The 50,932-nt window shown below is 42.9% G+C and carries 40 protein-coding genes; 31 read left to right on the forward strand and 9 right to left on the reverse strand.

The window, feature by feature from the left end:
• The 10 genes from KTR07_RS21960 to KTR07_RS22000 all read left to right on the forward strand — a co-directional run.
• The coding region (locus KTR07_RS21960) for a DUF1793 domain-containing protein (protein ID WP_195365276.1) at positions 1-257 on the forward strand (257 nt) is incomplete at its 5' end.
• A 41-nt stretch (positions 258-298) separates the two neighbouring features.
• Positions 299-1,672: an IPT/TIG domain-containing protein gene (locus KTR07_RS21965; protein ID WP_008767664.1), complete on the forward strand. Its 1,374-nt coding sequence runs from the start codon at positions 299-301 to the stop codon at positions 1,670-1,672.
• A gap of 24 nt (positions 1,673-1,696) precedes the next feature.
• Positions 1,697-4,816, forward strand: a complete 3,120-nt coding sequence (locus tag KTR07_RS21970) for a TonB-dependent receptor (RefSeq protein WP_008767663.1) — start codon at positions 1,697-1,699, stop codon at positions 4,814-4,816.
• A 16-nt stretch (positions 4,817-4,832) separates the two neighbouring features.
• Complete coding sequence (locus tag KTR07_RS21975; RefSeq protein ID WP_008767662.1) at positions 4,833-6,878, forward strand: RagB/SusD family nutrient uptake outer membrane protein; 2,046 nt, start codon at positions 4,833-4,835, stop codon at positions 6,876-6,878.
• A gap of 19 nt (positions 6,879-6,897) precedes the next feature.
• A complete protein-coding gene (locus tag KTR07_RS21980) occupies positions 6,898-7,899 on the forward strand; it encodes a DUF4973 domain-containing protein (protein ID WP_008767661.1) in 1,002 nt (333 codons plus the stop codon).
• Positions 7,900-8,000: 101 nt separating this feature from the next.
• Positions 8,001-9,293: a Gfo/Idh/MocA family protein gene (locus KTR07_RS21985; protein WP_008767660.1), complete on the forward strand. Its 1,293-nt coding sequence runs from the start codon at positions 8,001-8,003 to the stop codon at positions 9,291-9,293.
• Positions 9,290-9,532 (forward strand): hypothetical protein, encoded by a 243-nt coding sequence (locus tag KTR07_RS28520; RefSeq protein ID WP_008767659.1) that lies wholly within the window; start codon positions 9,290-9,292, stop codon positions 9,530-9,532. The genes KTR07_RS21985 and KTR07_RS28520 overlap by 4 nt, the downstream gene beginning before the upstream one ends.
• Before the next feature lie 57 nt (positions 9,533-9,589).
• The gene (locus KTR07_RS21990) at positions 9,590-11,008 is read left to right on the forward strand and encodes a Gfo/Idh/MocA family oxidoreductase (RefSeq protein ID WP_117981588.1); all 1,419 of its coding nucleotides are present in this window, start codon (positions 9,590-9,592) and stop codon (positions 11,006-11,008) included.
• Between the two features lie 58 nt (positions 11,009-11,066).
• Entirely contained in the window at positions 11,067-12,416 is a 1,350-nt protein-coding gene (locus KTR07_RS21995) for a DUF1080 domain-containing protein (protein WP_008767657.1), read from the forward strand.
• Between the two features lie 91 nt (positions 12,417-12,507).
• Positions 12,508-13,371, forward strand: coding sequence for an FAD:protein FMN transferase (locus KTR07_RS22000; protein WP_008767656.1), 864 nt, complete (start codon positions 12,508-12,510; stop codon positions 13,369-13,371).
• Here the strand turns inward: KTR07_RS22000 and KTR07_RS22005 are convergent.
• The 6 genes from KTR07_RS22005 to dut form a co-directional block, all read right to left on the reverse strand.
• Positions 13,340-14,437: a family 43 glycosylhydrolase gene (locus KTR07_RS22005; protein WP_008767655.1), complete on the reverse strand. Its 1,098-nt coding sequence runs from the start codon at positions 14,435-14,437 to the stop codon at positions 13,340-13,342. The two genes, KTR07_RS22000 and KTR07_RS22005, sit on opposite strands and share 32 nt — an antisense overlap.
• Before the next feature lie 589 nt (positions 14,438-15,026).
• Positions 15,027-19,064, reverse strand: coding sequence for a hybrid sensor histidine kinase/response regulator transcription factor (locus KTR07_RS22010; RefSeq protein WP_217315507.1), 4,038 nt, complete (start codon positions 19,062-19,064; stop codon positions 15,027-15,029).
• 23 nt (positions 19,065-19,087) lie between these two features.
• On the reverse strand, positions 19,088-20,395 hold the full coding sequence (locus KTR07_RS22015; protein WP_011108845.1) for a murein hydrolase activator EnvC: 1,308 nt from the start codon (positions 20,393-20,395) through the stop codon (positions 19,088-19,090).
• Positions 20,392-20,973, reverse strand: a complete 582-nt coding sequence (locus KTR07_RS22020; RefSeq protein ID WP_011108844.1) for a DUF4292 domain-containing protein — start codon at positions 20,971-20,973, stop codon at positions 20,392-20,394. The genes KTR07_RS22015 and KTR07_RS22020 overlap by 4 nt, the downstream gene beginning before the upstream one ends.
• Positions 20,970-22,724, reverse strand: a complete 1,755-nt coding sequence (locus tag KTR07_RS22025) for a lipopolysaccharide assembly protein LapB (RefSeq protein WP_062695818.1) — start codon at positions 22,722-22,724, stop codon at positions 20,970-20,972. The genes KTR07_RS22020 and KTR07_RS22025 overlap by 4 nt, the downstream gene beginning before the upstream one ends.
• An 18-nt stretch (positions 22,725-22,742) precedes the next feature.
• A complete protein-coding gene (dut, locus tag KTR07_RS22030) occupies positions 22,743-23,177 on the reverse strand; it encodes a dUTP diphosphatase (protein ID WP_008767650.1) in 435 nt (144 codons plus the stop codon).
• A 124-nt stretch (positions 23,178-23,301) separates the two neighbouring features.
• On the opposite strand from dut, the gene KTR07_RS22035 reads away from it, so the two are divergent.
• Positions 23,302-24,654 carry a deoxyguanosinetriphosphate triphosphohydrolase gene (locus KTR07_RS22035; RefSeq protein WP_011108842.1) on the forward strand — a complete coding sequence of 451 codons (1,353 nt, stop codon included), beginning with the start codon at positions 23,302-23,304 and terminating at the stop codon, positions 24,652-24,654.
• Here the strand turns inward: KTR07_RS22035 and KTR07_RS22040 are convergent.
• Positions 24,626-25,639 carry a GNAT family N-acetyltransferase gene (locus KTR07_RS22040; protein WP_008763724.1) on the reverse strand — a complete coding sequence of 338 codons (1,014 nt, stop codon included), beginning with the start codon at positions 25,637-25,639 and terminating at the stop codon, positions 24,626-24,628. The genes KTR07_RS22035 and KTR07_RS22040 overlap by 29 nt on opposite strands.
• A 24-nt stretch (positions 25,640-25,663) precedes the next feature.
• A complete protein-coding gene (locus KTR07_RS22045) occupies positions 25,664-26,482 on the reverse strand; it encodes a 1-acyl-sn-glycerol-3-phosphate acyltransferase (RefSeq protein WP_011108841.1) in 819 nt (272 codons plus the stop codon).
• A gap of 237 nt (positions 26,483-26,719) precedes the next feature.
• Between KTR07_RS22045 and KTR07_RS22050 the strand changes: the two genes are divergently transcribed.
• The 20 genes from KTR07_RS22050 to KTR07_RS22145 all read left to right on the forward strand — a co-directional run bounded on the left by KTR07_RS22050 (position 26,720) and on the right by KTR07_RS22145 (position 50,669).
• Positions 26,720-27,223, forward strand: coding sequence for an RNA polymerase sigma factor (locus tag KTR07_RS22050; protein WP_008763722.1), 504 nt, complete (start codon positions 26,720-26,722; stop codon positions 27,221-27,223).
• A gap of 453 nt (positions 27,224-27,676) precedes the next feature.
• Positions 27,677-28,147, forward strand: coding sequence for a division/cell wall cluster transcriptional repressor MraZ (mraZ, locus tag KTR07_RS22055; protein ID WP_008763721.1), 471 nt, complete (start codon positions 27,677-27,679; stop codon positions 28,145-28,147).
• On the forward strand, positions 28,134-29,048 hold the full coding sequence (gene rsmH, locus KTR07_RS22060) for a 16S rRNA (cytosine(1402)-N(4))-methyltransferase RsmH (protein ID WP_008763720.1): 915 nt from the start codon (positions 28,134-28,136) through the stop codon (positions 29,046-29,048). Before mraZ ends, rsmH begins: the two co-directional genes overlap by 14 nt.
• Positions 29,049-29,056: 8 nt before the next feature.
• Positions 29,057-29,413 (forward strand): FtsL-like putative cell division protein, encoded by a 357-nt coding sequence (locus KTR07_RS22065; RefSeq protein WP_008763719.1) that lies wholly within the window; start codon positions 29,057-29,059, stop codon positions 29,411-29,413.
• 60 nt (positions 29,414-29,473) lie between these two features.
• A complete protein-coding gene (locus KTR07_RS22070) occupies positions 29,474-31,600 on the forward strand; it encodes a penicillin-binding protein (protein ID WP_011108840.1) in 2,127 nt (708 codons plus the stop codon).
• A 23-nt stretch (positions 31,601-31,623) separates the two neighbouring features.
• Complete coding sequence (locus KTR07_RS22075) at positions 31,624-33,072, forward strand: UDP-N-acetylmuramoyl-L-alanyl-D-glutamate--2,6-diaminopimelate ligase (protein ID WP_011108839.1); 1,449 nt, start codon at positions 31,624-31,626, stop codon at positions 33,070-33,072.
• A gap of 97 nt (positions 33,073-33,169) precedes the next feature.
• Entirely contained in the window at positions 33,170-34,438 is a 1,269-nt protein-coding gene (mraY, locus tag KTR07_RS22080) for a phospho-N-acetylmuramoyl-pentapeptide-transferase (protein ID WP_008763716.1), read from the forward strand.
• Positions 34,439-34,606: 168 nt separating this feature from the next.
• On the forward strand, positions 34,607-35,941 hold the full coding sequence (murD, locus tag KTR07_RS22085) for a UDP-N-acetylmuramoyl-L-alanine--D-glutamate ligase (RefSeq protein WP_048696462.1): 1,335 nt from the start codon (positions 34,607-34,609) through the stop codon (positions 35,939-35,941).
• Between the two features lies 1 nt (position 35,942).
• Positions 35,943-37,259 (forward strand): FtsW/RodA/SpoVE family cell cycle protein, encoded by a 1,317-nt coding sequence (locus tag KTR07_RS22090; RefSeq protein WP_061473569.1) that lies wholly within the window; start codon positions 35,943-35,945, stop codon positions 37,257-37,259.
• Positions 37,260-37,287: 28 nt separating this feature from the next.
• A complete protein-coding gene (murG, locus tag KTR07_RS22095; protein WP_048696495.1) occupies positions 37,288-38,406 on the forward strand; it encodes an undecaprenyldiphospho-muramoylpentapeptide beta-N-acetylglucosaminyltransferase in 1,119 nt (372 codons plus the stop codon).
• 203 nt (positions 38,407-38,609) lie between these two features.
• A complete protein-coding gene (gene murC, locus KTR07_RS22100) occupies positions 38,610-40,013 on the forward strand; it encodes a UDP-N-acetylmuramate--L-alanine ligase (RefSeq protein WP_008763710.1) in 1,404 nt (467 codons plus the stop codon).
• A gap of 84 nt (positions 40,014-40,097) precedes the next feature.
• Positions 40,098-40,844: a cell division protein FtsQ/DivIB gene (locus tag KTR07_RS22105; RefSeq protein ID WP_055222052.1), complete on the forward strand. Its 747-nt coding sequence runs from the start codon at positions 40,098-40,100 to the stop codon at positions 40,842-40,844.
• 69 nt (positions 40,845-40,913) lie between these two features.
• Positions 40,914-42,365: a cell division protein FtsA gene (gene ftsA / locus KTR07_RS22110; protein WP_048696469.1), complete on the forward strand. Its 1,452-nt coding sequence runs from the start codon at positions 40,914-40,916 to the stop codon at positions 42,363-42,365.
• Between the two features lie 17 nt (positions 42,366-42,382).
• Entirely contained in the window at positions 42,383-43,690 is a 1,308-nt protein-coding gene (gene ftsZ, locus KTR07_RS22115) for a cell division protein FtsZ (protein ID WP_008763706.1), read from the forward strand.
• Positions 43,691-43,745: 55 nt separating this feature from the next.
• The gene (locus tag KTR07_RS22120; RefSeq protein WP_008763705.1) at positions 43,746-44,195 is read left to right on the forward strand and encodes a GatB/YqeY domain-containing protein; all 450 of its coding nucleotides are present in this window, start codon (positions 43,746-43,748) and stop codon (positions 44,193-44,195) included.
• A gap of 636 nt (positions 44,196-44,831) precedes the next feature.
• Positions 44,832-46,523 carry a tetratricopeptide repeat protein gene (locus tag KTR07_RS22125; protein ID WP_011108833.1) on the forward strand — a complete coding sequence of 564 codons (1,692 nt, stop codon included), beginning with the start codon at positions 44,832-44,834 and terminating at the stop codon, positions 46,521-46,523.
• Positions 46,524-46,681: 158 nt separating this feature from the next.
• Complete coding sequence (locus KTR07_RS22130; RefSeq protein ID WP_048696471.1) at positions 46,682-47,056, forward strand: DUF3244 domain-containing protein; 375 nt, start codon at positions 46,682-46,684, stop codon at positions 47,054-47,056.
• 72 nt (positions 47,057-47,128) lie between these two features.
• Positions 47,129-48,460 (forward strand): hypothetical protein, encoded by a 1,332-nt coding sequence (locus KTR07_RS22135; RefSeq protein WP_011108831.1) that lies wholly within the window; start codon positions 47,129-47,131, stop codon positions 48,458-48,460.
• Positions 48,461-48,472: 12 nt separating this feature from the next.
• A complete protein-coding gene (locus tag KTR07_RS22140) occupies positions 48,473-50,149 on the forward strand; it encodes an MAC/perforin domain-containing protein (protein ID WP_011108830.1) in 1,677 nt (558 codons plus the stop codon).
• A 97-nt stretch (positions 50,150-50,246) separates the two neighbouring features.
• Positions 50,247-50,669 carry a hypothetical protein gene (locus tag KTR07_RS22145; protein ID WP_011108829.1) on the forward strand — a complete coding sequence of 141 codons (423 nt, stop codon included), beginning with the start codon at positions 50,247-50,249 and terminating at the stop codon, positions 50,667-50,669.
• A gap of 58 nt (positions 50,670-50,727) precedes the next feature.
• Here the strand turns inward: KTR07_RS22145 and KTR07_RS22150 are convergent.
• A partial coding sequence (locus tag KTR07_RS22150) for a hypothetical protein (RefSeq protein ID WP_217315508.1) occupies positions 50,728-50,932 on the reverse strand: 205 nt, incomplete at its 5' end.

Genomic DNA, 50,932 nt, shown 5'->3' on the forward strand with positions numbered 1-50,932 from the left:
GATTGCCATTGGACTCCCGCAAAGAGTATACAAAGTCTGACTGGATTATGTGGACTGCAACTATGTCTCCGGATCAGGCTACTTTTGAAAAGTTTATAAATCCTCTCTATAAATATATCAATGAAACGACTTCACGAGTACCTATCAGTGATTGGCATGATACGAAAACAGGCAAAATGACTGGTTTTAAGGCTCGTTCTGTAATCGGAGGATATTGGATGAAAGTACTAGTGAATAAGAATTCAAATAATCTGTAAAAATGCATACAAATATTTTTACCAATAAAATCCAATGTATTATGAAAATGAAAAGTAAGACCAAAAGTTGCTGTCAGTACACTCAATGGGTAGTACTGGCTTTACTTACACTTATCTTTGCAAGTTGCAAAGATAATGATGACGCAACAGGAGATTTTGATCCGAATAAGCCTGTTGTCATTTCTGAATTCAGTCCAAAAGAAGGAGGACTTGGAACCCGAATGCTCTTGTATGGAGAAAACTTCGGAAGTGATATTTCTAAAATAAAGGTAACTATCGGTGGACAAGACTCCAAAGTTGTAGGAGCAAAAGGAAAAAGCCTCTACTGTGTTGTGCCAGCTAAAGCTTATGATGGAGATATTAAATTAAGTATTCTCAACGATGAAGGTGAAGAAATTGCAAATACAGAAGCCAATGAGAAGTTTGTATATCAAAAGAAGATGCTTGTTACAACATTTCTAGGAACAATGTATGATGGAAACACCAAATATGATTTAAAAGATGGACCTTTTGATGATTGTGGTGGCTTTGGAGGTGCTGTTTGGTTGTCCTTTGATCCCAAAAATCACAATCATTTATATCTAGTGGGTGAACAGCACCCTACCCGTTTGATTGACTTTGAAAAAGAATATGTAAGTACCGTATATAGTGGATTAAGCAAAGTACGTACCATCTGCTGGACACATGAAGCTGACAGCATGATTATTACCAATGACCAAAATAATAATGATAGACCGAACAATTATATTCTTACACGTGAATCAGGATTCAAAGTTATAACAGAATTGACAAAAGGTCAAAACTGTAATGGTGCAGAAACTCATCCTATAAATGGAGAATTATATTTCAATTCATGGAATGCTGGTCAAGTGTTTCGATATGATTTTACAACTCAGGAAACTACCCCTTTGTTTACGATACAAGATAGTGGATGGGAGTTTCATATCCAATTCCACCCTAGCGGAAACTATGCATACATTGTAGTAGTTAATCAACATTACATCTTACGTTCTGATTATGACTGGAAGACAAAGCGCCTTACCACCCCATATATTGTTTGTGGTCAGCAGGGTGCCAAAGATTGGGTAGATGGAGTTGGTAAAAAAGCCCGCATGCATGCTCCCCGACAAGGTACATTCGTAAAGAATCCAGCATACAAAGGGAGCAGCGATGAATATGACTTTTATTTCTGTGATAGAGAAAACCACTGTATCCGTATCTTAACACCACAAGGTCGAGTAACGACATTTGCTGGTAGAGGCAGTAATGGAACTTCCGGATATAATGATGGTGATTTACGCCAAGAAGCACGCTTCAATCATCCTGAAGGAATCGTATACGATGAAGAAAGAGAATGTTTCTTTATAGGTGACCGTGAAAACCGCCGTATTCGCAAAATTGGCTACGAAGAATAATACATGATTAACACATACATTTATATGATGAAAAACTTTTTATTTATATGCATGTTGTTGCTTGGACTTTCTACCAGTGCTTTGGCACAAGAAAGCATTGTAGTAACAGGTGTCGTAACTGATACAAATAAAGAGCCCATGATTGGGGTTAATGTATCAATAAGTAATATACCCGGCTTAGGTGCCATTACTGATTTGAATGGAAAATACAGTATTAAAATGCCACCCTACCACAAATTGGTATTTACTTATATAGGCTTTGAAAAAGTAGAAGTATTAGTCAAAGAGCAACGAACTGTCAATGTCACAATGAAAGAAGCAAGTGCTAGAGAGATTGACGAGGTGGTAATCACGGGTACCGGTGCCCAAAAGAAGTTGACTGTAACAGGTGCTATTACTAATGTGGATGTAGATGTCTTAAAAGCAAATCCCTCAGGTTCTATGGCTAATGCCCTGGCAGGTAATGTACCGGGCATCTTAGCGATGCAAACTTCCGGAAAGCCGGGTAGTGTTTCTGAATTCTGGATCCGTGGTATTTCAACTTTCGGAGCCAGTAATTCCGCATTAGTTCTCGTTGACGGATTCGAACGTAGTCTGGATGAAATAAATGTAGAAGATGTCGAATCTTTTTCCGTATTAAAAGATGCATCAGCTACTGCTATTTACGGTTCCAAAGGTGCAAATGGAGTAGTATTAATCACAACCAAACACGGTAAAGCCGGGAAAATTAATATCAGTGCAAAAGCGGAAACGTTCTACAATATGCTCACCCAAGTTCCTGACTTTGTAGATGGATACACATATGCTTCCATGGCAAATGAAGCTAAAATCACACGTAATCTTGAGCCGCTATATAAAGCGGACGAATTGGAAATATTCCGTTTAGGACTAGATCCTGATTTATATCCCAATGTTAATTGGATAGATGAATTACTACGAAAAGGTTCATGGAGCACTCGTGCCACACTAAGCATGAACGGTGGTGGTAATACAGCACGATACTATGTATCAGGAAGCTATCTTGACCAACAAGGTATGTACAAAGTAGATAAAGCTTTGAAAGATTACAATACAAATGCAAATTTCCGTCGTTGGAATTACCGCATGAATGTAGATATAGACATCACTAAATCAACTCTATTAAAAGTCGGTGTTTCAGGTTCATTACAAAAGGCCAATGATTCAGGAGTTGGCAGTGATGCTATTTGGACAGCTCTTATGGGATATAATGCCATTATGGTTCCTAAATTATATTCTAATGGATACGTACCAGCCTATGGAAATGACAATGGAGATCGCTTTAATCCATGGGTTCAAGCTACAATGACTGGTTATCGGGAAAACTGGAAGAATAATATCCAGACTAATGTAACCTTAGAGCAGAAACTTGATTTCATCACCAAAGGACTTAGATTCGTGGGACGCTTCGGATATGACACAGAAAATAACAACTGGATTAACCGCAGAAAATGGCCGGAACAGTGGAAGGCAAAACGTTTCCGCGCAACAGACGGAACCCTCGATTATGACCGTGTAGCTGAAGAAAGAAAGATGTTTCAAGAGAGCGGTTCCGATGGCCTTAGAAATGAATTCTTTGAAGCAGAGTTACATTATAGCCGAGGATTCAAACATCATCATCTAGGAGGAACATTAAAATATAACCAGTCTTCAAAAATAAAAACGGTAGGCCTTGGAGATGATCTTAAACAAGGTATTGCCAGACGTAATCAAGGATTGGCAGGACGATTTACCTATAACTGGAATTATCGTTATTTCATTGATTTCAATTTCGGATATACCGGTTCGGAGAATTTCGCAGCAGGACATCGGTTTGGTTTCTTCCCTGCCATCTCAGGAGCTTGGAACATAGCTGAGGAGTCTTTGATAAAAAAACATCTTAAATGGATGAACATGTTCAAAATTCGATATTCATACGGTAAAGTAGGTAACGACAATTTGGGAAATACTCGTTTCCCCTACCTTTATGATATTGAAACAATGACTAAAAAAGATGGTGACAAAACTGTAGACACTGGTGGATACAACTTTGGAGATTACACGTTTGACAGATATTATGGTGGTATGCGCTATTCTTCTTTATCTTCGCCTAACGTTACATGGGAAATTGCAACAAAGCATGACCTCGGTATTGACTTCTCTTTTTTCAATGACAAATTATCCGGTTCTGTTGACTATTTTAATGAGAAACGCGAAGGAATCTATATGTTACGCGAATATTTGCCGGGGATAGTCGGTTTAGAAAGTAATCCTAGTGCCAATGTTGGAAAAGTGACTTCTGAAGGTTTTGACGGACATTTCACTTTCCGCCAGAAACTGGGAGCTGTTGGCTTAACAATACGTAGTAATATCACTTATAGCAAAAATGAAATAGTAGATAGAGATGAAGAAAACAACTACTACTGGTATAAAATGCAAAAAGGACATCGTGTAAATCAAGCAAGAGGATTGATATCTTTAGGGTTGTTTAAAGACTATGATGATATCCGTAATAGTCCGGTACAAGATTTCGATGGTTATAAAGTAATGCCTGGTGATATTAAATATAAAGACGTGAATGGTGATGGTAAAATTGACGGTAATGACCAAGTCGCAATCGGTGCAACGACCAAACCTAATCTTATTTATGGATTCGGAATAGCTGCAAACTGGAAAGGTCTAGATGTGAATCTGCACTTTCAGGGAGCCGGAAAATCAACTTATTTTATCGATGGCTCAACAGTCCATATGTTCAAGTTGGGAGATGGCTGGGGAAATGTCCTGTCAGAGATGGCTAATTCCAATCGTTGGATTTCAGCAGATATATCTGGTGATCCAGCTACAGAGAATCCGAATGCTGAATATCCCCGACTATCCTACGGACCTAATTCTAATAACTATCAGCAATCTACTTATTGGTTACGCAACGGGTCTTATCTACGTTTAAAGACTGTAGAAGTAGGGTATACGCTACCAACCCAGCTGGTAAATAAGGTACATTTTAACACTGTCCGTATCTTCTTTGTTGGCACCAATTTACTCACATGGTCTGCATTCAAATTATGGGACCCGGAAATGGGAAGTACGGATGGAAAGAGATATCCGCTCAGCAAAAATTTATCTTTAGGAATATCCGTTAATTTATAATACACGCAATGACATTATGAAGAAAATATACATTATTTTATCATTTATAATAGGGATAGGATTTACCCTCAGTTCATGTTCCGATTACTTGGACTCTGATTATCTATTTGATGAGCGTATGTCAATAGAAGATGTTTTTACAAGCAGAGCTTATTCTGACAAATGGCTGGCACGCGCATACTTCTTTTTGGGAGATAACCATCTTCTCGATGTAGCCAGTAAAGGATATGTTCCTTTCTGTTTTGCTGATGACATGTATTTCGGTGATCGAGATGACCGATATAAAGCATGGAAAAACGGTGAATATAACGAAGGAGGTTTAGCAGGAGAAAGTGCAGAAATCTGGAACAAATGTTATAAAGGCATTCGCCAAGCCTCTATATATTTGAACAATATAGACATGAATACGGAATATACAGCGGAAGAAATTGCTGACAACAAAGCACAAGCGCACTTTTTGAAAGCCTATTTCTACTGGATTATGTTGCGCTTGTTCGGTCCTGTTCCTATTGTGCCGGATCAAGGCATTGACTACATGGAAGATTATGATGCAGTAGCACAACCGCGTAATACGTATGACGAATGTGTGACCTATATCACAAATGAATTAGTTCTGGCTGCGCAAGCTCTCCCTTTAGACCGTGCAATACAAGAAATAGCTCGCCCCACCCGTGGTGCGGCATTAGCTCTTCGTGCCAAAGTTCTGCTATATGCTGCCAGCCCATTAATGAATGGACAAACGCCTGCTGATATTGCTTCAGAACTGGTAGATGATCAAGGTAATCGACTGTTACCAGAAGCTTACGATGAATCTAAGTGGGCGAAAGCTGCTGCCGCTGCCAAGGATGTGATAGAATTGAACCGTTACACGCTGTTTGTTTCTTATGCTACAGACAAAGGGGATATTGCATTTCCTGCAACGATTGCTCCTCCATACCACCCTGAATTCTCAGAACAAGCTTGGCCGAATGGGTGGAAAGACATCGATCCGTTCGAATCTTATCGTGCTATATTCAACGGAACAGTCAGTGCTTTTGAGAATAAAGAATTAATTTTTACCCGTGGGCAGAATACTGGTGACCAAAGCATTAATAACATGGTAATACATCAGCTACCACGTGTTGCTAAAGGATGGAATACACACGGACTTACACAGAAACAATGTGACGCATATTATATGAATGATGGAACTGATTGTCCCGGTAAAGATAAAGAAATCAACCGCGGTGACGGTTCGGAACGCATGTCCGGCTATGTGACGAAAGAAGACGTAGAAGCAGGTCGTTACAAACCTTTGTCAGAAGGCGTCTCTTTACAGTATGCTAATCGTGAGCCCCGTTTCTATGCTTCAGTAGCCTACAATGGTGATGTTTGGAATTTGTTGAACAGCAATAAAAATGCAGGAGAACCTCAAAACATACAAGTCTTCTATTACCGTGGAGACGGTAATGGGTATACAAACTCGATGTTTTGGTTACGCACCGGCATTGGAGTTAAAAAATTTGTACACCCGGATGATATGGGTAAAGGAGACAACAATGAAGAACTTATTAAAAAGAAAGTAGAACCGGCTATCCGTTATGCAGAAGTTCTGTTGATTTATGCCGAAGCATTGAACGAATTAAACGGGCAATACGACATACCTTCTTGGGATGGTAATAAGACTCATATAATCAAACGCGATATCAATGAAATGAAAAAAGGAATTCGTCCTATACGTATTCGTGCAGGAGTTCCTGATTATACCCAAGAAGAATATGATGACCCTATCGAATTCCGCAAAAAGTTAAAACGTGAACGTCAGATTGAATTGATGGGAGAAGGACATCGCTATTTTGATTTACGTCGTTGGCTAGATGCTCCGGTAGAAGAATCAACTCCAATTTATGGGTGTAACACTTTAGCAACTAAAGAAATGGCAGATGTATTCCATACACCGGTAGCAGTACCTTCATTACCAACAACCTTCTCACGCAAAATGTGGTTTTGGCCAATCAATCATACTGAATTAAAGCGCAACAAACGTTTAACTCAAAATCCAGGCTGGACTTATCCGGAATAATCTTATAAACTTGAAAAAAATGAAAAAGATATATTATTTACTCTTAGCCATGACTGTACTGATAGTATGTGCGTCATGCAATAATGAATGGGAATCTGAACAATATGTGCAAATGGTATCTTTCAAGGCACCAGTCAACGCACAAGGAGTAACTCCTATTTACATACGTTACAAGCCGGAAGGGAAAGTAACATACCAACTCCCATTGATAGTCAGCGGGTCAACCATGAATTCCAAAGACTTGAATGTGCATGTAGGATTGGATCTTGACACATTGGATGTGTTGAATGTTGAACATTTCGGCAGCCGTAAAGAACTTTTCTTTAAACCGTTGGAAAACAAGTATTACGAGTTCCCGGAAACAGTACAGATACCGGCAGGCGAATGTACAAGCTTACTGCCTATCGATTTTGCCCTGAAAGATTTAGATCAGGTAGACAAATGGGTATTGCCGTTAGCTATTCAGAGCAACGATCCATCACACAACTACCAGGCCAATCCCCGCAAATTTTATAGGAGGGCGATGTTACGTATTTCCCCATTCAATGATTATTCCGGGCAATATAGTGCTACTGCGTATAAAGTATATTTTAAAGGAAACGAAAAAGAGGCTATAGTTCCGGAATACCATACTTCTTATGTAATAGATGACAAAACTATATTTTTCTATGCGGGCCTTATAGACATTGACCGCTTGGATCGGAAATATTACAAAATTAAATTTGAATTTACAGAAGAGAAAATAGATCTTCAAACACGTAAGCTGAAGATTTCTTCTGATAATGAGGACATAAATCTGGTAGTGAAAGGGCAACCTTCCTATACGGTTGAAGAAGAGATGGATGCTACACGACCTTACCTAAAACATATTTACGTAACAATCAACAATCTGGAATATGAGTTTACAGATTATACTTCAGTTCCGGGTTATCCGCTTGAATATGTTGTAAAGGGATCTCTAACGATGGAACGTAAAATAAATACTCAAATACCAGACGAAGATCAGGCAATTGAATGGTAAATGCCAATTTTAATAAAAAGAAGAGTGAATTTTATAGAAAGTTTACTCTTCTTTCTATATTTGCATACAGAATAAAATACTGAGAATCAAATAACTTCAAAATGAAACATACGCAAATTAGCAGAAGAGAGTTTCTGAAGAATATCGGAATGACCGGAGCTGGAGTTCTTCTTGCAGCAAGTCCCTGGCTTTCTGCCTTTTCAGAAGCCGTGAACACCTCCAATGAAAAATGTCGTTTGGGGGTTATTGGACCAGGCTCACGAGGTCGCTTCCTTATGAGCTTTTTAGTCCAAAATCCTAAAGTTGATATCGTAGCACTTTGCGATATTTACCAGCCTTCGATAGATGAAGCATTGAAGCTTGCTCCCAAAGCAAAAGTATATGGTGACTATCGTGAGCTATTGGAAAACAACAACATAGATGCTATACTTGTAGCGACTCCTCTCAGTTCGCACTGTAAAATTGTAATGGATGCTTTTGATGCCGGTAAACATGTATTCTGTGAAAAAACAATTGGTTTTACAATGGAAGAATGTTTCCGTATGTACAATAAACATCGTAGTACGGGAAAAATATTCTTCACAGGTCAACAGCGTCTGTTCGATCCTCGTTATATCAAAGCTATGGAAATGATTCATGCCGGCACATTTGGAGAAATAAATGCGATCCGCACATTCTGGTACAGAAATGGAGACTGGAGACGCCCAGTTCCTTCTGCTAATTTAGAACGACAAATTAACTGGCGACTCTATAAAGAGTATTCAAAAGGACTAATGACGGAACTGGCCTGCCATCAATTACAAATAGGAAGTTGGGCATTGAATAAACTCCCAGAGAAAGTGATGGGACATGGAGCTATTACATACTGGAAAGACGGTCGGGAAGTATACGACAATGTAAGTTGCCTATATGTATTCGATGATGGCGTAAAAATGACATTCGATTCTGTTATTTCCAATCAATTTTATGGTTTGGAAGAGCAAATCATGGGAAATCTCGGAACTGTTGAACCAGAAAAAGGTAAATATTACTTTGAAAGTATCCCGCCGGCACCCGGTTTTCTGCAAATGATAAACGATTGGGAAAATAAATTATTTGACACTCTGCCTTTCGCAGGTACCAGTTGGGCTCCGGAAACGGCTAACGAAAACAAAGGAGAATTAATCCTCGGAGAACGTCCTAAGAGCGATGGCACTTCTTTGTTATTGGAAGCTTTTGTAGAAGCTGTTATTACTCGCAAACAACCCGCAAGAATCGCGGAAGAAGGATATTATGCGAGTATGCTCTGCCTATTGGGTCACCAAGCGTTACAGGAAGAAAAAACACTATATTTCCCTGATGAATACAAAATTAATTATCTGAATCATCAATCAAAAACATCCGAAGCAGTATGAAAGATACAATCCTGACCGCTCGACGAAAGAAAACAGAGTTGATTACACTGTTCCTGTGTTTTATTATTGCCAATTTGGTCAATTTATACTCTATATTTACGTATAATACTCCTTTGACGGAGATGATAACTTCATTTTTTTATGTGCTCATATTTTCTGTAGCGCTATATATCATCTGGAGCCTTTTACGTATCCTCTTTTATGGCATAACAGCACTATTCAAAAAGAAAAAAGAATAATAACAGATTTATAACATATAATCAACAGAATACTTAATCAATATCAATGAAGAAATTATGGTAACACGAAGAGATTTCCTGAAAACAATGACAATGGCTTCTGCCGGACTGGCAGCAGGAGCTGGTGAAATATTGAATGCACAAACATTGTCATCTTCAAAAAACAAAAACGAAAAAGTGAAGATAGCTTATGTAGGTATCGGTAACCGCGGGCAGCAAATTATTGAAGATTTTGCCCGGACCGGCATGGTAGAAGTAGTTGCCCTCTGTGATGTAGACATGGGTGCCAAACATACACAAAAGGTAATAGGCATGTATCCCAAAGCAAAACAGTTCAGAGACTTCCGCCAGATGTTTGATAAAGCGGGAAAAGAATTTGATGCCGTTGCAATTGCTACACCAGATCACTCTCATTTTCCGATTAGCATGCTAGCTTTGGCATCTGGCAAACACGTATATGTAGAAAAGCCGTTAGCACGTACTTTCTATGAAGCGGAACTTTTGATGCAAGCAGCGCTCAAACGTCCTAATCTGGCTACACAAGTAGGAAACCAAGGACATTCTGAAGCAAACTACTTCCAGTTCAAAGCTTGGATGGATGCCGGAATTATTAAAGACGTGACCGCCGTCACTGCACACATGAATAACGTACGGCGTTGGCATAAATGGGATACAAACATTTATAAACTCCCCTCAGGACAGCAACTTCCGAAAGACATGGATTGGGATACATGGCTCGGCGCTGTTCCATATCATGAATACAATGAAAAATATCATCAGGGAGAATGGCGCTGTTGGTATGACTTCGGAATGGGAGCTTTAGGAGACTGGGGAGCACATATTCTGGATACCGTTCATGAGTTTTTGGAATTAGGATTGCCCTATGAAGTAACTTTATTGCATGAAAAAGGGCATAATGATTATTTCTTTCCTTATTCTTCCACTATTCTTTTCCGCTTCCCACAACGCAAAGGGATGCCACCCGTAGATATCACCTGGTATGACGGACTAGACAACCTCCCTCCTATTCCTGCCGGTTACGGAGTATCAGGATTAGACCCTAATATCCCCACGACTAACCAAGGAGATGTTCCGGCCGCCAAATTGAATCCTGGAAAGATCATTTATACAAAAGACCTGACATTTAAAGGAGGAAGTCATGGAAGTACCTTATCCATCATTCCCGAAGAAAAAGCCAAAGAGATGGCAGACAAGCTACCCCAAATACCAAAGAGCCCGTCCAATCATTTCGAGAATTTTTTATTGGCATGTAACGGTATAGAAAAAACACGTTCTCCATTCGAAATCAATGGAGTGCTAAGTCAGGTATTCTCACTTGGTGTAATGGCTCAACGCCTCAACACTCAGCTGTTCTTCGACAGCCGTATCAAACAAATTACAAATAACGAGTTTGCCAATGCAATGCTGACAGGGATACCTCCACGCAAAGGTTGGGACGAATTTTATAAATTATAAATGAACATAACCACCCATTAAACCAGCTATAAACAATTTACTAAGAATAACATTAAAAATGAAAAAGAACTTCTTATTTACTTTACTTTTATTCTGTGCGGCTTCATTATCTGCGCAGACCTGGGAACCTCTTTTCAACGGCAAAAACCTGAAAGGATGGAAAAAACTAAATGGCAAAGCCGAGTATAAAATCGTAGATGGTGCCATTGTGGGTATTTCTAAAATGGGAACTCCAAATACTTTTCTGGCAACAACCAAGAACTATGGAGACTTCATACTTGAATTTGATTTCAAAATTGATGACGGATTAAATTCAGGAGTACAACTTCGTAGTGAAAGCAAGAAAGATTATCAGAATGGTCGTGTGCACGGTTATCAGTTTGAAATTGACCCGTCTAAGCGAGCTTGGTCAGGAGGTATCTATGATGAAGCACGCAGAAACTGGTTGTATCCACTGACTTTGAATCCGGCTGCAAAAACCGCTTTTAAAAACAATGCATGGAATAAAGCCAGGATTGAAGCTATCGGAAATTCTATCCGTACCTGGATTAATGGAGTACCTTGTGCCAATATCTGGGATGATATGACACCTAGCGGATTTATTGCATTGCAAGTACACGCAATAGGTAATGCTTCCGAAGAAGGTAAAACTGTCAGCTGGAAAGACATCCGTATTTGTACAACGGATGTAGAACGTTACCAGACACCTGAAACGGAAGAAGCGCCCGAACGAAATATGATTGCCAACACCATATCTCCACGTGAAGCCAAAGAGGGTTGGGCCCTACTTTGGGATGGTAAAACCAACAATGGTTGGAGAGGAGCAAAATTGAATGCTTTTCCGGAAAAAGGATGGAAGATGGAAGATGGAATTCTGAAAGTGATGAAGAGCGGAGGAGCAGAATCAGCTAATGGTGGAGATATCGTAACTACCCGCAAATATAAAAACTTCATTCTCACGGTAGATTTCAAGATTACCGAAGGCGCAAATAGCGGGGTTAAATACTTTGTCAACCCAGATTTGAACAAAGGAGAAGGCTCTGCTATTGGCTGTGAGTTTCAAATTCTTGATGATGACAAACATCCAGATGCTAAACTTGGAGTAAAAGGCAACAGAAAGTTGGGTTCATTATATGATCTTATTCCGGCTCCAGAGAAGAAGCCTTTCAACAAAAAAGATTTTAATACCGCCACCATTATTGTGCAAGATAACCACGTAGAACACTGGCTGAATGGGGTAAAACTGATCGAATATACTCGCAATACTGACATGTGGAATGCTTTGGTTGCCTACAGTAAATATAAAAACTGGCCTAATTTTGGTAATTCCGCAGAAGGCAATATTCTTCTTCAAGATCATGGAGACGAAGTCTGGTTTAAAAATGTAAAAATCAAAGAGCTGAAATAACTTGCACTGAAAAGCCGATTTCTAACATAAAATCAAGAGTAGAAGGGCATGCACAAAGTGGCATGCCCTCTTAATATTTCAATAAAACAAAATGCAGCATACAATTCAACACTTATACAAGACACATGGTGATGACGGTTTGCTTTATGCTTGGTTTTTATCCATGCATACACGCGTAGATATAATACTCTGCTGCCAGAAATCAGAAAATGAATTAATGCTTGTAGTTAATAGTATATATGACACTCTCCGACAACTGGAAAGAATTGCAAATTATTATGACCCTTCCAGTGAATTATCGCAAGTCAATCAAAGAGCTTCCACAGCTCCTGTTATGATCAGTCAGTCTCTTTACAGGATGATTTCATTGTGCACAGAATATCATAAAAAAACCTTAGGATGTTTCGATGTTACTATCCACTCAGATAATTATAATCAAGATACCATACACTCCATTCATTTATACCCCGAAGCACAGAGTGTCTTCTTTCAACAAGCAGGTACTACAATAAACCTTTCCGGATTTCTTAAAGGTTATGCTCTCGACAAAATAAGAGAAATATTAAAGGTTCACATCATAGCAAATGCCTTAATAAATATGGGAAACAGTTCTGTACTCGCTCTAGGCAATCATCCGGTTGGCACAGGATGGAAAGTCAGCTTTGACGATCAGGCAAGTACTACAAAAAACCATAAAACTCAATCCATACTCCTTAATAACGAATGTTTAACCACCTCCGGAAACAACTCGGATGATCGCAAACACATTATCTCTCCTTCAAGTGGCAAACCACTGGAAGGAGTAAGACAAGTGACAGTAGTAACGGATGATGGAACCACCGGTGAGATTCTCTCAACCAGCCTGTTCGTAGCAAATCAAAAACAGCGCGAGTTAATAATGAGCGAGTTTCTCCCCAAAAGAGTTATTGATTTGGAACTGTGCCAGATGGTTTAGGTAACGGAGTATTCACCGGTAAAGGGACTCCCAAATCCGGCATTCCATCAGCATCCCATCCTATCTTCTGCAATCGTGGATTGCGACTTTCCGACTCTCCCGTATTACCGCTAGGAACACTTCTTGCCTGATACAATATATACCATTCCGTTCCATCAGGCGAAGGAAGAAAGGAAAGGTTAGCCGGGCCATACACTCCATCTTCCGGTCTCTGTTGAAATACAGGAACGGGGCTCTTCTTCCAGGAAGCCGGATTCAGCAAGTCACTATCCGCGTCAGCAGTCAACATTCCGGTACAATAATAAGGAGACCAGCAACCGCTTGCCGCATAATAGACAATGACAGTCCGGTTATCTTTGGAATGAAAATACTGAGGGCTTTCATTTACATAAATCGGATAAGCAGTCCGCCCGCCATCCGGATTTACCCACTGCCGTTCCCATTCATACTCCGGCTTCGAAATCAGAACCCTTTCCGTAGCCAATGTCCAGGGGTTTTCCATGCGGGCAATATAGATGCATTGTGTTTCACTGCCTATCCTCCGATTAGGCCACCCGGACCATAGAAGATAAAGCTCCCCTTTATGTTCAAAAGTTGAGGGATGTATTCCCCAGTTCCAATCGGGATTGGTCATGATCGCTCCTTTCATGCGAAACTCTCCCTGCATAGGGTCAGGAGAATCATTCTCAATCACATAAATCTGATGATTATCTGTATTTCCATCATCGGCAGCAAAATAGATATACCATTTACCATTGATATTCCGTATTTCCGGATTCCAGAGGTTATGGCTATTCGAAGGATCTTTAGGCACCCAGACCTCTTTACAAGTGGAATGAGCCATATCGGTAATATCGGTGGTTACCCACAGATATATTTGCTCATTAGTTTCATGGGTATAATAATATTTACCATTATGGTAAATCGCGCTTGAATTAGCCCCTTCCATAAATAATGGATTGGCATAAGTATCTTTTTCAACATCTTCTTTTTTTCCCGCCCGTTTGGAATTACAAGAGATGTTCAGCAAAACAAGGAATAATAACAAACATAAATTGATTCTCATAGTTTCATTTTTAAGATGATACAAAGAAAAGACTTTTTTTTCATTAATAGTTAATAAAGCGAAAATAAAAATTAAGTTTGGAATATCATTCTCGTCATTACATCGTGACACATCCTGCTGATGACAGGAAAACAGAAAAAAGAGAATGTAAAGACAAACTACCCATTAATAATAAAAACAGAAAGTTTCTTGGTATCATTACACACTTTCACACGAAATATATTAACCCTTTATATACTTCCTCCGAATCATTTATTAATAAATTCGTTCATCGTTTATTATAAACGTCCCCCAAGTTTATTATAAACCCGAGCATCGTTATTTCAGCAACAAATATCAATTTTAAGCAACAAAAAGGGCTGCAATTCCCATAAAGAATCGCAGCCTTTAGCTTGTATCAGACTATCCGGCAAGCACTATCCGAAGTGGAAACGCTTGCAATCTGTTATTATATTGTACTTATTATTACTCATTTTTCGTCTATATTATCAATGTTATCGAATTTACTTCCGGTTCTCACTTACAAATATACAACATAAAAAACGGTTTGTCAAGCCCTGCATGCTTCTTTCATACATCTGATGATAAATCAAATGGTAGAATCGGCATCCGGAGTGCTTTCTACCGCTGTATCGGAAACAGACAACTGATTGACATATTCCTTCGGGAGAACTCCATATTGTGCCTTGAAACACTTGGCAAAATAAGAGGAGGAAGTGAATCCAACCTGTGCCGCAACCTCGGAAATACGTGTACCGCCCTGAATTAACTCAGCTGCCTTATTCATACGGAGGGCCTTCAGATAATCATTGGGCGACATTCCCGACAATGCTTTTATCTTCCGATAGAAGTTGGAACGGCTCATGTTCATCTGCTCTGCAAGAGTATCGATGGAGAAATTCTCGTCTGCCAACTGGTCGGCAATCACTTCCTGTATCTTGGCAACAAACTCACAATCTCTCTGAGTCATCGCAAGTTCTGCCGAGGCCTGATTGGCATTCCCGGACAAACTAACCATCAGCTTATGGAAAGACTGCCTCAACCGGAGCAGGTTCTCGATCTGCTTATGCAGTTGTTTGATAGAGAATGGCTTCTCAATATACACATCGGCTCCGCATTCCAGTCCTTCCACCTTAGATTCCAGCGTCGTTTTTGCCGTCAGTAAGATGACCGGAATATGTGAATAGTCGATTTCCGATTTCACTTTGCTACAGAGTTCCAGCCCGTTCATTTCCGGCATCATCACATCACTGACGATGACGTCTACACTCTCCTGTTCGAGTATCTCAAGTGCCGCACGACCATTCGGAGCTTTCAGCACACGGAACCAGGCAACCAACGAGTCACGCGTCAGATTCAACAGTTCGACATTATCTTCTACCAGCAATACGGTGAATTTCTTTCCGGAGAACTCTGAAGGAATATTCTCTGCCGAACCTTCGTTTTCGGAATGAACCTCAACGATATCAGCAGCTTCTTCTGCCTTCTTTTCGCTTAAAGGAAGAGATAATATAAACGAGGAGCCTTGCGGTTCGTTATCTTCAAGGCGCAGGCTGCCTTGATGGGCTTCTGCCAGAGATTTCGCAAAAGCCAGTCCGATACCGGTACCTGTGGCGGTAGCGACTTTATCATCCGGCATTTGGTAGAAGGCTTCAAATATCTTTCCCTTTTGGGCATCCGGTACTCCACGACCGTCATCACTCACATATATCTCATATCCCGCATCAGTTGTCACGAGTTTCAAATCGATACGCGTACGGGCATATTTTATCGCATTGCCCATCAGATTCACCAGTATCTTACTCAACTTTTCCCGATCGACCATTGATACCAGTTCCTGCTCGGGCAGAGTCAATACCAGTTCAATTCCCTTTAACTCGGCAGGACTGGTGAACTGACTATATACATCATTCACTATTTCCTTAATATCGCAACTTACCAGATTCAGTTGCAAAGCTCCGTTTTCCATCTTCTGGAAGTCGAGCAGCTGATTGGTAATCCCTAAAAGATAGTTTACATTCTTATCTATTACAGACAGATACTTAGCTTCTTTTCCTTCATGTTCTATCTCTTGCAACTTTTCAAGAGGCAATCGGATCAGACTGAGAGGGGTACGTATCTCATGTACCAGATTAATGAAGAAGCCGATCTTTGATTTATAAACTTCCTGTTCTTTAGCAATCTGATATTTCTCCATCCGGTGTTTGTACTTATGCTTCACGCGAAGATTCCAGCGCCATGCAATCCAGACAATCCAGCCCATCAACAGGAGAATATAAATAAAATAGGCGAAAGAACTACGCCACCAAGGGGGAGTAATCACTACCCGCAGAGTAGTCGTCTTCTCGTTCCACTGATGGTCATTATTGGAGCCACGCACTTCGAACTCGTATTCTCCGGGAGGCAGATTGGTATAAGAAGCAGAGTTGTTCTCGGAGTTGGTAATCCACTCTTTATCTACTCCTTTTAACATATAGGAATATCTGTTTCGTGCCGGGTCTTCATAGCTTAACGCCACAAAACGAATCGTGAAACTATTATTTTCATAAGACAAGGTTATCTTGTCAGCCATATAAATCGGTTTCCCCAGTTGAAGCAGCTTCTTCACTTCCTGTTCGTCATTCAGATAGGATAAACGGATATCAGTCACATATACCGGAGGAATGTAGGAATTATCCACAAAACGTTCCGGCTGGAAAACATTAAAGCCGTTGATTCCGCCAAAATATAGTTTACCTTCAGAAGACTTTAAAGAAGAACGTGCCATAAACTGATTTCCCTGCAGACCATCATTAATCGTAAACTGTCGGAAATGAGCTTTAGAAATCGGATTAATCTTAAATATCCCTGCATTGCTGGATATCCAGAAATCTCCTGTCTGATCTTGTTCAATAGAATAGATCACCTTATTGGGAAGCGCAGAATCAAACTCAATAAATGCTTCTGTTTTGGGGTCGAAGGAGCATAATCCTCCCCCATTCGTGCCAAACCACATCACGCCTTTGTTATCTTCAAATACCGTGATCACCGAATTACTGGTAATGGTGGTCGAATCTTCCCGTTCGTGCTGGAAATGTTTCCAGTGTCCGCTCAGGGTATTGTAGGAGAACACGCCGCTGTTGGTCGTTGCAATCCACAGGTTGTTATACATATCCTCATATATATCGCCCACGGAAATCATGGAACCGATACTGGTGATCGTCATGAAATTATCGGCATCAGGATTATACCGGCATAAGCCCCAGCTTGTTCCAACGAAGATTTCCCCTTTCCGGTCTTTATATATGCACAGTACGTCATTGCTGCAAATGGTATTGGGGATTCCGCGCGAGTGGGTATATTCCTTTATCGAACCGGTACGCAGATTAAGCACACGTATTCCTTCCGCATAAGTACCGATCCAAAGACAATCGCCGTCTAACATCAAAGAGCGAATATCATATTTCTGACTCTTTACACCACCGATATGATATTCCGAAAGCTCCCGTGTAACGGCATTGAAGAAATATAAGCCACTCTGAGTACCAATCCAGATATTTCCGTCTTTATTTTCACAGAATGGGCCTACCACCTCTCCTGCTCCCGCTATCCCCGACAGATAGGCGGGTGAATAGTAATCGAAACGCTTGGTCTGCTTGGACATATAGTTGATACCTCCCAAGTTCGTCAATACCCACAGAGCACCTTCCGCATCCCACATCATGCCGTTTATGGTCTGATCACTCAGACTTCGCGGATCAGCCGGATTATCTGCACGGAGGAAGGTTTTCGACTCGCGGTTGAATAGATAGAGTCCATTATCGGTTCCTACCAGCAGTTCATTCTCCGTATATTTCAGCAGGCTGCGAACTGCCCCGAAGTTCAATGAAGGAGCCATGTAATTCTCAACCGTTCCGGTTTGCCGGTTCAATCTCCCCAACAAATTGTTGCCTGCTCCCAGCCATACTTCTCCCTCTACATCGAGTACACAGTTTATTTTGTAACTATCGGAAGAGTTCACGTCCGATGAGACTCGGTATGATTGCAGAAATTTGCCGTTTTCATCGAAACAAAGCAGTCCTTCCTGTAGCGAAGAAACATACACCTTCTTCTTATCGTAACTCTGACAGACATCCCAGACAAAAGAGGTCTGAATACTATTCTGAGTCAACACTTCGGTCTTGGGATCATAAATAAAAAGTCCCTGCCCCAAGGTGGCAATCCAGAGAAGTCCGTTCTCCGTCTTTACAATCTTCTTGATTTCACTGCTGACGTATACGCCATACTGAGTAGTCTTGTCAAAATAGGAGAAACGGTCCGTTGCCCGGTCATAGATATACAGTCCGGAGTTCGTTCCAACCCATATATTCTGATCTTCTTCAATCAGTGCCTCAACGAAGTTGTTCTCCAATGAGAATTTATCGTTCAATACATTCCGATAAACTTTATTGCCCCGACCGTCGTAACGGTTCAGTCCGTCACTGGTGCCCAGCCAGATAAATCCATAGCTATCCTGTATAGCACACCATACCGTATTATGTGACAAGCCATCTTCCACCTGATATTTCTTGAAGGAGAAATAGGGAGATGCAGACAATGGTTCGAGCCAGAAGGCCAGTAAAAGTATCAGTATCTTTGTTAACTTCATACCAAGTGTGTCTTATATTTAGATTAACGATTCAACCAGGGTTCCGGATTCAACTTTTCTTTCTCTCTGCGTAACTGGAAATGCAGTACCGTTCGTCCGTTATCCGCGCCATCAGAGAATATCTGTCCGATAGACTGCTTTGTGCTCACCGTATCGCCGGATTTCACCGAAGCGGAAGACAGATTACAGTAAACGGAAATATAATTACCATGCCGGATGAGGACGTTAAATAGTCCGTTCAACTGGAACACGGCTGCTACCTTACCATCAAAGATGGCACGGGCTTGTGCTCCCGGCTTTCCTTGTATATCAATTCCTTTATTGTCCAGCTTCACATTACGGAGTCCTTCAACGGAATACTGTCCATAGCGGCTGGTTATGATATAAGGTCCGGATATAGGCATCGGAAGTTTTCCACGATTGGCAACAAAGCTACCGGACAGTTCGCGATCTGCCTTGCTCATCGTAAAAGCGTCCAATGGCTCCGACTTCGGTTTGGCAGCCGTTCCGGTTTTGGAGGCACCTTTGCCATTTGTATCCGCCTTCTTGCGGGCTGCCGCTTCGCGGCGGGCTTCTTCCGCAGCACGTTTGCGGGCGCGTTCTATTTCTTCTGCGATCAACCGGTCGATACGGGCATTCAGTTGATTGGCCTCCCGTCTCTTCTTGTTCACTTCGCTTTGCAGACCTTTCTGTTTCTTTTGCAGATTAGCCACCAGTGTACGCTTCTCTTTCTCCTGAGCTTCCAGTTTCGCCTTTTCGTTCTCACGTTCTTTCAGCAGTCCCTCTTTGGCGGCTTTCACTTGCTGACGTTCTGCTTTTTTCTTCCGTATCTGCTCCTGCTTCTTTAATATTTCCTCTCCCTGCAGACGCTGGTAGGTGGCATATTCACGCACATAACGCATACGACGATAAGTTTGTCCCAGGTTCTTGGCGGAGAAGATAAACATCAGTTTCTCTTCAATCGATTTATTCTTATAGAGGTACTGGACAGATGCTTCGTACTTCTTCTTTTTCTCTTTCAGGTCTTTTTCAAGACTATTCAGCTGGCGGTTCAATGACACTAATTCGCGTTCGATAGTCTCCACATCGTTATTGATCGCAAGGATATACCGTTTTCGTTCTTCAATCTGTCCCGTCAGTGCCGCCAGTCCGTTCAACTGACTGCCTACGTCCTTCTTTGTATTCTGTAAAATCGACTCCGTCTCGGCGATCTGCTTCTGCAGAGCACCGCGCTTACCTTCCAGCTCACGAATCAGCTTGTTCGATTGAGCAGAAAGCGGAATTGCCAGCCAAAGGCTGCTTACCAGAATTACAAAGAGACGTTTTATCATAATAAAGCTACCAGCATTTTCATTAATTCTTCCAAAGAGACCTGACGGTATCTGGAAGTAACTTCTGTCGGAGTGATTGAAAGTTCTTTGGTCGAAAAATCATAAAGTTGTACTTTCGCTTTCTCCAGTTTGGGGATTCCCAGGTCTTTCCCGGATAGTTCAGTCTTTCCTCCGGGTTTAGAAGCGTCAGTCAGCAATTTCTCCAATTGGGAGAACTCTACATTCTTCGATAATATTTCTTTCAATTCATTTTTGGTTGCGCGTACAAACCGCTTGTTCATCCGGTCGACGAATAATACTTCAGTAGGAGTCACCTCGATGCGTGCCAATTCCGTACGGAGAATAGGCATCAGCAAGGAAATCTGTACCCGTTCACGGCTCTTCATCTTCATGGTACCGCCCACTGACATACTTCCGCCTTTACCCGGAATCGTCAGCTGAAGTCTGGAAGCCAGATAGCTGGGAATAGCTGCTTCGGAAGCAGTAACTTCCGGCACCTTTGTCGCCGTCAGACGCTTTGAACTCTTACAACCTACCAATACGACTGCAATCAACAAAAAATAAGCGATTCTTTTCATTCTGCAATGTATTTTTTCTTTTCTATTTTCTGTTTCAATGTTTTCGACTCACTGCCCATTTCCAGTGCTTTCTTCCAGTAGGTAAGCGCGCCGTCCACATCTCCGGTCATATAATAGATATCTCCGCAATGTTCTACAATCACATCACTCTTATCGCCGCCCTCACTTTTCATGGCGTTATCGATGTAAATACGAGCTTCCGCATAGTTCCCCTTTTCAAAGAGAATCCAGGCATACGTATCCAGATAAGTGGCATTATTGGGCTCAGCCTTTACGGTCTTATAGCTCATTTCTTCCGCTTTATCCAGATCACGACGCTCTACTGACAGATAATAGGCATAGTTGTTCAGTGCGCCAATATTGGAAGGGTTGTACACCAACGCCGAGTCATAGGCGGCATAAGCCTCCTTCATCTGCTTCTGCGTATGATACATATCCCCCAGAATAGAGTAGAACTCCGAAACGATTTCTTTTTTACCGTCAGCCGTCTTATGTTCCAGCGCTCTCTTGCAGATGCTTATCACACTATCCGGTTTCTCCGCCTGATTATAGGCAACAGCCAGATAATAATAAAATTCCAGCGCATCCGGAGTCGCTTCAATACCCGGCTCGCAGACTTTGATAATCTGCTTATAATCTTCTTTTTTTACCGCAGCACCGATCAGCATCATACGGGCAGCATTATTGGTAGGGTCCAGGTCAACCACCTGTTCCAAGACGGGGACTGACTCCGCCTCCATATTCTTGGACAACAGATATTGCGCATAAAGCATCGGAATCTGAGGATCATCCTGCTCCTGCTTCATGATCCGGTCAAACAAAGCGATGATCTGCGTACTGTCCTTATCGGCCTGTTCATTTTCCACAATCATCTGACGCATGACGCCCACTTTGGTATCAGGAGTCACCTTCTTATTCAGCAACAGTGTATCCAACTGCTGTTGGTAGAGTTCTTCCTGCCCTGTCTGTTTATAGTAAGAAGCCATCGAGAAGATAGCCATCGGATTATCGGGTTCCGCAGCCAGCACCTTCTGATAAACGTCATAAGCCTCCTGCTTCTTGCCATTCTGAAGATATACGTCCCCCAAAATGACCTGATAACGCATATCCATCGGATATTCCTGTACCAGACTTTCTATTTCCTGAAAAGCTTTCTTGTCATCCTTCATCTGAAGATAGATACGAAACTTCTCCATGGATAACTGTTCATTCTTGCCCATGTGCTTTTCAAGACGGTTTAAAGTAGAGATGACTTTATCATACTTTTCCTGTCGGCCATACAGGTCCAAAAGGTTGAAAAGCGGGTCCTGCTTGGCAGGGAAACGTACCACCATCTGTTCCAACAGGGTGATAGCCTTATCCAGTTCGTTCTGCTGCTGATACAAAGATGCCAGCCCCTGACTATACCAGTAGTTATCCGGCGCATTCGCCACAGCCTTTTCCAGCGCCTCTTGCCCTTGCGGCACCTGACGGAGAAACATATAATACTGCGAAACCTCATAAAGCGCAGAAGCCGCATTCGGATGAATATCCAGACAATGCTGCAATAATCCGAAAGCAGACGCATAATCCTTCTTTTCTTTCAGGCGCATAGCTTCCAGAAAGAAATAATCATATTTCCGCTGCTGTTCGGACGTTAGCGAAGACTGCGCCAAAGCGACAGCTGGCTTTTCCCTTGTACTTTTCACCGTTCCGCACGAAACCAATGTCCATACAGCAACCAAAAGCCATATACTATTTTTCTTGTTCATTTTCTCTTTTTATGGTACTTATCCTCGTCCTGTATGTCCGAAGCCCCCTGCTCCGCGTTCTGTTTCATCCAGCACTTCCACTTCCTGCCATACTGCCTGCTCATGTCTTGCGATCACCATCTGGGCAATACGTTCCCCGTCCTCGATCACAAAAGGTTCGGAAGAAAGGTTGACCAGAATAATGCAGACTTCTCCACGATAGTCCGCATCAATCGTTCCCGGAGAGTTGAGCACGGTAATACCCTTTTTGATGGCCAATCCGCTACGGGGACGAACCTGAGCTTCAAATCCTTGTGGAAGAGCAATATAGATTCCTGTCGGCACCAGGCAACGCTGCAATGGCGCCAATGTGATAGGTTCAGAAAGATTAGCACGGATATCCATTCCTGCAGATAACTCAGTGGCGTAAGCCGGAAGCGGATGCTTCGATTTATTGATAACTTGAACGTTCATAAATGCACATTTACTATTTAACGGGCGAAAATACACATTTTGAACTGAAAATTAGTTAAGTTTGCAGTTAAATAATGTGGTAACAACCAATTTGCAAATTGTAATCAGCCAAATAGTAAATAAAATGATGAATTGGAAACAACTAATATCAGCCAAACGCTTCGGAATGGAAGAGTTTCACGAAGAACGGCAAGAGAACCGTTCCGAGTTCCAACGGGACTATGACCGCCTCATATTTTCCGCACCGTTCCGCCGCCTGCAGAACAAAACACAGGTATTCCCGCTGCCCGGTAGTATCTTCGTACACAACCGACTGACGCACAGCCTTGAAGTATCTTGCGTAGGACGGTCTTTGGGCAACGATGTAGCCAAAGCAATCCTGGAACGCCAACCGGAACTGGAAAGTTCCTTCCTGCCGGAAATCGGCTCAATCGTATCGGCCGCCTGCCTGGCACATGACTTAGGCAATCCGCCTTTCGGGCATTCCGGCGAACGGGCTATCTCTACGTTCTTTTCAGAAGGAAAAGGACAAAGGCTACAGGAAAAGCAGCCGGACGGAGAGCAACTTTCTCCGATGGAATGGGAAGATTTGACACATTTCGAAGGAAATGCGAACGCTTTCCGCATCCTCACTCACCAGTTCGAAGGACGCCGCAGAGGAGGATTCGTCTTAACATATTCAACGCTTGCCTCCATCGTAAAATACCCCTTTTCATCGAGCCTTGCAGGCAAAAAATCCAAGTTCGGCTTCTTTGTCAGTGAGGAAGAAAGCTACCGCAAAATCGCAACCGAGCTGGGACTCATCCAGCTTAGCGAACAACCGTTAAAGTATGCGCGACACCCGCTAGTGTATCTGGTAGAAGCAGCAGATGACATCTGTTATCAGATGATGGATATCGAAGACGCCCATAAACTAAAGATTATCACTACAGACGAGACCAAGGAACTGTTGATGGCGTTTTTCTCCGAAGACCGGCAATCCCGTCTCCGAAGTACTTTCCAAATAGTCAATGATATCAATGAACAGATAGCCTATCTGCGTTCTTCTGTTATCGGTCTGTTAGTCCGCGAGTGCACCCGTGTCTTTCTGGAACACGAGCAGGAAATACTGGCAGGAACTTTCGAAGGAGCGCTCATCAAGCACATCGCCGAAGGTCCGGCAGCCGCTTACAATCATTGTGCGGAAATATCACTGAAAAGAATTTATCGTTCGCAAGATGTACTGGACATCGAGCTGGCAGGCTTCCGTATCATCAGCACTTTGCTGGAATTGATGGTAGATGCCGTCACCTTACCGGGAAAAGAAAAAGCTTACTCCGAACTTTTAACCAACCGCGTTTCCGACCAATACAATATAAAATCGCCCGTACTCTACGAAAGAATACAGGCGGTACTTGATTATATATCTGGAATGACCGATGTCTTCGCACTCGATCTTTACCGGAAAATTAATGGCAACAGCCTTCCTGCGGTGTAACCACCTTAGGAGTAAACACCCCTTCGCTCTCACAAGGCATTTTCAGCGCATCCGGATGACTTTCTATAAACGTCTGGATGTGCCGGATTCGCTTGTCTTCAAGGATTTCATCTACAGCAATCAGGATACCGGTCTCTTCCACGTCACCAAACTCATAGTTGATAGCCGTCCCGAACATACGCATGGTAGGGCTTAAACTCATATAGGCATTGACCAGCGGCGGGATATTATAACCCAGCTTGCGAATCTCCGTATTCAATATCTTATAATCCTCTTTAAAGGTATCCTTGCAGAACAACGTTCTCAGTTCCTCGTCGGAAGTTTCCAGAATCAGCGGTTCCATCGGTGTAACCAACTCTTCCCGATCATTAAAATGCTTCTTAAGGAAGTACAGAATCATGTCGCGTCCACGACGATGATAGCTGGGATACATAGTCACCTTGCCAAAGAAGTACTTCACATTCGGCATCACCACTGTCAGCGCTCCCAATCCGTCCCACAGATTATCCAACGCAAACAGACCTTTACTGCCGGCACGTGTAGACTGATATTCCAGCGTCACAAAAGAGCGTCCCAACTCAATGGTCTGAGGCAGATATTCCTTTATAAACGCATCCGAGAAATGAAACATGTGAGAAGTAGCCAGAATCGGAGCCCCAGCTTCGTCAAAGCGCACATCCGTTCCAAGCAAATACCGGTAACCACCTAATATTTCTTCCGCCTCCGGATTCCATACGATCAACTGCTTATATGGGTGTTCCATCGTGTCGTATTCGTCGATATCCATCGACAGGCCCGTTCCTCCACCCGCAGCACGAAAGGCAATTTCTCTTAAACGACCAATTTCACGCATCACATTAGGTGCATTCTGATGGGTAATAATATAAATCTGATTATTACTTTTATTGGTCATTCGCAAGCGTCTATCTTCCGTCAACTCTGCTTTCAGCAGTTCTTTGCTCACCGGTTTAATAATCTCTTCCATATTCTTGTTATAGTGTTCTATCAGTTACAGTTTATATACAATGTCCTTCACATACTCCGCCCACTGCGCAGGAGTCTTCGATTTATCGAAAGTCTGCCAGGGAATCGGTTTTCCAAAAGTGACAGTAAAGGTTTTGTGGCGGTTCTTAAACATCTCGTCCGCCAGATACAGCATAGCAATATTGAATTTAATACCCAGTGCCTTACAAACATTCGCCAGATTGTAGAAGAAATCAGAGTTTCTGCCACCAAAATGAACGGGAACTACGTCCCGCTTCGCCTGTATGCTTTTTATAATGAATGTCTTCTTCCATTCCAGATCACGGATCACTCCGTTCTGACGCCGCGAGCAAAGTCCCGCAGGAAACATGATCATCTGGTCGTCGGACTGGAACCCGGCTTCCACCATCTTGGGAAAGTCCTTTGCCTGCTTTCCTGTCTTATTGATAGGAACACAAAGTGGGGCCAAACCGCGAAGGTTCATCAGCAGGTCATTCACCAGATACTTTACTTTCCCGTCATAATGGCGCCCCAGCACATAGCCTAGAGCCACTCCATCCTGTCCTCCCAGCGGGTGATTGGACACAAAGGTATACAATCCTTCTTTCGGCAGGTTCTCTATACCTTTCACCTCCACTTTCGCATCAAGGAACTCCATGCATGCTTCAAGGAAATCCACTCCCAGTTTATCTTTCGATTCATTCAGGAACACATTAATCTCGTCCTGATGAACTATTTTCTTCAGATAAGAAACCACAAACTTAGGGATGTACTTATATTGCTTCGGAGCTTTCGTCCGAAGTATCTTATCGACATCGATTAAAAATAAAGAGTCATCAGTCATTCTTTTCAAATAAAAATGATGCCACAAAATTAACGGTTCTTTTTTATTAATCGCAATAATTTGCCAGAAAATGCAGGATTTAAGTTTGCAACTTGAAAAAAGAACACCCAAAAACTATCCGCGGATAGTTTTTCCCCTAAATTTTGTCGGTTCATACCCTATCTCATTATCAGAAATGCCGTAAACTTGCACCATCGAAAAATACAAACGAATATTCACTTTTTAAAAGCAACGTATATGAAAAGTTTAAGCTTCAGAAAAGATTTAGTAGGAGTACAGGATGAGTTACTCCGCTTCGCATACAAACTGACAACTGACCGCGAAGAAGCAAACGATTTGTTGCAGGAGACATCACTCAAAGCATTAGACAATGAGGATAAATATATGCCCGACACAAATTTCAAAGGATGGATGTATACCATCATGCGCAATATCTTTATCAACAACTACCGTAAAGTAGTTCGCGACCAGACATTCATCGATCAGACCGATAATCTTTATCATCTGAACCTGCCGCAAGACACCGGCTTTGAAAGTACGGAAAGAACGTACGACCTGAAAGAAATGCATCGGGTAGTCAACGCGCTCCCGAAAGAATATAGAGTTCCGTTCGCTATGCACGTTTCCGGCTTCAAGTACCGCGAAATCGCTGAAAAGCTGAACCTCCCGCTGGGCACCGTGAAGAGCCGTATCTTCTTCACCCGCCAGAAATTGCAGGAAGAACTGAAAGACTTTCGCTAAACCTTTAACTATATTATTTATCAATTCCAAGTTAGATATTTTTAGTGCAGATTTTTAATTGTGTTAGTTTAAGGCAGAAGAGTTACCATACCTTCTGCCTTTTTTACTAATCCCTCCTATATGACACCCGGATGTCGAGCATACTGACACCCGGGTGTTGTACGTCCTGACACCCGGGTGTCATACATACCGAGACCCGGGTGTCGTGCAAACCTCCCTCGCAAAGAAAGAAAGCCTCTCTTTCGATAAAAAAGATTCTTCCTCAATACAAACAAAAAAGCGCCGCATCTTTCCGTTTTCGCCCACTAATAAAGCATTTCCCAAACCGCATCTTTTTCAAGTAAATAAGCATTTAACAATCGGTTGAAAACTTATCTAAAAGATTTTTATGGAAAATTGTGGGGAATTGTGGGGAATTTCCTACTTTTACGCTCTCTTATTATAATAAGGTAAATGATACGTTTTTTAGGCAATATTGAAGTCAGGGCGGACGCCAAAGGAAGAGTGTTCATCCCCGCTACTTTCAGGAAGCAACTGCAAGCTGCTTCCGAAGAGAGACTTATTATGCGTAAAGACGTATTTCAGGACTGCCTGACACTGTACCCCGAGAGCGTGTGGAACGAGGAGCTGAATGAGCTCCGAAGCAGGCTGAACAAATGGAATAGCAAACACCAGCTCATTTTCAGACAGTTTGTGAGTGACGTCGAAGTAGTTACGCCCGACAGCAACGGACGCATACTGATCCCGAAGCGTTACTTACAGATTTGTAATATCCGTGGAGATATACGCTTTATCGGTATCGACAACAAGATAGAGATTTGGGCCAAAGAACGGGCAGAACAACCGTTCATGTCCCCCGAAGAGTTCGGTGCAGCATTAGAAGAGATTATGAACGATGAAAATAGACAAGATGGAGAAAGATGAGTTGACATACCACGTACCCGTACTGCTAAAGGAAAGCGTTGACGGAATGAATATTCATCCGGACGGAACGTATGTAGACGTTACCTTCGGAGGAGCAGGGCATTCGCGCGAGATTCTTTCACGCCTTGGAGAAGGCGGGCGCCTGCTGGGATTCGATCAGGACGAGGATGCCGAACGGAATATCGTCAATGATCCCCACTTCACCTTTGTACGCAGCAACTTCCGCTATTTGCAGAATTTCCTGCGGTATCATGACATCGAACAGGTGGACGCAATCCTCGCCGACCTCGGCGTGTCCTCCCACCATTTCGACGACAGCGAGCGTGGCTTCTCATTCCGTTTTGACGGAGCGCTGGATATGCGCATGAACAAACGTGCAGGACTAACTGCCGCCGACATCGTCAACACATACGAAGAAGAACGGCTCGCAAACATCTTCTATCTGTACGGTGAACTGAAGAACAGCCGCAAACTGGCATCCGCCATCGTAAAAGCCAGAAACGGACAGTCTATCCGGACTATCGGCGAGTTTCTGGAAATCATCAAGCCGCTTTTCGGACGCGAACGGGAGAAGAAAGAACTGGCGAAAGTATTTCAGGCACTCCGCATTGAAGTGAATCAGGAAATGGAAGCACTGAAAGAAATGCTGGCAGCAGCCACCGAAGCGCTCAAACCGGGGGGGCGCCTTGTAGTGATCACGTATCACTCACTGGAAGACCGCATGGTGAAGAATATAATGAAAACAGGAAACGTAGAAGGGAAAGCGGAAACCGACTTCTTTGGAAACCTGCAAACTCCGTTCCGGTTGGTCAACAATAAAGTGATTGTCCCCGATGAAGCGGAGATAGAAAGAAATCCACGGTCGAGAAGTGCCAAATTACGAATCGCAGAGAAGAAATAATCTCAGATATGGAAGAAGAAGCAGTAAACAAAAAAGCAGAAGAGGGCAAAAAGAAAAAACGCACCTCATTGAAAAGTATTCTGGGAGGAGATATCCTCGCCACAGACTTTTTCCGCCGGCAGACGAAGCTGTTGGTGCTGATTATGGTATTCATCATCTTCTACATCCATAACCGCTATGCGAGCCAGCAACAACAGATCGAGATCGACCGGTTGAAAAAAGAATTAATCGACATTAAATACGATGCGTTGACCCGTAGTTCGGAGCTGATGGAGAAAAGCCGTCAGTCACGCATCGAAGAGTATATATCAAACAAGGAAAGTGATTTGCAGACCTCTACCAACCCGCCTTACCTTATTAAATAAGGTGTAAGTGGAGAGTCTTAAAAGAGAATAAGCACTGTGGCAGTAAATAAGAAAAATATAATGACCCGTTACTTCTTTGTCATTCTGATCATGGCACTGATAGGAGTAGCAATTGTCGTCAAGGCAGGCGTGACCATGTTTGCCGAACGACAGTACTGGCAGGATGTAGCCGATCGTTTCGTAAAAGAAAACGTGACGGTGAAACCTAACCGCGGAAACATTATTTCTTCTGACGGTAAACTGATGGCAAGTTCACTGCCTGAATACAGAATCTACATGGACTTTATGTCCGGTGAAAAGGACGAAAAAAGAAGAAAGAAGGATCAGGCACGTCGGGATTCCATCCTCAAAGCCAATATGGATTCGATTTGCATCGGACTGCATAAGATATTCCCCGACAAAAGTGCGGCACAATTCAAGGCACACCTTCAAAAAGGACGTCAGGCCAAAAGCCGTAACTACCTGATCTACCCGAAGCGTATCTCTTATATACAATATAAAGAGGTGAAACGTCTGCCTGTCTTCTGCCTGAACCGCTATAAGGGAGGATTCAAGGAGTTGGCATATAATCAGCGTAAGAAACCTTTCGGCTCATTGGCAGCCCGTACCCTGGGAGATGTATATGCCGATACAGCCCAAGGAGCAAAGAATGGTATAGAACTCGCGTTCGATACGATTCTGAAAGGACGTGACGGGCTAACTCACCGCCAAAAGGTGATGAACAAATACCTGAACATTGTCGATGTCGCCCCGATCGACGGTTGCGACCTGATCACTACCATCGATGTAGGTATGCAGGATATTTGCGAAAAAGCATTGGTAGACAAGCTGAAAGAGCTGAACGCCACCGTGGGTGTAGTCGTATTGATGGAAGTTGCAACCGGAGAAGTAAAAGCCATCGTCAATATGACGCAAGGCAGAGACGGTGAATATTATGAAGTACGCAACAATGCAATCAGCGATATGCTCGAACCGGGTTCTACCTTCAAGACAGCCTCTATCATGGTAGCTCTGGAAGACGGAAAAATCACTCCGGACTATATCGTAGACACCGGCAACGGACAAAAGCCGATGCATGGCCGTGTCATGAAAGACCACAACTGGCATCGAGGCGGATACGGCAAACTGACTGTTACCGAGATTTTGGGAGTATCGTCCAATGTCGGAACTTCCAGCATCATCGAGAACTTTTACGGAAGCAACCCGCAGAAGTTTGTGGACGGACTGAAACGGATGAGCATCGACCAGCCACTCCACCTGCAAATATCCGGAGAAGGAAAGCCGAATATTCGTGGTCCGAAAGAACGCTATTTTTCAAAAACGACTTTGCCATGGATGAGCATCGGCTATGAAACGCAGGTTCCACCGATCAATATTCTGACATTCTATAATGCAATAGCCAATAACGGAGTATCCATACGTCCGAAGTTTGTAAAAGCCGCCGTCAGAGACGGAGAAGTGATAAAGGAATATCCGACGGAAATCATCAATCCCAAGATCTGTTCGGACAAGACGCTGGCACAAATACGGGAAATCCTGCGGAAAGTGGTAGGTGAAGGACTTGCCAAACCGGCAGGAAGCAAGCAGTTCCATGTGTCCGGTAAGACCGGAACAGCACAGGTTTCGCAGGGAGCAGCCGGCTACAAGACAGGAAGAACCAATTATCTCGTCAGCTTCTGCGGATACTTCCCATCGGAAGAGCCGAAGTACAGTATGATTGTTTCGATCCAGAAACCCGGTTTGCCCGCTTCGGGAGGTTTGATGGCAGGTAGCGTATTCAGCAAGATCGCAGAAAGAGTGTATGCCAAAGACCTGCGCTTGCCACTCACAAGTGCCATTGATACGAATACGGTAGTCATCCCGAACGTTAAGGCAGGAGAAATGAGGGAAACGCAACGGGTACTGGAAGAACTGAATATAAAGATACAGGGAAAAATCACCGATTCGGGAAAAGAAGTATGGGGAAGCACCCATCCCGCCCCTCAGGCGGTAGTTCTTGAAAGCCGGGGTATCATGCAGAACTTCGTGCCAAGCGTCGTAGGCATGGGAGCGAAAGATGCTGTTTATCTATTGGAAAGCAAAGGATTGAAAGTCAATCTGGTGGGAGTCGGGAAAGTAAAAAGCCAGTCGATAGCCAACGGCAGTGTTGCAAGAAAAGGGCAGACGATTACGCTTACGTTGCATTAAGAATTAAATTAAGTAGGACAGATATGTTATTAAACGAGTTACTGAAAGCAATCCAGCCGGTGCAAGTGACCGGAGATTCAAGGATAGAGATCACCGGAGTCAACATTGACTCCCGTCTGGTAGAAGCCGGACAGCTGTTTATGGCGATGCGCGGCACGCAGACCGATGGTCACGCCTATATCCCCGCTGCCATTCAGAAGGGAGCGACTGCCATCCTCTGCGAAGATATACCGGAGGAACCCGTAGCAGGAATCACTTATATCCAAGTGAAAGACAGCGAAGATGCAGTAGGAAAGATTGCAACGACATTCTACGGTAATCCGACTTCACAATTCGAACTGGTCGGTGTGACGGGAACAAATGGCAAGACAACCATCGCCACCTTATTATATAATACATTCCGCTACTTCGGATATAAAGTGGGATTAATCTCTACTGTCTGCAACTATATCGACGATCAGCCGATTCCGACAGAACATACCACCCCCGACCCTATCACGCTCAACCGCTTGTTGGGGCAAATGGCGGACGAAGGATGCAAGTACGTCTTTATGGAAGTCAGTTCACATTCCATCGCTCAAAAACGTATCAGCGGATTAAAGTTTGCGGGAGGTATCTTCACGAATCTGACGCGCGATCATCTGGATTATCACAAAACGGTAGAGAACTATCTGAAGGCAAAGAAAAAGTTCTTTGACGATATGCCTAAAAACGCTTTCAGCCTCACCAACCTTGACGATAAGAACGGGCTGGTGATGACACAAAATACACGTTCCAAGGTCTACACCTATTCATTAAGAAGCCTCAGCGACTTCAAAGGCCGGGTCATAGAATCCCATTTTGAAGGAATGCTGCTCGATTTCAATAATCATGAGCTGGCCGTTCAGTTTATCGGCAAGTTCAATGCATCCAATCTGTTGGCGGTATTTGGAGCAGCCGTATTATTGGGCAAAAAAGAGGAAGATGTACTTCTTGCGCTCAGTACGCTCCATCCGGTAGCCGGACGTTTCGATGCCATCCGTTCTCCGAAAGGGGTAACGGCCATCGTTGACTATGCACATACTCCGGACGCGTTGGTGAATGTATTGAACGCCATTCATGGAGTACTCGAAGGCAAAGGAAAAGTGATCACCGTAGTAGGTGCCGGCGGCAACCGCGATAAGGGGAAACGCCCCATCATGGCAAAGGAAGCAGCGAAAGCCAGTGACCGGGTGATTATCACATCGGACAATCCGCGTTTTGAAGAGCCACAGGAGATTATCAACGATATGCTTGCCGGACTGGATGCGGAAGATATGAAAAAAACGCTCAGCATCGCCGACCGGAAAGAAGCGATCCGCACGGCTTGCATGCTTGCAGAAAAAGGAGACGTGATACTCGTTGCCGGAAAAGGGCACGAAAACTATCAGGAAATCAAAGGAGTGAAACACCACTTTGACGACAAGGAAGTTTTGAAGGAAATATTTAATTGACAACATATTATTATTTGCAATAGACAGCATCTTATCAAGCGTGGGGCAACAATGAGAAACTGTAAATTGCAGGCTATAAATTGTAAATAGAAAAGAGATGTTATACTATCTGTTTGAATGGCTGCACAAGCTTAATTTTCCCGGAGCGGGAATGTTCGGTTACACCTCATTCCGTGCTTTGATGGCTGTTATCCTCGCATTGCTTATATCGAGTATATGGGGAGACAAATTCATCAATCTGCTTAAAAAGAAGCAAATCACGGAAACACAGCGTGACGCCAAGACCGACCCGTTCGGTGTCAACAAAGTAGGCGTACCAAGCATGGGAGGTGTCATCATCATTGTAGCCATCCTTATACCTTGCCTGCTATTGGGTAAGCTGGATAATATATACATGATATTGATGCTGATCACCACTGTATGGCTGGGATCACTCGGTTTTGCCGACGACTATATCAAAATATTCAAGAAAGACAAGGAAGGCTTGCACGGTAAGTTCAAAATCATCGGTCAGGTGGGTCTGGGGCTGATTGTAGGCTTAACCCTGTATCTGAGTCCGGATGTAGTTATCCGCGAGAACATCGAGGTTCATACACCGGGACAGGAAATGGAAGTGATTCACGGAACCAATGATTTAAAATCTACCCAAACCACTATTCCTTTCTTTAAAAGTAACAACTTAGATTATGCCGACCTGGTGGGCTTTATGGGCGAACATGCACAGACAGCCGGATGGTTCCTGTTCGTGATCATTACGATCTTCGTTGTAACCGCCGTTTCGAACGGGGCTAACCTGAATGACGGCATGGACGGTATGGCAGCCGGAAACTCCGCCATTATCGGTGCCACGCTGGGAATACTGGCGTACGTATCGTCACACATCGAATTTGCCAGCTATCTGAATATCATGTACATTCCGGGATCGGAAGAACTGGTAATCTACATTTGTGCCTTTATCGGTGCATTGATCGGTTTCTTATGGTACAACGCCTATCCGGCACAAGTATTCATGGGAGACACAGGCAGCCTGACTATCGGTGGTATCATTGCCGTATTTGCCATTATCATCCACAAAGAATTGCTGATACCGATTCTCTGCGGTGTATTTCTGGTAGAGAATCTGTCAGTCATACTGCAACGCTTCTACTATAAGATAGGTAAGCGGAAGGGAGTAAAACAGCGGTTGTTCAAACGAACTCCGATACACGATCATTTCCGTACTTCGATGAGTCTGGTAGAACCGGGATGTACGGTGAAGTTCACGAAGCCCGACCAGCTATTTCACGAATCAAAGATTACCGTCCGTTTCTGGATTGTAACGATTGTACTGGCAGCGATAACGATTATTACATTAAAAATACGATGAGAACAAACAGACTGCCCAATGCAGGATATTTGTAACATTAATATAGTTGAGAGTATTAACCCGATTATTAACTTTAAAAAGATGTGCGCAGCCGACGAGCGAAAAAGAAAAGATGAAAAGGAAGAGAGAAGAGTCTGCCTGTCGGACAGCAAAAGCACATTATTGTAAATGAAAAGAATTGTAATTTTAGGAGCCGGTGAAAGCGGCGCTGGTGCAGCCGTACTCGCCAAAGTAAAAGGATTTGAAACATTTGTTTCGGATATGTCCGCTATCAAGGATAAGTATAAGGAACTTCTGGACAGCCACCATATTGCCTGGGAGGAAGGACATCATACCGAAGAACTCATTCTGAATGCCGATGAAGTGATTAAAAGCCCCGGTATCCCGAATGACGCCCCGCTGATCCTGAAACTGAAAGCCCAAGGCACACCGGTTATCTCCGAAATCGAGTTTGCCGGACGCTATACCGATGCAAAAATGATCTGCATCACCGGTTCTAACGGAAAGACAACGACTACTTCCCTGATCTACCACATCTTTAAGAGTGCAGATCTGAATGTAGGACTGGCCGGAAATATCGGCAAGAGTCTGGCTTTGCAAGTAGCCGAAGAGCATCATGACTATTATATCATCGAACTCAGCTCTTTCCAACTGGACAATATGTATAACTTCCGTGCCAATATCGCCGTACTGATGAATATCACTCCGGACCATTTGGACCGATACGACCATTGTATGCAGAACTACATCGATGCCAAATTCCGTATTACGCAGAACCAGACAACGGACGACGCTTTCATCTTCTGGAACGATGACCCGATCATCAAACAGGAACTGGCAAAGCACGGTCTGAAAGCTCATCTGTATCCTTTCGCAGCCGTGAAGGAAGACGGAGCCATCGCATACGTAGAAGACCACGAAGTGAAGATAACCGAGCCCATCGCCTTCAACATGGAACAGGAGGAACTGGCACTGACCGGACAGCACAATCTTTACAACTCGCTGGCTGCCGGTATCTCGGCAAACCTGGCAGGTATCACTAAAGAAAATATCCGCAAGGCGCTCTCCGACTTCAAGGGAGTGGAACATCGCCTGGAGAAAGTGGCGCGCGTACGTGGTATCGACTTCATCAATGACTCAAAAGCGACCAATGTCAACTCTTGCTGGTATGCCCTGCAAAGCATGACCACCAAGACAGTACTGATACTGGGCGGCAAAGACAAAGGCAACGACTATACGGAAATAGAAGACCTGGTACGTGAAAAGTGCTCGGCACTGGTTTATCTGGGACTGCACAACGAAAAGTTGCACGACTTTTTCGACCGTTTCGGACTGCCCGTAGCCGATGTGCAGACCGGAATGAAGGATGCAGTAGAAGCAGCCTACAAACTGGCAAAGAAAGGAGAAACCGTATTGTTAAGCCCCTGCTGCGCCTCATTCGACCTCTTCAAGAGTTACGAAGACCGCGGCGATCAGTTTAAGAAATATGTAAGAGAATTATAAAATGGATTTATTAAAGAGCATATTTAAAGGCGACAAGGTAATCTGGATTATCTTCCTCTGTCTCTGCCTCATCTCGATTATCGAGGTGTTTTCGGCAGCATCGACGCTGACGTACAAAAGCGGCGACCACTGGGGACCGATAACACAGCATTCTATCATCCTGATGGTAGGTGCCGTAGTAGTGGTATTTCTGCATAACGTCCCCTACAAATGGTTCCAGGTATTCCCCGTCTTCCTGTATCCGATTTCCCTCGTTCTACTGGCATTCGTCACGCTGATGGGTATCATTACAGGCGACCGTGTCAATGGGGCAGCCCGCTGGATGACCTTTATGGGACTGCAATTCCAGCCTTCGGAACTGGCAAAGATGGCTGTCATCATTGCCGTTTCGTTCATCCTGTCCAAGAGACAGGATGAAGAAGGAGCCAACCCCAATGCCTTTAAATACATCATGATCCTTACCGGACTGGTTCTCGTACTGATTGCTCCGGAAAACCTGTCGACAGCCATGTTGCTGTTCGGCGTCGTATTCATGATGATGTTCATCGGACGGGTAGCGGCAAAGAAACTCCTTCTGTTGGCAGGAGGACTTGTGCTGATTGTCGCACTCGGCGTAGGTACGGTAGTTGCCATCCCTGCCAAAACGCTACACAATACCCCCGGACTTCATCGTCTGGAGACTTGGCAGAACCGTATCAAAGGCTTTTTTGATAAAGACGAAGTGCCCGCAGCCAAATTCGATATAGACAAAGACGCACAGATCGCCCATGCCCGTATTGCCATCGCTACCAGTCACGTAGTGGGCAAAGGACCGGGAAACTCCATCCAGCGTGATTTCCTCAGTCAGGCATTCTCCGACTTTATCTTTGCGATTGTCATTGAAGAAATGGGATTGATAGGAGGTATATTTGTCGTATTCCTCTACCTCTGTCTGCTGATGCGGGCGGGACGCATCGCGCAAAAGTGCGAACGGACCTTTCCCGCCTTCCTTGTCATGGGTATCGCTTTGCTGCTGGTATCGCAGGCGATACTGAATATGATGGTTGCCGTGGGACTGTTCCCCGTAACAGGCCAGCCCCTGCCTTTGGTCAGCAAGGGAGGTACAAGTACACTGATCAACTGTGCTTATATCGGAATGATATTAAGCGTGAGCCGATATACCGCTCATTTGGAAGAACAGAAAGCGCATGATGCACAGATTCAGATGCAGATAGAAGCCGAAACAGCTACTTCGGAAGCACAAGCCGCCGCCGAACCCACTGCACAGATTCTGAATAGCGATGCCAAGTTTGAGGATGAACATGATAGCAGTAAATGAAGATGAACGGATAGAAAAAAGGATTATTATGGAGAAAGAACTTAGAATTATCATCAGCGGTGGAGGCACAGGAGGACATATCTTCCCTGCCGTATCTATCGCCAACGCTATAATAGAGCTGCGACCGGACGCGAAAATCTTATTTGTGGGAGCCGAGGGCCGTATGGAGATGCAGCGGGTTCCCGATGCAGGCTATAAGATTATCGGGTTACCGATAGCCGGTTTTGACCGCAAACATTTATGGAAAAACGTATCCGTACTGATCAAACTGGCACGAAGCCAGTGGAAAGCGCGCAGCATCATCAAAAACTTCCGCCCGCAAGTAGCGGTAGGCGTAGGAGGATACGCCAGCGGACCGACACTCAAAACTGCCGGAATGATGGGAGTGCCGACTCTGATTCAGGAACAGAACTCGTATGCCGGAGTCACCAACAAGTTGCTGGCACAAAAAGCAAAGGCTATTTGTGTTGCTTATGATGGAATGGAAAAGTTCTTTCCTGCCGATAAGATTATAATGACCGGAAATCCCGTTCGCCAGAATCTGACGAAGGATATGCCGGAAAAAGGCGCGGCACTACGTTCCTTTAATCTGCAGCCGGATAAGAAGACAATTCTGATTGTAGGCGGTAGCCTTGGCGCACGTACCATTAACAATACGCTGACTGCAGCCTTAGCTACAATAAAAGAAAACAACGATATACAGTTCATCTGGCAGACCGGAAAATATTACTATCCGCAGGTGACAGAAGCCTTACGGGCAGCAGGAGAACTTCCAAATCTGTACGTGACGGACTTCATCAAGGATATGGCAGCCGCTTACGCGGCTTCCGACCTAGTGATTTCACGTGCGGGAGCCGGTTCTATTTCAGAGTTTTGTCTGTTGCACAAGCCTGTGGTTCTGGTTCCTTCGCCCAATGTGGCAGAAGATCATCAGACCAAGAATGCACTGGCATTGGTAGACAAACAAGCCGCCATCTATGTAAAAGACAGCGAAGCGGAAGCAAAGTTGATGGATGTAGCCCTGAGCACAGTAGCTGACGACCGGAAACTGAAAGAACTAAGTGAGAATATAGCCAAGTTGGCTTTGCCCGACTCTGCACGAATCATCGCGCAGGAAGTAATCAAGCTGGCAGAAGCAGAAAACTAGTTGAGGTAATGCAAAAATCGCAACTATCCCAATTAGGATTGACTAAAAAGTCAGTAGAATCTCCAATCTCCTCCTTCCAGAAGGAGGAGAATGAAAATACTACCGACTTTGGGGGTCATCCCCAATTAAAGGTAGTACCGACTCTGATTAAAACTTGAAATGTTACTTGGAACAAGAATTATAAAAAGAAACAGTATAAAGAAATGAATATTGAAACGATCAAATCAGTCTACTTTGTCGGTGCCGGAGGCATCGGTATGAGTGCGCTTGTCCGCTATTTCCTTTCCAAAGGAAAAGTGGTAGCCGGATACGACCGCACCCCGACTCCATTGACTGAAAACCTCATCGCCGAAGGCGCACAAATACATTACGAAGAAAACGTACGACTGATTCCGGAAGCCTGCAAAGACAAAGAAAGCACTTTAGTCGTATTGACCCCCGCCGTTCCGCAGGAACACGAAGAATTGGTTTATTTCCGCAACAACGGATTCGAAATACAAAAACGCGCGCAAGTACTGGGAACGATCACTCATTCCAGCAAAGGTCTGTGTGTAGCCGGCACTCATGGCAAAACGACCACTTCTACCATGACCGCCCACCTATTCCACCAATCGCACATAGAATGTACCGCTTTCCTTGGAGGCATCTCCAAGAATTACGGCACCAATCTGCTGCTCTCTCAGAAAAGCCCTTATACCGTCATCGAAGCAGACGAGTTCGACCGCTCTTTCCATTGGCTGTCCCCTTATATGTCTGTCATCACTGCCACAGACCCCGATCATTTGGACATCTACGGAACAGAAAAGGCATACCTCGAAAGCTTCGAACATTATACAACACTGATCCAGCCGGGCGGTGCACTGATTATCCGCAAAGGTATCTCACTGCAACCGAAAGTACAAGCCGGAGTCCGTGTCTATACCTATTCGCGTGACGAAGGAGACTTCCACGCCGAGAATATCCGCATCGGAAACGGCGAAATCTTCATCGACTTCGTTGCCCCCGACACACGTATCAACAATATCCAACTGGGAGTTCCGGTAAGCATCAACATCGAGAATGGTGTAGCCGCCATGGCACTCGCCCACCTCAACGGAGTGACCGACGAAGAGATCAGACAAGGAATGAACAGCTTCCGCGGTGTAGACCGCCGGTTCGATTTCAAGATCAAGAATGACCAGGTAGTCTTTCTGAGCGACTACGCCCATCATCCCTCTGAAATCAAACAGAGCGTGCTGTCTATCCGCGAACTCTATAAAGACAAGAAGATCACAGCCATCTTCCAGCCGCACCTGTACACCCGTACCCGCGACTTCTATCAGGACTTTGCCGATAGCCTGTCGCTACTGGACGAAGTCATTCTGGTAGACATCTATCCGGCCCGCGAGACACCGATCCCCGGTGTCACCAGCAAGCTGATATACGACAACCTCCGTCCGGGCATCGAAAAAAGTATGTGCAAAAAGGAAGAAATACTGAACATTCTGAAAGATAAAAACATTGAAGTATTAATAACTCTGGGAGCCGGAGACATAGACAATTATGTCCCCGAAATAAAGAAAGAACTGGAAAAAATGAAGAACGAAGAGCGAAGAACGAAGAACTAAGAATTTCTACGCTACATCATACAGTCGCGCAGCCAATTCTCAATTCTTCATTTTCAATTTTCAATTCTCAATTAAATAAAAACTATGGTAAAGAGAATCCTTCTATCTATCGTCATGTTGATGCTTATCGCCTACCTCGGCATAGCCATCACCGCTTTCAACCGCAAGCCTGCCGACCAGACCTGCCGTGACGTAGAACTGGTCATCAAGGATACCACTTATGCCGGCTTCATCACCAAAGAAGAAGTGAAAGGCATCCTCCAGCATAAAGGTATCTACCCTATCGGGAAAAAGATGGAGCGCATCTCTACCAAGTCGCTGGAACGGGAACTGAGCAAGCATCCGCTGATCGACGAAGCGGAATGCTACAAAACACCCAGCGGCAAAGTCTGCGTAGAAGTGACACAACGTATACCGATATTACGCATCATGAGTGCCAACGGAGAGAATTATTACCTTGATAATAAAGGAACCGTCATGCCGCCGGAAGCAAAATGCGTCGCACATCGGGCAATTGTCACCGGAAACGTAGAAAAGTCGTTTGCAATGAAGGATTTATATAAGTTTGGTGTATTTTTGCAAAACAATAAGTTCTGGGACGCTCAGATAGAACAAATCCATGTGTTGCCCGACCGCAACATCGAACTGGTACCTCGTGTAGGCGACCACCTCGTCTATCTCGGCAAACTTGAAAACTTTGAAAACAAACTGGCACGCCTGAAAGAATTCTACCAAAAAGGACTCAATCAGGTAGGCTGGAACAAATATTCACGCATCAGTCTTGAATTCAGCAACCAGATTATCTGTACGAAGAGAGAGAGTAATAAGTAACAGGTAATAGGTGATGGGATGAAGCTCTCAAAATAGAAAGTTGAAAATAATTAAATTGTAAATAAAGAGATGGCAACAACAGAATTTATCGCCGCTATTGAACTTGGTTCATCGAAGATAACCGGTGTGGCCGGAAGAAAGAACAGTGACGGAAGCATGCAGATACTGGCATACGCCCAGGAAGACTCTTCAACGTTTATCCGCAAAGGAGTGATCTTCAATCTGGACAAGACAGCACAAAGCCTGACTTCTATCATCAACAGACTGGAAGGTGAGTTGAAAAACTCAATCGCCAAGGTATACGTAGGCATTGGCGGACAATCCCTCCGCACAGTCCGCAACGTAGTAAGTCGCGACCTCGAAGAAGAAGCGATTATCTCGGAAGAGCTGGTAAACGCTATCGGCGATGAGAACGTAGCGATTCCGGTAGTCGATATGGATATACTGGACGTAGCGCCGCAAGAATACAAAGTCGGCAATAATCTGCAAGCCAACCCGGTGGGACTGGTAGGAAGCCACATCGAAGGACGTTTCCTCAATATCGTCGCCCGCTCTTCCGTACGGAAGAATCTGGAACACTGCTTCCAGCAGGCAAAGATCGATATTGCCGACCAACTGATCGCACCACTGGTAACAGCCAATGCCGTGCTGACCGAGAGCGAACGCCGTTCGGGCTGCGCACTCATCGACTTCGGAGCTGATACCACCACTATTTCGGTTTATAAAAACAACATTCTCCGCTTCCTGACAGTGCTGCCGCTGGGAGGAAACAGCATCACCCGCGACATCACCACCCTGCAAATGGAGGAAGAAGAAGCGGAACGTCTGAAGAAAACTTACGGAGACGCCCTATACGAAGAAGACGAAAGCGAAGAGCCCGCCACCTGCAAGCTCGAAGATGAAAGCCGCACAGTCGAACTGGGCAAGCTCAACAACATCATCGAGGCACGTGCCGAGGAAATCATCGCCAACGTATGGAACCAGATTCAAATCTCCGGCTACGAAGACAAACTGCTGGCCGGCATCATCCTCACAGGTGGAGCCGCCAACCTAAAGAATCTGGAAGAAATGCTTCGCAGACGCTCGAAGATAGAAAAGATGAGAATGGCGAAACTGCCTCGCAACACCGTTCACGCTCCCAGCAATATACTGAAGAAGGACGGTTCGCAGAACACCCTGTTCGGACTTCTGTTCGAAGGCAACCAGAACTGCTGCCTGATAGAAACCGCTCCCCAGATACCGGTCACTCCCGCCACTCCCCGACCGGAGCCAGAAATTCACAAGACCGTAGATATGTTTGAGGACGATCAGGAACTGAAAGAGCAAGCCCGACTGGCACGCCTCAAGAAAGAAGAGGAAGAGAAAGAAGCACGGGCAGCCGCCAAGGAAGCTGAAAGACTCCGCAAGCAGAAGGAGAAAGAAGAGAAAGAAAGACGCAAGAGAGAAGCCGGTCCCAGTTGGATTCAACGCAAGATCGACTCCCTGACCAAGGAAATCTTCTCTGACGACGATATGAAATAAATTCAAAATTCAATAATATGGACGAGATAGTACAATTCGATTTCCCGACCGACTCACCGAAAATCATCAAAGTGATTGGTGTAGGTGGCGGTGGCGGTAACGCTGTGAACCACATGTACCGGGAAGGCATACATGACGTAACGTTCGTTCTCTGCAACACGGACAACCAGGCATTGGCCGAGTCACCCGTTCCGGTGAAACTGCAACTGGGCCGTAGCATCACACAAGGACTTGGAGCCGGCAACCGTCCCGAACGGGCACGCGACGCCGCCGAAGAAAGTATTGACGATATCAAAGAACAGCTGAACGACGGCACCAAGATGGTATTCATCACTGCCGGAATGGGAGGAGGAACCGGAACCGGAGCCGCCCCTGTCATCGCCCGCATTGCGAAGGAGATGGATATTCTGACAGTAGGTATTGTCACCATTCCATTTATTTTCGAAGGAGAAAAGAAAATCATTCAGGCACTGGACGGCGTCGAACGTATCGCCCAGCACGTAGATGCCCTGCTGGTCATCAACAACGAGCGCCTGCGCGAAATATATGCCGACCTTACCTTCATGAATGCTTTCGGCAAGGCCGATGATACGCTTTCCATCGCTGCAAAGAGTATCGCCGAGATTATCACCATGCGTGGTACGGTGAATCTGGACTTTGCCGATGTGAAGACCATCCTGAAAGACGGTGGTGTAGCCATCATGAGTACCGGATTCGGAGAAGGCGAGAACCGTGTCACCAAAGCTATCGATGATGCCCTCCACTCTCCGTTGCTGAACAACAACGACATCTTCAACGCTAAAAAGGTGATGTTGAACGTATCCTTCTGTCCCACGTCCGAACTGATGATGGAAGAAATGAACGAGATACACGAGTTCATGAGCAAGTTCCGCGAAGGTGTGGAAGTAATCTGGGGTGTCGCCGTAGACAACTCTCTGGACACCAAAGTAAAGATCACCGTACTCGCCACCGGATTTGGTGTAGAAGACGTGCCCGGTATGGACACACTGCACGAAGCCCGCAGCCAGGAGGAAGAAGAACGCCAGTTGCAGCTTGAAGAAGAGAAGGAGAAGAATAAAGAGCGTATCCGCAAGGCATACGGTGAAAGTGCCGGCATCGGAAAGAAAAGCCTGCGCAGCCGTCGCCATATCTATATCTTCAATACCGAAGATTTGGACAACGACGACATCATCGCCATGATAGAGGAATCTCCTACTTACACGCGCGATAAAACGAAGCTGTTGAAGATCAAGACGAAAGCGGCTCTTGAAGAGGAAGTTGCCATGGAAGAGGCTACGGACAATGACGGAGTAATCACTTTCTAGATGGTTCTTCCCCTTGCTATTACAAATTGTAAATAATTAAAATATAAATATCATCATGGATTTATTTGACAAAGTCAGCGAAGACATTAAAAACGCAATGAAGGCAAAAGATAAAGTTGCCTTGGAGACTTTAAGAAACATAAAGAAATTCTTCATCGAAGCTAAAACAGCTCCGGGAGCCAACGATACACTGACAGACGAAGCTGCCTTGAAAATCATTCAGAAACTGGTGAAACAAGGTAAGGACTCTGCCGAAATCTATATCGGACAGGGACGCCAGGATCTGGCTGACGGAGAACTGGCACAGGTTGCCGTAATGGAAGCTTATTTGCCCAAACAAATGACTGCTGAAGAACTGGAAGCTGCATTGAAGGAAATCATTGCCGAAACAGGTGCTACCAGCGGAAAAGATATGGGTAAGGTGATGGGAGTTGCCTCCAAGAAGTTGGCAGGACTGGCAGAAGGCCGTGCTATTTCTGCAAAAGTAAAAGAGTTGTTGGGATAAGCCCCCACACCTCCTCCCCAGAAATAAAAAAAACTTTTTGGTCTCACGGTCTCATTCCATTAAGATAAGCCGTAGATAATCAGCAATATAAAGAGTGAGAGATCCTTTTCAAACAGGTGTCTCTCACTCTTTTCTTCATTCAAACAGCTATTTTTCACGTATCTCTCATCCACTTCAAGGGTATCTCTCATTGTTTTTAAGGCTTCATATGTTATGCTGCTACCTATATCCTTCTCTTTTGATACCTACATCTGCATGTTTTCTTACCGATATCTTCATCGTTCCACCCGGGTAGGACGAACTGTCTACTACTGTGACACGATCAGTTCACCTAAGTGCGATAATCATATCACCCGGGTAGAACGATGAAGATATCGGTGAGATAATATGATAATACCAATTGAAAGACTGGAGAATATAGGATCATTTGCATCTAAAAGAGCGGTAAACAATAACTTCTTGATTTATGAAATTACCTATTTGACATCAAGTTACAAGAATAAAAACATAATAAATGGCATTATATAAATTAAATTCTTACTTTTGTAACAATAGGAAGATAACATTCCTGCTTTGACGACAAGCAAAACATTCTTTTTGGATAGTTTCTACAACGAACTAAATTACGACAAACAGATGAAAAGCAGTACATTGATAACTATTCTAGCTACATTCTTATTAGTAGGGTGCAGCAAACAACAATCCACTTTGGACAAACAACTGGATGAGGTTGAAAAAATCATAGAAGTAAATCCTGATAGCGCATCAAGCATACTGGAAAACATAGCATCTCCGGAGCAGCTGGATGATAAAACCTTTGCACGTTGGTGTATGTTATCGGGCAAAGTCACTGACGAAATCTTTAATATCCTATTGCCATCTTATCAATTCGAGCGAGCTAACGCTTGGTATTCATCCTACGGTAAACCCAATGAACAAGTACAAATCTTAATTTATTTAGGACGTTCCTATGCAAATGACGGGGATTATGACAAAGCAATGTCTATATATACTAATGCGTTAGAGATTGGCGAAAAGAATAAACTCTATAATTTAGTTGGGTATACATATAGCTATATAGGCGACTTATATAGAGAGAAAGCCATGCGAACAGAAGCTATCAAAAAATACGAAATGGCTGCCGACAATTTCAAAAAAGAAAATAACACTGATAGCTACGCTTGTGCTCTAAGAGATATGGGGCGTGAATACGCATGCACTGATTCAATATCCCGTGCCCTTGAAATTCTGCTTATGGCAGATTCTATAACCGAAACTTCAGAGGATAAAGATGTAAAAGCTTCAATCGAAAACACTCTGGGCAACATATATGTAATGCATAACAAATACGATAAAGCTAAAAAGTTCTTCTACAAAGCGTTGGAAGGAAGAGAAAAAATGCCTAATTACATGGCATTAATTAGCTTATACATAGCATCTGACTCTTTAAATCAAGCAAAAGAACTCCTGCAAAAGATTCCACAAGATGATCCTACTTATACTTATAGTATTAAATATCTATATTACCAGATATACAAGTCAGAAAAAAAATATGAGCAAGCACTCACTTATCTGGAAGACTATACTAATATATTAGATTCCACGGTATATAGCAACATCCAGTCTAAGATACTGAACATAGAACATAAATATAATCACCTGAAAATCAGCAAAGAAATAGATAATCTAAAAATGAAGCAACAGAACTACATCATAGTTTCTGTTATCTGTATTGCAGCTCTGCTGTTAATAGTTATAGGATATTTATTATACAGAAAACAAGCAAAAGAGAAAATCTTAAAACAGCAAAAAGAATTAGATAAGATGAAGTTAAACCTATACACACTTTCTCTTGAGCTTGAAAAGAAACGAAGTTTATTAAATACATTCAAAGAAAAAGACGAAAATTATGATCAGCTGCAAGAAGACATCGTTCGTTTATCTGCCAATTATAGAAAACTACAAAATAAATTACTTATAGATTCACCTCTATACAAAGAACTAACAAAATTGGGGAATCAAAACATACCGGGAAATAATAAATCGCTCATAACGGAAAAACGATGGAAAGCCATTACAAATGAAATAACAACCATATATCCTGAACTTTATAATTATATATATAGCTTAGGTCCGAACTTACCGGAAGAAGATTTTCAATATTGCTGTTTGTACCTTTTTGGATTCGATACCAATACAGAAGCAAAACTATTAAATATTGCCCCCAATTCCGTAAGTAAAAAGCGTTCCAGACTTAAACTGAAACTCAATATCACATTCCCGACTAATTCTTCATTATATGAATATTTGATTAAGAATATGCATTAATATCCATATTTTATAGAGATATTACCGATGTCATGTTCACAGTACATATCTAAATCGTAAGTGACTGATTATCAGCCACCGCCTGTCCATATCAAAACTAGTAGTTCTCATACTTAGTCCCTCATATTTTAATAACTTTGCAGAAAACATTTAAAGATATGAGAAAGCTAAGTATTACATTATTATTAATTGCCCTTTCATTCATAACGATGGAAGCCAATATTTTATCAACACACAAAAGCAAAATTTTAGTTTTTAAAGGATGGAGTGAACGCCAGAAGTCAGTTGTTTTTATACCCATAGAAGCAGTTCTCGAAGGTCATAACATCGAAGTGCAGTTTTTTGAAAAACCGAACGAGCCAGTCACGTTTCAGGTTAAAGACAAGAATGGAAACATTGTGTTTCAAGATATGACAACTCCTGATAACCTGGAAATCTATCAAATAGATGTGAGTGGCTTCAAGACGGGGCAATATGAACTTCTCTATATAGAAAAAGATGTGACTCTCATTGGAGAGTTTGAAATCGAGTAGACATCAACACATATAAAGACGATTCATTTGTCCTGTCATAACGCCAATATTAATCCTATAAAAATAATATTTATGAAAAACATTTCTAGATTTTTAGTAGCATTGTGTTGCAGCGCACTATTTTTATTCTCATGTGAGAATGAAATTGAAAGTGAGATTCAATCCTCGTCAGAAGAATTAGTTACATCCGCAGAGACAAAGGCACTGTCAGTTGATAGTCTTGAACCACTTAAAATGACAGACGAGTTAAAAGCATTAAAAGAAAGAATGGATGAACTAAAGAAAACAAAGACTAGAGCGGCTTCCAGTAATTACGGCCAATATTTTTCTGAGAACATGTGGGCTATTCGGGAAATGCCTTTTACATTGAGAGCAACAAGCGGAGGTTATCTTACAGCTAGTGGCAGAGGAGGGAAAGTAGATGTAGATGGCCGTAGAGCAGATATTTACAAACAATTTTATGTTACAATCCCCCCGTCAATTGTAGGAGTTCCCTATTTAATTTATTCATGCCAATCTGAAACACCTCTGGCTGTAGGTCACTATACAAGTAATCCAAACCAGAAAGTCGTATTAGCCATGACTACTAACTCCCCGAATGAGTTTTCTGCTTCTTGGGATATTATACCCGCAAGCAATAATCCGGGAGGGTACGTTATTCAAAGTGAATCGTATATCGGACAAGGAAGTGGCGGTTGGTGGGATGTTTTTAACTATGTGGTTGAAGTACAAGGAAGCAATCTGGGTTATAGTCAATACTCACAAAAGGCAGAACAAGAGTTCACCATCACTCCCAATGCTCCATTCACTCTAAAGAAACTCGAATTTATTAATCCATATTCTGCTACCGTAATTCAAAGAGAAAATATTTCTATCCAACAAGCAACCACAAATGTTTCATTTCAAGAAAAGCGGGATAATCTGAAGTTCATTAAAGAAATGAAAGACAATTCTTATTTTGAAGAAGAGAAAGGTATTGCATTTCAAGTCCCGGCATCGGACCTAGAATTTGCACTCCCCACCGTAACATTAGGAGAAATAGACCTTGTACCTAATAATAAAGTTCCCGTTGATACGAAATATGAGCCCGGCATCCGCAGAACAGTACTGAGAACACTATATAAGGAAATTCCTGTAGCAGTCAAACCGCGTACAAAGCTCACACTGACATATTATTTTAAAGCTTATGATGTATCAGTAGATTATGTCGCTACTATCGAATATTTTAATGAAAAAGATAAAGAGATTAGAGAAGCTAAACTACCCGGACGTTGGAGCGGAAGAATATATGTTGATGAAATAGCCGAACCGGATTATGAAGAAGTAAACTTAGATACTCAACGAAGTGCAAAAGGAAAAGCTAACATCAAAAACGTTACTCAATCATCACCACTCACTTTTTAAATTATACGCAAAATGAAGAAGTTATTTATATCCCTATGTATAATATTGTTCACAATATCATGCACTAATGAGGAGGAAACTAATAATTATACTCCGGTAGATAATCAAAGCAATTCCACATCAGAAATCATCTTGCAAGAACGTAACTCTAGTTTACCTAGAGTGTGGTCGAAAAAAACAGCCCAAAGAGTCACGACAAGAGCATCCTTCACCGATGCTACAGACTTCCTTGGATGCTCTTATGCAGTAGAAAATGGAACTTCTATTATCGGTGATTTCGCTAACGCCAAATACCCGGTTGTCAACATGAAGAAGTTACTCGAAAGGTACCCTTCATACATCAATCCCAAAGAACTAAGAACAACAGAGACAAAGGCTTTATCTTATTCTGATTTCGATCGTTTAGAGAAGAATAAAACTTTCACTAAAACAGTAAAGTCCGGTTTTTCTCTAAATCTTGGACCATTCAAATTTGGAAGACAAAAAACTATCAAAGAGACCTTTGTCCATAATACAGATGATAGTGAGAAGGTAGTCCATGGAGAACTCAGTATAGAGGTAGTCAATGGAATGTTAAACTTGCAAACAGCACCTAGTGCATTGAGAAAAATTGCAGCTGATTATTTAGATGAATTATTCGTAGATGCATTATATAATTCATCTATGGTGGAATTAATGCAAAGTTATGGAGAATTTGTCCTAACTGGCTACTATACAGGAGGACGGGCTTCAGCACTTTTTTACGGAGTTGACACAAATAGTATACAATTCGACAGCAAAGAGAAAGATATGGATGTAGCGATAAATGCATCCTATGAATGGAAAAATAAAAAGCCAACAGCTCCAAGCGACACAATTCATTCTGCTTCAGGAAACTTATCCATTGGAACAAAGAGAGAAAACTCAGAAACAATAACCAACAAATTCTCCGCATTATCATATTCCATCAAAACTCTTGGTGGAGCGTATGGTTACAGCATTTCAACTCCCCCCTATGATATTACGAACTATTCTATTGATTTAACCCCTTGGCTGCAATCGTTAAACGATCCCAAAACACATACTATGATTGATCTGCAAGATGGTGGACTATATCCCATATCCGATTTTATTTTGGAAGAGAATTTTAAACAAAGATATAATGATACTCACATGGACTTTCAATATCAAGAGAGTCTTGAAGAACCATATATAGAGATTATAAAGATGTATATTCGCAAAAGCAATTCGGGAGAAAAATTATATGATATTGTTCCTGTGCTCAATACAAGACAAGGAGATAAGCTTATATTCTCGAACCCAGATGCTGCTAGTCAATCCGATGAAGAATTAAAAGCTAACAGCATTCCCGCAACATTTCTTACCAAAAGTAATGCAATAAAAGATGAGAAAAGTAAATACTACCAATTAAAAATTAAAGCAGATCCCAATAAGACTATAAATCCAATTATACAGACTACTCTTTCATTCCAGATAAACAATGTGGATGAGAAAGGTATGTACAAGTTCAAAAATGCCAACACTAATATTTGGTACATATATAATCCAACATCTATGTATTGCTTTGCATACTATGATGATGACTATATTCCTGATGCATATGGAATATTAGATTGGGTAAACGGCATCCCCATTAAGGCAGTTACTATGACAACTCTGTATCAGAGATACAAAATATATGGTTTGTAGTAACAATAAACAGAATTAATGTTCCTAATAAACATAGATTTATTAGGAACATTAATAATAAAACATTATCTTTATTCAGACTTAACAAATAACTATTATGAATACAATCAAAACGCTTCTATTATTATCATTTAGCATCCTATTATTTAACTGTAGTGATGAAGAAGATAAGAAAACTGAAAAAGAGTTTATCTTTAGCGCAAGTGAATTAAAACAAACTGAATGGGAAGGAGAATTCCTTTACCTAACAAATGGAGAAATTGACTCAAAAGGATCGATAAAAATCGTTTTTTATACAGAAAAAAAAGGTGTTTGTGAGTATAAATTTGATTATCATATTGATCCTGAGACAATAAGTTTTGAATATGAAATCAGTGACAAATTTATGTACATTGATGGTCCTCTTCCTATTCATGGAAATTGGATACAACAAAAATACAACGGAAATTCTCTAGAAATTGCTGATAGCAAAGCGGCTTTTACCAATTCTCGCATGATAAAATTAACGAGAGTCAACTAGTAAAACCTTTTTCTACTAACAATTACCATTCCAAGGAAATAGCCTGAAAATAGGAGTCTTACATCTGTCTAATAGCAGATGCATTATTCCTTTTTATTACTATCAAAATCTTCTTATTAATAAAATTCACCAAAGTATCAACCATAAGAAACATGAAACAATCTAATATCTCCGCAACAATAATAATGTCAATAATATCATTTGCATCGTAAGCCCCCGATAAAGTACCCGTTGTCTTTGTATCTTTAAGTCTCGATCTTTGC

This window comes from Bacteroides sp. MSK.20.82 (genome assembly GCF_019052485.1).
In the GTDB taxonomy this organism is placed as follows: domain Bacteria; phylum Bacteroidota; class Bacteroidia; order Bacteroidales; family Bacteroidaceae; genus Bacteroides; species Bacteroides thetaiotaomicron.

What these genes read in the sequence shown, in the direction of transcription:
- KTR07_RS21965 (WP_008767664.1), top strand. Translation starts at nt 299, where the DNA reads ATGAAAATGAAAAGTAAGACCAAAAGTTGCTGTCAGTACACTCAATGG.
- KTR07_RS21970 (WP_008767663.1), top strand. Translation starts at nt 1,697, where the DNA reads ATGATGAAAAACTTTTTATTTATATGCATGTTGTTGCTTGGACTTTCT.
- KTR07_RS21975 (WP_008767662.1), top strand. Translation starts at nt 4,833, where the DNA reads ATGAAGAAAATATACATTATTTTATCATTTATAATAGGGATAGGATTT.
- KTR07_RS21980 (WP_008767661.1), top strand. Translation starts at nt 6,898, where the DNA reads ATGAAAAAGATATATTATTTACTCTTAGCCATGACTGTACTGATAGTA.
- KTR07_RS21985 (WP_008767660.1), top strand. Translation starts at nt 8,001, where the DNA reads ATGAAACATACGCAAATTAGCAGAAGAGAGTTTCTGAAGAATATCGGA.
- KTR07_RS28520 (WP_008767659.1), top strand. Translation starts at nt 9,290, where the DNA reads ATGAAAGATACAATCCTGACCGCTCGACGAAAGAAAACAGAGTTGATT.
- KTR07_RS21990 (WP_117981588.1), top strand. Translation starts at nt 9,590, where the DNA reads ATGGTAACACGAAGAGATTTCCTGAAAACAATGACAATGGCTTCTGCC.
- KTR07_RS21995 (WP_008767657.1), top strand. Translation starts at nt 11,067, where the DNA reads ATGAAAAAGAACTTCTTATTTACTTTACTTTTATTCTGTGCGGCTTCA.
- KTR07_RS22000 (WP_008767656.1), top strand. Translation starts at nt 12,508, where the DNA reads ATGCAGCATACAATTCAACACTTATACAAGACACATGGTGATGACGGT.
- KTR07_RS22005 (WP_008767655.1), bottom strand. Translation starts at nt 14,437, where the DNA reads ATGAGAATCAATTTATGTTTGTTATTATTCCTTGTTTTGCTGAACATC.
- KTR07_RS22010 (WP_217315507.1), bottom strand. Translation starts at nt 19,064, where the DNA reads ATGAAGTTAACAAAGATACTGATACTTTTACTGGCCTTCTGGCTCGAA.
- KTR07_RS22015 (WP_011108845.1), bottom strand. Translation starts at nt 20,395, where the DNA reads ATGATAAAACGTCTCTTTGTAATTCTGGTAAGCAGCCTTTGGCTGGCA.
- KTR07_RS22020 (WP_011108844.1), bottom strand. Translation starts at nt 20,973, where the DNA reads ATGAAAAGAATCGCTTATTTTTTGTTGATTGCAGTCGTATTGGTAGGT.
- KTR07_RS22025 (WP_062695818.1), bottom strand. Translation starts at nt 22,724, where the DNA reads ATGAACAAGAAAAATAGTATATGGCTTTTGGTTGCTGTATGGACATTG.
- dut (WP_008767650.1), bottom strand. Translation starts at nt 23,177, where the DNA reads ATGAACGTTCAAGTTATCAATAAATCGAAGCATCCGCTTCCGGCTTAC.
- KTR07_RS22035 (WP_011108842.1), top strand. Translation starts at nt 23,302, where the DNA reads ATGATGAATTGGAAACAACTAATATCAGCCAAACGCTTCGGAATGGAA.
- KTR07_RS22040 (WP_008763724.1), bottom strand. Translation starts at nt 25,639, where the DNA reads ATGGAAGAGATTATTAAACCGGTGAGCAAAGAACTGCTGAAAGCAGAG.
- KTR07_RS22045 (WP_011108841.1), bottom strand. Translation starts at nt 26,482, where the DNA reads ATGACTGATGACTCTTTATTTTTAATCGATGTCGATAAGATACTTCGG.
- KTR07_RS22050 (WP_008763722.1), top strand. Translation starts at nt 26,720, where the DNA reads ATGAAAAGTTTAAGCTTCAGAAAAGATTTAGTAGGAGTACAGGATGAG.
- mraZ (WP_008763721.1), top strand. Translation starts at nt 27,677, where the DNA reads ATGATACGTTTTTTAGGCAATATTGAAGTCAGGGCGGACGCCAAAGGA.
- rsmH (WP_008763720.1), top strand. Translation starts at nt 28,134, where the DNA reads ATGGAGAAAGATGAGTTGACATACCACGTACCCGTACTGCTAAAGGAA.
- KTR07_RS22065 (WP_008763719.1), top strand. Translation starts at nt 29,057, where the DNA reads ATGGAAGAAGAAGCAGTAAACAAAAAAGCAGAAGAGGGCAAAAAGAAA.
- KTR07_RS22070 (WP_011108840.1), top strand. Translation starts at nt 29,474, where the DNA reads ATGACCCGTTACTTCTTTGTCATTCTGATCATGGCACTGATAGGAGTA.
- KTR07_RS22075 (WP_011108839.1), top strand. Translation starts at nt 31,624, where the DNA reads ATGTTATTAAACGAGTTACTGAAAGCAATCCAGCCGGTGCAAGTGACC.
- mraY (WP_008763716.1), top strand. Translation starts at nt 33,170, where the DNA reads ATGTTATACTATCTGTTTGAATGGCTGCACAAGCTTAATTTTCCCGGA.
- murD (WP_048696462.1), top strand. Translation starts at nt 34,607, where the DNA reads ATGAAAAGAATTGTAATTTTAGGAGCCGGTGAAAGCGGCGCTGGTGCA.
- KTR07_RS22090 (WP_061473569.1), top strand. Translation starts at nt 35,943, where the DNA reads ATGGATTTATTAAAGAGCATATTTAAAGGCGACAAGGTAATCTGGATT.
- murG (WP_048696495.1), top strand. Translation starts at nt 37,288, where the DNA reads ATGGAGAAAGAACTTAGAATTATCATCAGCGGTGGAGGCACAGGAGGA.
- murC (WP_008763710.1), top strand. Translation starts at nt 38,610, where the DNA reads ATGAATATTGAAACGATCAAATCAGTCTACTTTGTCGGTGCCGGAGGC.
- KTR07_RS22105 (WP_055222052.1), top strand. Translation starts at nt 40,098, where the DNA reads ATGGTAAAGAGAATCCTTCTATCTATCGTCATGTTGATGCTTATCGCC.
- ftsA (WP_048696469.1), top strand. Translation starts at nt 40,914, where the DNA reads ATGGCAACAACAGAATTTATCGCCGCTATTGAACTTGGTTCATCGAAG.
- ftsZ (WP_008763706.1), top strand. Translation starts at nt 42,383, where the DNA reads ATGGACGAGATAGTACAATTCGATTTCCCGACCGACTCACCGAAAATC.
- KTR07_RS22120 (WP_008763705.1), top strand. Translation starts at nt 43,746, where the DNA reads ATGGATTTATTTGACAAAGTCAGCGAAGACATTAAAAACGCAATGAAG.
- KTR07_RS22125 (WP_011108833.1), top strand. Translation starts at nt 44,832, where the DNA reads ATGAAAAGCAGTACATTGATAACTATTCTAGCTACATTCTTATTAGTA.
- KTR07_RS22130 (WP_048696471.1), top strand. Translation starts at nt 46,682, where the DNA reads ATGAGAAAGCTAAGTATTACATTATTATTAATTGCCCTTTCATTCATA.
- KTR07_RS22135 (WP_011108831.1), top strand. Translation starts at nt 47,129, where the DNA reads ATGAAAAACATTTCTAGATTTTTAGTAGCATTGTGTTGCAGCGCACTA.
- KTR07_RS22140 (WP_011108830.1), top strand. Translation starts at nt 48,473, where the DNA reads ATGAAGAAGTTATTTATATCCCTATGTATAATATTGTTCACAATATCA.
- KTR07_RS22145 (WP_011108829.1), top strand. Translation starts at nt 50,247, where the DNA reads ATGAATACAATCAAAACGCTTCTATTATTATCATTTAGCATCCTATTA.